This is a genomic window from Paenarthrobacter sp. PH39-S1 (assembly GCF_030063245.1).
In the GTDB taxonomy this organism is placed as follows: domain Bacteria; phylum Actinomycetota; class Actinomycetes; order Actinomycetales; family Micrococcaceae; genus Arthrobacter_M.
This window is the reverse complement of sequence record NZ_JASISR010000014.1, coordinates 57,153-114,823: the sequence shown is the minus strand read 5'-3', so window position 1 is coordinate 114,823 and position 57,671 is coordinate 57,153. Positions and strand designations below refer to the sequence as shown.

General features: G+C 62.2%; 44 protein-coding genes, 2 tRNA genes and 2 pseudogenes (2 of these 48 cut by a window edge). 23 read left to right on the top strand and 25 right to left on the bottom strand.

All coding sequences use genetic code 11. From position 1 onward, the window contains the following. The 6 genes from QMG52_RS10920 to wecB all read left to right on the top strand — a co-directional run. A protein-coding gene (locus QMG52_RS10920) for an arsenate reductase ArsC (RefSeq protein WP_283560432.1) crosses the window boundary here: on the top strand, positions 1-123 show its 3' portion. The gene continues 309 nt to the left of window position 1, outside the view; 123 of the gene's 432 nt are visible here — the last part of the coding sequence; its start codon lies beyond the left edge, outside the window; it ends in the stop codon at positions 121-123. A 13-nt stretch (positions 124-136) separates the two neighbouring features. Further along, positions 137-658 (top strand): universal stress protein, encoded by a 522-nt coding sequence (locus QMG52_RS10915; protein WP_283560431.1) that lies wholly within the window; start codon positions 137-139, stop codon positions 656-658. A gap of 16 nt (positions 659-674) precedes the next feature. Beyond that, positions 675-1,094: an arsenate-mycothiol transferase ArsC gene (locus QMG52_RS10910; RefSeq protein WP_283560430.1), complete on the top strand. Its 420-nt coding sequence runs from the start codon at positions 675-677 to the stop codon at positions 1,092-1,094. Positions 1,095-1,508: 414 nt separating this feature from the next. Beyond that, positions 1,509-1,835, top strand: coding sequence for an ArsR/SmtB family transcription factor (locus QMG52_RS10905; protein ID WP_283560443.1), 327 nt, complete (start codon positions 1,509-1,511; stop codon positions 1,833-1,835). Continuing rightward, complete coding sequence (locus tag QMG52_RS10900) at positions 1,832-2,599, top strand: cation diffusion facilitator family transporter (protein ID WP_283560429.1); 768 nt, start codon at positions 1,832-1,834, stop codon at positions 2,597-2,599. Before QMG52_RS10905 ends, QMG52_RS10900 begins: the two co-directional genes overlap by 4 nt. Before the next feature lie 186 nt (positions 2,600-2,785). Next, positions 2,786-3,931 (top strand): non-hydrolyzing UDP-N-acetylglucosamine 2-epimerase, encoded by a 1,146-nt coding sequence (gene wecB, locus QMG52_RS10895; protein WP_283560428.1) that lies wholly within the window; start codon positions 2,786-2,788, stop codon positions 3,929-3,931. A 637-nt stretch (positions 3,932-4,568) separates the two neighbouring features. Here the strand turns inward: wecB and rsmD are convergent. The 4 genes from rsmD to QMG52_RS10875 form a co-directional block, all read right to left on the bottom strand. Next, the gene (gene rsmD, locus QMG52_RS10890; RefSeq protein ID WP_283560427.1) at positions 4,569-5,150 is read right to left on the bottom strand and encodes a 16S rRNA (guanine(966)-N(2))-methyltransferase RsmD; all 582 of its coding nucleotides are present in this window, start codon (positions 5,148-5,150) and stop codon (positions 4,569-4,571) included. An 81-nt stretch (positions 5,151-5,231) separates the two neighbouring features. Continuing rightward, positions 5,232-7,445 carry an ATP-dependent DNA helicase RecG gene (locus tag QMG52_RS10885; RefSeq protein ID WP_502920499.1) on the bottom strand — a complete coding sequence of 738 codons (2,214 nt, stop codon included), beginning with the start codon at positions 7,443-7,445 and terminating at the stop codon, positions 5,232-5,234. Between the two features lie 13 nt (positions 7,446-7,458). Continuing rightward, positions 7,459-8,529, bottom strand: coding sequence for a DAK2 domain-containing protein (locus QMG52_RS10880; protein WP_283560425.1), 1,071 nt, complete (start codon positions 8,527-8,529; stop codon positions 7,459-7,461). After that, positions 8,519-9,586 (bottom strand): thiamine-phosphate kinase, encoded by a 1,068-nt coding sequence (locus QMG52_RS10875; RefSeq protein WP_283560424.1) that lies wholly within the window; start codon positions 9,584-9,586, stop codon positions 8,519-8,521. Before QMG52_RS10875 ends, QMG52_RS10880 begins: the two co-directional genes overlap by 11 nt. A gap of 157 nt (positions 9,587-9,743) precedes the next feature. On the opposite strand from QMG52_RS10875, the gene QMG52_RS10870 reads away from it, so the two are divergent. Then, the gene (locus tag QMG52_RS10870; protein WP_283560423.1) at positions 9,744-10,325 is read left to right on the top strand and encodes a YdcF family protein; all 582 of its coding nucleotides are present in this window, start codon (positions 9,744-9,746) and stop codon (positions 10,323-10,325) included. 260 nt (positions 10,326-10,585) lie between these two features. Here QMG52_RS10870 and QMG52_RS10865 read toward each other — a convergent pair whose 3' ends face one another. Continuing rightward, on the bottom strand, positions 10,586-10,756 hold the full coding sequence (locus QMG52_RS10865) for a hypothetical protein (RefSeq protein WP_283560422.1): 171 nt from the start codon (positions 10,754-10,756) through the stop codon (positions 10,586-10,588). 212 nt (positions 10,757-10,968) lie between these two features. Between QMG52_RS10865 and QMG52_RS10860 the strand changes: the two genes are divergently transcribed. The 8 genes and pseudogenes from QMG52_RS10860 to QMG52_RS10825 form a co-directional block, all read left to right on the top strand. Further along, a complete protein-coding gene (locus QMG52_RS10860) occupies positions 10,969-11,667 on the top strand; it encodes a phosphocholine cytidylyltransferase family protein (protein ID WP_283560421.1) in 699 nt (232 codons plus the stop codon). A 181-nt stretch (positions 11,668-11,848) separates the two neighbouring features. Next, positions 11,849-13,579 (top strand): TIGR03767 family metallophosphoesterase, encoded by a 1,731-nt coding sequence (locus tag QMG52_RS10855; protein ID WP_283560420.1) that lies wholly within the window; start codon positions 11,849-11,851, stop codon positions 13,577-13,579. A 124-nt stretch (positions 13,580-13,703) separates the two neighbouring features. After that, on the top strand, positions 13,704-17,453 hold the full coding sequence (locus tag QMG52_RS10850; RefSeq protein ID WP_283560419.1) for a bifunctional glycosyltransferase/CDP-glycerol:glycerophosphate glycerophosphotransferase: 3,750 nt from the start codon (positions 13,704-13,706) through the stop codon (positions 17,451-17,453). An 88-nt stretch (positions 17,454-17,541) separates the two neighbouring features. After that, positions 17,542-21,393 carry a CDP-glycerol glycerophosphotransferase family protein gene (locus QMG52_RS10845; RefSeq protein ID WP_283560418.1) on the top strand — a complete coding sequence of 1,284 codons (3,852 nt, stop codon included), beginning with the start codon at positions 17,542-17,544 and terminating at the stop codon, positions 21,391-21,393. Between the two features lie 99 nt (positions 21,394-21,492). Then, the gene (locus QMG52_RS10840) at positions 21,493-22,545 is read left to right on the top strand and encodes an XcbB/CpsF family capsular polysaccharide biosynthesis protein (RefSeq protein WP_283560417.1); all 1,053 of its coding nucleotides are present in this window, start codon (positions 21,493-21,495) and stop codon (positions 22,543-22,545) included. Between the two features lie 133 nt (positions 22,546-22,678). After that, positions 22,679-23,617: a GT-D fold domain-containing glycosyltransferase gene (locus QMG52_RS10835; RefSeq protein WP_283560416.1), complete on the top strand. Its 939-nt coding sequence runs from the start codon at positions 22,679-22,681 to the stop codon at positions 23,615-23,617. A gap of 145 nt (positions 23,618-23,762) precedes the next feature. Continuing rightward, a complete protein-coding gene (locus QMG52_RS10830) occupies positions 23,763-24,842 on the top strand; it encodes a putative transposase (protein ID WP_349361693.1) in 1,080 nt (359 codons plus the stop codon). Positions 24,843-24,876: 34 nt separating this feature from the next. Then, positions 24,877-25,422: pseudogene (locus QMG52_RS10825) on the top strand (IS30 family transposase); the annotation flags it as partial. Positions 25,423-25,445: 23 nt separating this feature from the next. Here QMG52_RS10825 and QMG52_RS10820 read toward each other — a convergent pair. After that, the gene (locus QMG52_RS10820) at positions 25,446-27,701 is read right to left on the bottom strand and encodes a fibronectin type III domain-containing protein (protein WP_283560414.1); all 2,256 of its coding nucleotides are present in this window, start codon (positions 27,699-27,701) and stop codon (positions 25,446-25,448) included. Between the two features lie 1,126 nt (positions 27,702-28,827). Between QMG52_RS10820 and QMG52_RS10815 the strand changes: the two genes are divergently transcribed. Further along, positions 28,828-30,180, top strand: coding sequence for an endonuclease/exonuclease/phosphatase family protein (locus QMG52_RS10815; protein ID WP_283560413.1), 1,353 nt, complete (start codon positions 28,828-28,830; stop codon positions 30,178-30,180). Between the two features lie 129 nt (positions 30,181-30,309). Here the strand turns inward: QMG52_RS10815 and QMG52_RS10810 are convergent, their stop codons facing one another. The 9 genes from QMG52_RS10810 to QMG52_RS10770 all read right to left on the bottom strand — a co-directional run bounded on the left by QMG52_RS10810 (position 30,310) and on the right by QMG52_RS10770 (position 42,197). Then, positions 30,310-31,731, bottom strand: a complete 1,422-nt coding sequence (locus QMG52_RS10810; protein WP_283560412.1) for a glycosyltransferase — start codon at positions 31,729-31,731, stop codon at positions 30,310-30,312. A 132-nt stretch (positions 31,732-31,863) separates the two neighbouring features. After that, positions 31,864-33,735, bottom strand: coding sequence for a glycosyltransferase (locus QMG52_RS10805; RefSeq protein WP_283560411.1), 1,872 nt, complete (start codon positions 33,733-33,735; stop codon positions 31,864-31,866). 78 nt (positions 33,736-33,813) lie between these two features. After that, positions 33,814-35,061 carry a UDP-N-acetyl-D-mannosamine dehydrogenase gene (gene wecC / locus QMG52_RS10800; RefSeq protein WP_502920503.1) on the bottom strand — a complete coding sequence of 416 codons (1,248 nt, stop codon included), beginning with the start codon at positions 35,059-35,061 and terminating at the stop codon, positions 33,814-33,816. Positions 35,062-35,074: 13 nt separating this feature from the next. After that, positions 35,075-36,982, bottom strand: coding sequence for a glycosyltransferase family protein (locus QMG52_RS10795; RefSeq protein WP_283560409.1), 1,908 nt, complete (start codon positions 36,980-36,982; stop codon positions 35,075-35,077). Then, positions 36,982-37,869, bottom strand: coding sequence for an ABC transporter ATP-binding protein (locus QMG52_RS10790; RefSeq protein ID WP_283560408.1), 888 nt, complete (start codon positions 37,867-37,869; stop codon positions 36,982-36,984). Before QMG52_RS10790 ends, QMG52_RS10795 begins: the two co-directional genes overlap by 1 nt. Continuing rightward, positions 37,856-38,743 (bottom strand): ABC transporter permease, encoded by an 888-nt coding sequence (locus QMG52_RS10785; RefSeq protein ID WP_283560407.1) that lies wholly within the window; start codon positions 38,741-38,743, stop codon positions 37,856-37,858. The genes QMG52_RS10790 and QMG52_RS10785 overlap by 14 nt, the downstream gene beginning before the upstream one ends. After that, complete coding sequence (locus QMG52_RS10780; protein ID WP_283560406.1) at positions 38,743-40,581, bottom strand: glycosyltransferase family 4 protein; 1,839 nt, start codon at positions 40,579-40,581, stop codon at positions 38,743-38,745. Before QMG52_RS10780 ends, QMG52_RS10785 begins: the two co-directional genes overlap by 1 nt. After that, positions 40,578-41,831: a glycosyltransferase family 4 protein gene (locus QMG52_RS10775; protein WP_283560405.1), complete on the bottom strand. Its 1,254-nt coding sequence runs from the start codon at positions 41,829-41,831 to the stop codon at positions 40,578-40,580. Before QMG52_RS10775 ends, QMG52_RS10780 begins: the two co-directional genes overlap by 4 nt. A 6-nt stretch (positions 41,832-41,837) precedes the next feature. Next, a complete protein-coding gene (locus QMG52_RS10770; RefSeq protein ID WP_283560404.1) occupies positions 41,838-42,197 on the bottom strand; it encodes a hypothetical protein in 360 nt (119 codons plus the stop codon). A gap of 34 nt (positions 42,198-42,231) precedes the next feature. On the opposite strand from QMG52_RS10770, the gene QMG52_RS10765 reads away from it, so the two are divergent. From QMG52_RS10765 to QMG52_RS10755, 3 genes are all read left to right on the top strand, one after another. Beyond that, positions 42,232-42,564 carry a hypothetical protein gene (locus QMG52_RS10765; protein WP_283560403.1) on the top strand — a complete coding sequence of 111 codons (333 nt, stop codon included), beginning with the start codon at positions 42,232-42,234 and terminating at the stop codon, positions 42,562-42,564. A gap of 269 nt (positions 42,565-42,833) precedes the next feature. Then, the gene (locus QMG52_RS10760; protein ID WP_283560402.1) at positions 42,834-43,349 is read left to right on the top strand and encodes a DUF3515 domain-containing protein; all 516 of its coding nucleotides are present in this window, start codon (positions 42,834-42,836) and stop codon (positions 43,347-43,349) included. 135 nt (positions 43,350-43,484) lie between these two features. Continuing rightward, positions 43,485-45,275: a hypothetical protein gene (locus QMG52_RS10755; protein WP_283560401.1), complete on the top strand. Its 1,791-nt coding sequence runs from the start codon at positions 43,485-43,487 to the stop codon at positions 45,273-45,275. 256 nt (positions 45,276-45,531) lie between these two features. On the opposite strand, the gene QMG52_RS10750 is transcribed toward QMG52_RS10755, so the two are convergent. The 4 genes and pseudogenes from QMG52_RS10750 to murA all read right to left on the bottom strand — a co-directional run bounded on the left by QMG52_RS10750 (position 45,532) and on the right by murA (position 50,074). Further along, positions 45,532-46,680 (bottom strand): D-alanine--D-alanine ligase family protein, encoded by a 1,149-nt coding sequence (locus QMG52_RS10750; RefSeq protein ID WP_283560442.1) that lies wholly within the window; start codon positions 46,678-46,680, stop codon positions 45,532-45,534. A 17-nt stretch (positions 46,681-46,697) separates the two neighbouring features. Then, positions 46,698-47,744 carry an NAD(P)H-dependent glycerol-3-phosphate dehydrogenase gene (locus tag QMG52_RS10745; protein ID WP_283560400.1) on the bottom strand — a complete coding sequence of 349 codons (1,047 nt, stop codon included), beginning with the start codon at positions 47,742-47,744 and terminating at the stop codon, positions 46,698-46,700. A gap of 239 nt (positions 47,745-47,983) precedes the next feature. Continuing rightward, positions 47,984-48,649, bottom strand: a pseudogene (locus tag QMG52_RS10740) (lysophospholipid acyltransferase family protein); the annotation flags it as partial. A gap of 87 nt (positions 48,650-48,736) precedes the next feature. Further along, positions 48,737-50,074, bottom strand: a complete 1,338-nt coding sequence (gene murA / locus QMG52_RS10735; RefSeq protein ID WP_283560399.1) for a UDP-N-acetylglucosamine 1-carboxyvinyltransferase — start codon at positions 50,072-50,074, stop codon at positions 48,737-48,739. 334 nt (positions 50,075-50,408) lie between these two features. Between murA and QMG52_RS10730 the strand changes: the two genes are divergently transcribed. Together QMG52_RS10730 and QMG52_RS10725 are read left to right on the top strand one after the other, a co-directional pair. Beyond that, complete coding sequence (locus QMG52_RS10730) at positions 50,409-50,702, top strand: hypothetical protein (protein WP_283560398.1); 294 nt, start codon at positions 50,409-50,411, stop codon at positions 50,700-50,702. Positions 50,703-50,934: 232 nt separating this feature from the next. Continuing rightward, positions 50,935-51,360: a hypothetical protein gene (locus tag QMG52_RS10725; protein ID WP_283560397.1), complete on the top strand. Its 426-nt coding sequence runs from the start codon at positions 50,935-50,937 to the stop codon at positions 51,358-51,360. 123 nt (positions 51,361-51,483) lie between these two features. Here QMG52_RS10725 and leuD read toward each other — a convergent pair whose 3' ends face one another. Together leuD and leuC are read right to left on the bottom strand one after the other, a co-directional pair. Continuing rightward, positions 51,484-52,083 (bottom strand): 3-isopropylmalate dehydratase small subunit, encoded by a 600-nt coding sequence (gene leuD / locus QMG52_RS10720; RefSeq protein ID WP_283560396.1) that lies wholly within the window; start codon positions 52,081-52,083, stop codon positions 51,484-51,486. A gap of 9 nt (positions 52,084-52,092) precedes the next feature. Then, positions 52,093-53,700 (bottom strand): 3-isopropylmalate dehydratase large subunit, encoded by a 1,608-nt coding sequence (gene leuC, locus QMG52_RS10715; RefSeq protein WP_502920502.1) that lies wholly within the window; start codon positions 53,698-53,700, stop codon positions 52,093-52,095. Positions 53,701-53,923: 223 nt separating this feature from the next. Here leuC and QMG52_RS10710 point away from each other — a divergent pair, with 223 nt between their 5' ends. Beyond that, positions 53,924-54,655 (top strand): IclR family transcriptional regulator, encoded by a 732-nt coding sequence (locus QMG52_RS10710; RefSeq protein WP_283560394.1) that lies wholly within the window; start codon positions 53,924-53,926, stop codon positions 54,653-54,655. 9 nt (positions 54,656-54,664) lie between these two features. Further along, on the top strand, positions 54,665-55,288 hold the full coding sequence (locus QMG52_RS10705; RefSeq protein WP_283560393.1) for a DUF1697 domain-containing protein: 624 nt from the start codon (positions 54,665-54,667) through the stop codon (positions 55,286-55,288). 261 nt (positions 55,289-55,549) lie between these two features. Here QMG52_RS10705 and QMG52_RS10700 read toward each other — a convergent pair. From QMG52_RS10700 to QMG52_RS10685, 4 genes are all read right to left on the bottom strand, one after another. Continuing rightward, positions 55,550-55,622: transfer RNA gene (locus QMG52_RS10700), tRNA-Glu, on the bottom strand. 60 nt (positions 55,623-55,682) lie between these two features. Then, positions 55,683-55,754 (bottom strand) — tRNA-Gln (locus tag QMG52_RS10695). Positions 55,755-56,037: 283 nt separating this feature from the next. Further along, entirely contained in the window at positions 56,038-57,537 is a 1,500-nt protein-coding gene (gene gltX, locus QMG52_RS10690; protein WP_283560392.1) for a glutamate--tRNA ligase, read from the bottom strand. 39 nt (positions 57,538-57,576) lie between these two features. Beyond that, a protein-coding gene (locus QMG52_RS10685) for a fumarylacetoacetate hydrolase family protein (RefSeq protein ID WP_283560391.1) crosses the window boundary here: on the bottom strand, positions 57,577-57,671 show its final stretch. The gene runs 682 nt beyond the window's last position; the window shows 95 of its 777 coding nt (coding positions 683-777); its start codon lies off the right edge, out of view; the stop codon is at positions 57,577-57,579.

The window sequence follows — 57,671 nt, the reverse complement described above, 5'->3', positions numbered from 1 at the left end:
GATTGGAAGATCGACGACCCGGCGGCGAAGGATTTGGCAGGGGCGAGGGAGATCCGGGATGAGATCGACCTGCTGGTCCGGGAGCTCCTGACCGGACTCACCACCGCCAGCAAGGAACGCTAGGGAAGAGAATGTCATGAGCGATCAACCAGCAAGGGCACGTTTTAGTGGTTCGCCGGTCATTGTTGGAGTCATGCCCGGGCAAAATCCGGCGGTGTGGGACCGGGCCCTGGAACTGGCCGAAAGCTGGTCCGTGCCGCTCATTGCGGCGTTCGTGGATCCGGCCAGCTACTTGATCGAATGGACCCCGGGCAACCAGGTGCTGCCGATCTCCCTGGACCCGGTTTTGGGGACAGACGATGACACCGCCATCGCTGCAGCACAACTCAAAGAGGGACTCGCTGCCGCGGCGGCCGGCTACGACGTGGACTGGTCCTTGCGGATCATTGGCGGGGACCCTGCCCTGGCCTTGGGCCGCCTGGCTGAAGCGGCCGGGGCCTCCACCATCATTATTGGCGCCCGTCGCCCTGGATTCATGGCCAAGGTCGATGAACTCGTTTCCGGATCCCTCATGCACCGACTCCTCACCACCCAAACCGTCCCGGTCCTGGGTATCCCTTCCCCCGAGGTGCAACAGCACTTCCACTCCCACGGCTGAAAGAAGAACCCCGACGATGACCAGCAAACCAGGCGTTCTCTTTGTCTGCGTGAAAAACGGCGGCAAGTCCCAGGTGGCCGGCGGACTCATGCGCCACCTCACCGGCGACACCGTCACCGTCTACACCGCCGGCACCAAACCCGGATCCTCGCTGAACGCCCAGTCGGTGAAGTCCTTGACCGAGCTGGGGATCGACATCAGCGATGAGCACACAAAGCCCATCACCGCCGAGATGCTCGCCAACGTCGACCTGATCGTCACCCTGGGCAAAGAGGCTGTCGTGGACCCGGTGCCGGGGATTGAGATCCGCAACTGGGACACCGATGAACCCTCCGAACGCGGCATCGAGGGGATGGAGCGGATGCGCCTAATCCGGGACGACATCCAAGTCCGCGTCCAGGTATTGACGGCTGAACTCAGCGCAAACAACAACTGATATATGGGCAGCCCACGTGCACACCCCGATCCGGTGTCCATGTCCGGCCACTGGTCATAGCCCCGTCAGTGACGTTCTTCGACTGTTCTGGTGCTGTTCCTAAAACGACCGGTTCTGAGACGGTTTGCGGGTCCAGCGGCGCGCCGATCAAAAATCGTCCACAACCCGTCTCACAACCTATCCCGAGAACCTCAATGTTGTGAGACGGGTTGTGCGACAGTTGCCAAATGACGACCCAACATTTCTGTCATTTTCCGAAGTCGTCTGCACGGAATGTCTAAAGGCCTCTGCGCGGCACCGCCGTGCCGAAAGCCCTAGCGCGTGGAGGTGCGTCTCGTCGCCGGGTAGCGAATACCGAAACCGCCGCAGCGTACAGATACTCATGAATACATGATTATCTGTACTATTGAGTTCATGGAGACCCTTTCAACGACAGCCGTCCTGGCCCGTTTCGGCAAAGCTCTGGCTGATCCGACCAGGTCCTCGATCCTAATGACGCTCAAGGACGGCGGCGCTTTTCCGGCGGACCTTGCCGATTCGATCGGGGTGAGCCGGCAGATACTCTCGAACCATCTGGCCTGTCTGCGGGACTGCGGGCTGGTGATCGCGGAACCGGTCGGGCGGCGGGTCCGCTACGAACTTTCCGATGGAAAGCTCGCCCATGCGCTCGAGGATCTGCTTGAGGTGATCCTGACGGTGGAGCCGATCTGCTCGTGCCCGATTGAGGACTGCGTCGTATGAGTGGCCTCGCCGTTGACCGGCGCAGGGTCCTGAACCGTCGGATCCGTTGGTTCGTGGCGGCGACGATCAGCTACAACGTCATCGAGGCGGTCGTCGCCATTGCCGCCGGGACGGCGGCGTCTTCGGTCGCGTTGATCGGGTTCGGCCTGGATTCGGTCGTGGAGGTGCTCTCCGCTGCCGCGGTTGCGTGGCAGTTCGCCGGCAGCGACCCCGAAAAACGGGAAAAGACCGCACTGCGGATCGTGGCATTCTCATTCTTTGCGCTGGCAGCCTATCTGGTGGTCAGCTCGGGGCTGAAGTTTCTCGGCGTCGCCGAGCCTGTGGGTTCCCCCGTGGGTCTCGGTCTGACGGCGCTGAGCCTGCTGATCATGCCACTGCTCTCCTACGGGCAGCGGCGAACCGGGAGGGAACTGGGGTCCCGGAGTGCGGTCGCGGATTCGAAGCAAACACTATTGTGTACCTACCTTTCCGGCGTGGTCTTCCTCGGCCTGCTGGTCAACACCCTGTGGGGTTGGACCTGGGCGGACCCCGTCGCCGCTCTGGTCATCGCCGGCCTCGCAATCAAAGAGGGTCGGGAAGCCTCCCGCGGGGATGGCTGCTGCGCCGCCCCCGCCTGGCAGGACGTCACCGACGAGACGGCGGTGCAGGACGCCTGCTGCGGAGCGGACGGCTGCACGGACAACGACTCCCAAACCACTTTGCAAATGAGGCTACGGCGAACATTTTTGCAACGCCAATCAGGTGTTAACGCCAACCGAAAATAGGGCCAGAAACGCCAACTGAGAATAGGGGCACCGACCTTTATGGAAGGTGTATGGTCCGTACACCCGTCACGGCCGGCGAACTGCCGCAATGCTTCGGAGCAGCACATCCCCGCGGCCAATCCCGCGCCGCGTTGGAAAGCTCGGTAGACTCCAGAGGACCAAACCACGTCCCACCCGGGGGAACCCATGCTCAAGCTGATGCCGATCTACGGTACGCGCCCGGAGGCCATCAAAATGGCCCCCATCATCAAAGCCATCCAGGAATCCCCCGACTTCGAGTGCGTCGTGACCGTGACCGGCCAGCACAGGGAAATGCTCGACCAGGTCAACAAACTCTTCGGCATCACCCCCGACCACGACCTGAACATCATCTCGCCCCGCCAGACCCTCAACTCGATCATGGCCAAAACCCTCACCGGTCTTGACCTGTTGTTCCAAGCCGGCGCACCGGACGCCGTGATCGTCCAAGGCGACACCACCACGTCCACGGCCGCCGCCATCGCCGCTTTTTACCGCGGCATCCCCGTCGTCCACGTCGAGGCCGGACTGCGCAGCGGAGACCTCTTCTCCCCGTTCCCCGAAGAGGGCAACCGCAAAATCTCCAGCCACATCTCCAGCCTCCACCTGGCCCCCACCTCGGTCAGCAAGGCCAACCTCCTGCGCGAAAACATCAACCCCAAAGACATTGTGGTCACCGGAAACACCGTGATCGACGCCCTGCTGGAAACGGTCGAAAAGGGCGTCCCGTTCCACGACCAGACGCTCAGGGACCTGGCGGATTCGGGCAAGGAAGTCCTGCTCGTCACCACGCACCGGCGGGAAAACCAAGGGAACACGATGGGTGGCATCGGCCGGGCGCTGGCCCGCATCGCCGACGCGTACCCGGAGCTGACCATCGTCCTTCCGTTGCACAAAAACCCGGCCGTCCGCGAAGCCGTTCTGCCCTCGATCGCCGGCAAACCTAACGTCATCATCACCGAACCGCTGGCCTACGGCGAATTCACCCGCCTGCTGTCCCTCGCCCGCGTGGTGCTCACCGATTCCGGCGGCGTCCAGGAAGAGGCACCCAGTCTGGGCAAACCCGTGCTGGTGATGCGGAACAACACCGAGCGACCGGAAGCGGTATCGGCTGGCACGGTCAAGCTGATCGGGACCGACGAAGCCGTTATTTTCCAGGAAGTCTCGGCCCTACTCGATGACCCGGCGGCGTTTTCGGCGATGGCCAACGCCGTGAATCCATACGGCGACGGGGGCGCGGCGGCACGCTGCCTGGCCGCCATTGCGGAACTCCTGAACGTCGGCGAGCGCCTGCCGGACTTCAACGGCAGTTGAACGACGACGGCGGCACTCCAGCCGGCCGGCCGTCAAGCCGAGCGCTGCTCGCGCCGGACTATATCCCGCACGGCATCGACTGCGACCGGTTAGTATATGAGCGGCGCAGGGAAACTCACGGCCAGCAAATCCGGGTGCTACTCCGCGAACTCGGCCACCGAACTGTCCGACCCCGACACTGTTGTCAAACAGGTGCTGACCGCTCCGAGTGGTGGCGCCGAGCCCAATGGGCTCTAGACAACGCCATGTCTGCGGATCTGGAGAGGCGTGCGTTGGGGATAGGCATCCTCACTGTCCTGGCACAGCGAACCGGCCAAGGCCCGCCGCTCCGCTTCAACGACCGGCACCGACCGCTTTTGGCACTCCCGCTGTGGTTCCGCCCGGGCCGAAGCGCGGACCCCATGCTGCAGCCGATCTCCGGGTCGAAGTCGCTGCCGCAAAGCTCCGGGTAGTGCTGGACTCCCGGCTTGGCCGCGAGACACCGTCCTGGGTCTCTCGCTAGCGGAGGAAGACTACTAGGACAGCACACCCAGTCGGCCCGCTGGAATCACAGGAGAACCGCTTCGCGTCCTGGCGCCACTGATTCAAGCCCCGACGAATTCCGGGCCTAAGGTCGTCGTAACTGCAGCCTGGGACATCAATCTCCGTCGGCTGGTTCGGCGAACCAAAGCCTGGTCTCGCCGTACTTCTTCTCGGCGAAGCGCTCGACGGCGGCGGGCCAGGCAGGCTCCGGGGACCGGGTCGAGCGCTCCAGCACGATCACGGCTTCGGGGGCCAGATCGGGTGCCAGCGCGGCCAGGGCCGCGGTGACGGCCGCTTCGCCTAGTGGATAGGGCGGGTCCATAAAGACCAGGTCCCAGCGGTCCACGCCGGTGTCCCGGACCCGTCCGAGAAACGATTCCACCTTGGAGCGCTGCACGGTGACCACCTTGCGGCCGAGGATGTCGTTGATGATGGCGGCGTTCCGCTGGCAGACGCCGGCAGCTCCGCCGTCGTACTCGACGAGCTCCACCGAGGCCGCGCCGCGGCTGGCGCTCTCCACACCCAGGGACCCGGAGCCGGCAAACAGGTCCAGCACGTGCGCCCCGGCCAGGGCATCCATGGACTCCAGCCGCGAAAACAGTGCCTCCTTGACCCGGTCCGTGGTCGGGCGCGTGACCGTTCCGGGGACTGAAATCAGGGGTGTCCCACCGGCCACGCCGGCAATGATCCGCGTCACCTCACGTGCCCTGCCGGGACAACGACGGAGGCCATGGGCCACGTCCGGCCAGCTCCCCGCTCCCCCGCCGCGGCGGCGCCATCAACCACGCTCAAGGAACGCCTCTTTCTCCGGATTCAAATATGCTTCGATGGCCGCCTCCAGGGCGGAATTCTCCCGCAATTGCGGGTCTTTCTGCACGATCTCCCAGGCGTCGTCCCGGGCCTGGGAGATGATGTCCTCGTGCTGGAGCACCCGCAGCAGCCGCAGCGTGGAGCGGCCGCCGGACTGCGAGGCGCCCAGGATGTCGCCTTCCCGGCGCAGCTTCAGATCCTCCTGGGAGAGGATGAAGCCGTCCGTGGTGGCGGCGACGGCGTCCAGCCGGCGCCTGCTCGGATGCCCCGCTTCCAGACTGGTCACCAGCAGGCAGGTTCCCGGCAGTCCGCCGCGGCCCACCCGGCCGCGGAGCTGGTGAAGCTGGGAGATGCCAAACCTGTCGGCGTCCAGGATGACCATCAGTGTGGCGTTGTGCACGTCCACGCCCACCTCGATCACGGTGGTGGAGACCAGCAGATCGACCTCGCCGGCGGCGAAGGCTGCCATGGTGTCGGTCTTTTCATCGGTGTCCAGTCTGCCGTGCAGGGCCTCGATCCGGACGCCGGCCAGGGCGGGCTCGGTCCTGAGCTGTTCGACGACGGCGGTCACCTCCGCGAGCTCGCGGGTGTCACGGGCGTCGCGGGTTGGGGCGCTCGATTGGTCGGACAGCGGTTCCGAGCCGTCGCCGTCGTCGTCCGTCCCGATCCGCGGACAGACCACGTACACCTGGCGCCCGGCGTCGATCTCCTCGCGGGCGCGGGTCCAGATCCGGCGCACCCAGGCGGGGTGTTCCGCCAGACCAACCTGGTGCGTGGAAATCGGCGCACGCCCGGCCGGGAGCTCTCGCAGCACGGAGGTGTCCAGGTCACCGAAGACGGTCATGGCCACGGTGCGGGGAATGGGGGTGGCCGTCATCACCAGCAGGTGCGGGGGCTTGTGCGCCTTGACGCGGAGGGCATCACGCTGCTCGACGCCGAAGCGGTGCTGTTCGTCCACCACGATCAGGCCCAGGTCGAAGAACTGCACGTTGTCCGACAGCAGTGCGTGCGTGCCGATGACGATCCCGGCTGTCCCGGCGGCGGCGTCGAGCATGGCGCGTTTGCGGGCCGCGGCCGGCATGGACCCGGTCAGCAGCGTCACTTGGGTGCCGCCGTCCGCCCCGCCCAGCATACCGCCCTCGGCCAGCGGTCCCAGAATGGCGCGGATGGACTGGTGGTGCTGGGCCGCGAGGACCTCGGTGGGGGCCAGCAGTGCCGCCTGACCGCCGGAATCGATCACCTGGAGCATGGCACGCAGCGCCACCACCGTCTTGCCGGAGCCGACTTCGCCCTGCAGCAGCCGATTCATCGGATGCTGCGCGGACAGCTCCGCGGCCAGCACCGCGCCCACGGACTGCTGCCCAGGGGTCAGGGTGAACGGCAGCCCGGCGTCAAAGGCGGCCAGCAGTCCGTCCGCGGAACCGCGCCGGGCGGTGGCGTCCTCCGCGGCGGTCTGGGCGCGCCGCCGCGCCAGCGCGGTCTGCAGCACCAGCGCCTCCTGGTAGCGGAACCGGTCCCGGGCCCGCTGCCAGTCCTGCGGATCGGACGGGGAGTGGATCTGGTGGTACGCATCCTCCAGGCTCATGAATTTCCCGCGGCGCACAATCTCCGCGGGCAGCGGATCCCGTAGCCCGCTGAAGTCCACGATCACCAGCACCGCCTCCACCACGCGCTGGATTTTCCAGCTCGGCAGTTTCGCCGTGGCGGAATACACCGGCACGGGCCGGGCATGGAATTCCGCTTCATGGCCAGCCAGTTCATCATCCGGGAGCAGCTCAAACAGCGGGTTGGTCAGCGTGCGGGCACCGTTGTACACGGTCACTTTTCCGGAAAACAGCGCCAGGACCCTTGGCCGCAGGTCTCTTTCGGCCTGGTGGCCGTTGAAAAAACTGATCTTCAGGCTGCTCAGGCCGCCGGTATCGTCCGTCACCACCACATCGGTGATGAAGCCCTTGCGCTCGCGCATTCGGCGCTTCGTCGCGGACAGCACCCGGGCCAGGATGGTGACGTCCTCGTTCACCGGAATCTTGTCGATGGCTGTCAGCTCGCCGCGGTTGAGATAGCGCCGCGGGAAGTAGTTCAGCAGCTCGCCCACGGTCGTGAGCCCCAGGTGCTTTTCGATCCCCGCGGCGGAGGCCTTCCCGATCAGCCGGTCCAGCGGCTTGTCGAAATCGCCTGGCACGGGCGGTGTCGCGTTAGCGGAGCTCATGGGCATCGGGGCTGAAAACCGATAGGTTCAGCAGCGCGGCGGCGTTTTCCACGGCCGTATCTTTCGCTGCGGCGGCGTTTTCCACGGCCGTATCCATCGCCGCACTCAACTGCGTGACACTGACATTGCTCGGGTCGCCGACGGCATGGATGAGCTCAAGCGCCGGTCCGGATTCGGGCACATGGACGTGCAGCCGCCAGCGGTACCCGCCGTCGGGCACGTCCACCGGCGACACCGCGCTCATGATCACCGAATCCCCCAGCTCATCGAGCTGCATCCGCAGACCGGCTGCGTCCAGGGGCGAGAGGTTGATGGTGCACATGACCTCCACTCCCCTGATTTCGGGCATGTTCGCGTGGATGTGCGGATCCTGGACGCTGTAGCCGGAGAGCCCGTCCAACAGTTCCGCCTCCAGCTCCTGCCCCAGCACCACGGAGCGCAAGCAGTCCAGCACCAGCAGCAGGCCCACCCCGCCGGCGTCGACAACTTTGGCTTCCCGCAGCGCCCCCAGCTGGTTCTCGGTCTGCACCACCGCCTCCACCGCGGCCACCACCGCGGCATCCAGCACCATTGCCAGGCCATGGTTGCTGTCGTCGCCGTGCTGGGTCGCGTCAACCCTGGAAGCGGCGTTGGCGCTGGCCTCGAGTACCGAAAGCATGGTGCCGGGCATCGGCTCGCTCAGCGCGGACCAGGCGCGGATCTGCGACCGCTGCAGCGCGGCCGCCAGCAGCGGCCCGCTCAGCCGGGTCGCGCCGATCAGCGGCTCCGCAAGGGCGGAAAGGAAAACGGAGAACAGGGTGCCCGAATTGCCACGGGCGTTCTCCATCGCCGCTCGACCGGCCACGGTCAGCACCGCGCCGACGTCGGGCAGCTCCACATCATGCGTGGCCGCGGCGGCAGCGCGCACGGTCAGGTAGAGGTTGGTGCCGGTGTCCCCATCGGCCACGGGGAAGATATTAATGGCGTTCAAACGGTCGCTGTGGTTGCCCAGCGTCTCTTCTGACTTGGCCAGCCAGCGCCGGACCGCAAGTGCATTGGCGGCAATCTTAGACTGCAAAATGATCCCATCCCACGGCGTCCGCAGCTGACCCTGCGATTGTCACCGGCGGAGTTGACACGGCGCCGGGCATTACCGAGCCTATCGCAGTGAAGCCGTCCGGGAGTGTTACCCCGGCCGGAAATGTGCACAACAAACCGTGGTCTTCCCCGCCGCCGAGCACCCAGTCCAGTGGATCGGCGCCGAGCAGCGCGGCGGTTCCGGCCAGCGGGGCGGCCAGCCGCTGCAGCGCGGACGGGTCCAGATCCAGCGATACACCGCTGGCGCCGGCAAGCCGTCCGGCATCGCGGGTCAGTCCGTCGGAAACGTCCAGCATGGCGGTGGCACCTGCCCGGACAGCGGCGGGTCCGGCAGCCAAAGGCGGGCGCGGCCGGCAAAAGAGGCCGACGACGGCGGCAAGCCCGGCGTCCGTCGCGAGGCCGGCGTCCGCCGCGGGAACGGGCGGCGCTGGGGGAACGGGCGGCGCTGAGGGAACGGGCGGCACGGTGGGCACGGTGCTTTCGAGCACAGCCCAGCCCGCCGCCGCATGGCCCACCGTGCCGGCCAGCGCCACAGTGTCCCCCGCGCGGGCGCCGGAACGCAGCACCGGGTTCCGGCCCTGCAGCGTCCCCATGACCGCGACCGTGACCACGATTTCGCTGCCACCGGAGAGGTCCCCGCCGGCCACTGAGCAGTCAGTCGCTCCGAGTTCCCGGATCGCGGCATTCAGTCCCTCGGCCACGCCCTCGGCCCAGGACACCGGGGTGGCCGCCGGCAGGGTGAGGCTGACGACCAGGCTGGTGGCGACGGCGCCCATGGCGTTGATGTCGCTGAGATTCTGCGCCGCTGCCTTCCAGCCGACGTCGTATCCGGTGGAGGCGTAGCCGTTGGCCCAGCGCAGCCGAAAATCCCGGTCCTGGACCAGCGTGTCGATGGAGACCACCACGCGGCCGTCCGGCGCGGCCACCACGGCGGCGTCGTCGCCCGGGCCCAGCAGCACGGACGCGCTGCGGTCAAGCCGCGGAAAAATGCGCGCCAGCAGCCCGGACTCGGAGAGCTCTCCTACGGTTAATGTCATGAAGCAACCGTATAACGGGGCACCGACAACACCGGCCGGCGCCGCTGCCGCTGGAGTCGAGGGTCCGCTGCGGCCGGCGTGCACCTGCTGCCGGGCCCTGCAGGCGGGGCCAGCTCTACCGGCCGCCCGCGCTGCAGGTGGCCGGTAGCATTGTCGGGTGCCCGTCCTCCGCTCTCCAGCCCGGCGCCTCGCCGCCGGCGGGCTCGTCGTCGTCGTCCTCCTTGTACTGGTCTGGTTCCTGACCGCCTACCAGCTCTTTGCCGATCCCGAGCAGACCCAGCCGCACCAGGCCGACGCCGTCATCATGCTCGGCGGGGCCAGCAGCGAACGTCTCCCGGTGGCACGCGATCTGGTGGAAGCCGGCCATGCACCCGTCCTGGCGATTTCGCACACCCGCAGCGCCGGGAATGTTTTGGCCGACGGCGTGTGCGACTATCCGGGCGTGATCCCGTTCGCGCTGGAGTGCTTCGAGCCGGCCACGCTGGACACCAGAGGTGAGGCAGCCGCCATCGGAAAACTCGTCAAGGAAAAAGGCTGGCACTCCGTCATCGTAGTCACCTCCCGCTACCACGCCACGCGGGCCCGGACCCTCATCACTGAATGCACCACCGCGAAGGTACAGATGATCGTCTCCGAACCCAAGCTTTCCCCGGCGGGGTGGCTGCGCCGGTTCATCATCGAATCCGGCGGCCTGATCGATGCCAGGCTGCACCCGGCCTGCCCGGAACCGGTGCAGTAGCCACCAGCGAAACGCGGACCAACTGTCCCCCGCCCGCGCCCGCACCGTTCAGTCCTTCGGCCGCACCGGACGGGCCGTGTAAGAATTGAAAGCCCGCCCCTCGAAACTGTCTGACAGTGTTTTAGGAAGGAATCGAACGTGACCCCGTCCGCGGATCTTCCTTCCGCACGCCATATGCGTACCCGTAGGCGCGTCTCCTACCGTCCGAAACGAACCCGTCCGAACCCAACCCGTCCGAAACCAACCGCCAAATCTGCGGCTCATTCGACGAACGGGCGCCCGTCATCGGCGTCGCGTGGCAGGAAGCGTTCCATTGCGTTGACGCTCGTCATACTGATCAGTTTGGCCGTCCCCGCCCTAATCGTCGCGCTGCTGCTGGCCGGCTGACGCCGCCGGTGCACGGGGAAGCAGCACCGAATCGCTACCTTCATCGCCCGCACCTTGACCACCGAACGGGAGCGAGGTTGACGGCGGGTTAACCTTCGACAACATCGGAGAATCCGGAAGCCTACGTACGATCAGCTATGATGGGAGCCGGGGAAGACTCTTTGGCCCGTTGGCCTGGCACTGTGACCGACGCTTTCGCGTATGGCTGTCCGTTATTTCCCACGGCAGACCGAGCTCATCGAGATAGGAAATAACTATGACCGTACAGGCCGTAATACTCGCCGCCGGGATGGGCACACGACTCGCACGTCCGCACCCCAAGCCTATGACAGAACTTCGCGACGGCCGGACCATCATGCACCAACAGGTCCAGAATCTGCAGGGCGCATTTGGCAAGAAGCTGCGGCTGACGGTCGCCGTCGGCTTCAAACTGGAGATGATCCTGGAGCATGTGCCCAACGCTTCCTTCGTCTACAACGAAAATTTCGATCAGACCAATACGTCGAAGAGCCTGCTGAAAGCGCTGCGGAATTCGACCAAGGGTGGCGTTTTGTGGATGAACGGCGACGTCGTTTTCGACCCCGACATCCTGAACATGCTCGCGCCCTACATAAAGCGGGACGAATCCTTCATCACCGTCGATGTTTCCTCCGTCTCCGACGAGGAAGTTAAGTACACCGTCGACGACTACGGACGGATCCAGGAACTCTCCAAGAGCGTACAGGCAGATCTGGCCCAGGGCGAGGCAGTTGGCATCAACTACGTGGCTTCCAAGGATAAGAAGAAGCTCATCCGGCGGCTGGAGCAGGTGGGCGACCAGGAGTACTTCGAGGGCGGTATTGAGCTGACGATCCAGGAGGACGGCCTCAAATGGCTGCCGGTGGACATCAGCGCGTTCTATGCCGTCGAGGTCGATTTCCCGGATGACCTGGTTCGGGCCAACGCCAGCCTTTAGGCGCTCGACCCCACGATCCCAGTAGCTGATGCCATCGCCAGCAGCAACCCGCGCTCGTTGCGGTGGCGCATAAAAGATAGAGGTCTGCACCATCCCTATGTCGTCTCCCCGCGCCAAATTGAAATCGCTCCGACTTTCGCGACGTGAGGCTCTCCGGCTCTCCTTCGCAGGAGCCTCGGGCTTGGCACTCGCCAGCATAAGCGGTTCCCAAGGCGGTGTGCCGGTAACGGCTGCCGGGACCGGAAGTTTCACCACCTTGGACCGCACCGTTGTTCCCGGTCACGTGCGGGTCAAGGGTCTGCCTTACAGAAGCCTGGCATTTGGTCCAGGCCAAGGAACGGTAGTGCGCGAGGAGCTTTGTCGGACGGTACCTCAGTCGGGTTCCCGACGGGTGGGCTTGGCTGCTTTTGCTCAAATAACAGACACGCACATTATCGATGCCGCCAGCCCCGGCAGAATGTCGTTTCTTTGGCAGTATGGCGACTTCGATAACGGTTTCCCTACATCCGGGCGGTTCCGGCCCCAGGACCTGCTGACCGTTCATGTATTGGACGCGATGGTCCGGAAACTGAACGCGATGGGGGCAGGTCCTATCAGCGGCCGGAAATTAGATTTCCTCATGTCCACCGGAGACAGCTCTAATTCGTATGCAGGCGACGAACTGGCTGCAGCAATCGATACCCTCAATGGTGTGGAGGCCTCGTCCCATCCCGTGACAGGCGGCTACCGCGGAGTGCAGGACCACGATTGGGCGCCCGAGGATCTCAAGAAGTACATTTGGCATCCCGAGCCGGAAAGTTCTGGTGCCACGCCTGATGAATGGAAAACACGTTATGGCTATCCGACGGTTCCCGGTTTTCTTGCAGCCGCTGTAACACCCGTCCGAACAGCTGGATCGTCCTATCCTTGGTATTCCGGCTTTGGTAATCATGACGAGTGCGGCAGGGGAACGGGCACTGCCCTATCGCCACAGGAAAGCTTCATCGATAGCCTCCGCGTGGGCAAACAATTGCCTCTGGACCTGCCGGCAGATACAGCCAGATCAAAATTCTGGACGTCGATTAAGGATTCGAACGCGGCCGAACGGCATGAGTTGCTGGCATCAATGCCATCCCGCTCCGTGCAATCTTCCGAACTCCGTGCGCCGTTCACGAAGAAGGACTTCATGGCAGCCCACCTTGGGAACCCAGGACCCGCCGGACCTCACGGGCATGGCTTCAACGAGGAAAGCGTGCAGAGCGGAAAGGCTTATTACACTTTTGAGATGGCTCCTGGGCTGCTGGGGATCATGTTGAACACCGCTTCGCCGGATGGAACAGCCGACGGATTTTTGGACTCAGCGCAAGCGGCCTGGATGGAGGATCAGCTCGCTTCGGTCTCGAGAAAGAGCTATAGCTCCAAGGGCAAGGAGGTAAACGCAGACGTTGAAGACCGTCTTGTTGTCCTCTTCACCCATCACCCATCGTCGTCGTTTCCGTCCGCTGAGGATTTGCATAACGACGACGACGGCGAAACCGTCACGCAAGAGGCATTGCTTTCCATGCTGGCGCGTTTCCCGAATCTGATCCTCTGGATGAACGGCCACCAGCACCGGCACAAGGTGACCGAGCACGAGAACCCCCACCAGCCAGGCGGGATGTGGGAAATAACAACGGCGTCGCACATCGATTTTCCGCAGCAATCCCGGATAGTGGAAGTGATCGACAATAACAACAGCACCCTCTCCGTAGTCGCAACCCTGATTGACCACTCCGGCCCGGAGACCGCCGCCGACGGTGAACAGCTGTCGCCAGCATACCTTGCTTCCCTAAGCCTGGAACTTGCCTCCAACCGACCCGGCCTCAAGCCGCGGGACGTGATGGGGCAGGCTACGGATCAAAATGTCGAGTTGCTTTTACCTAGGCCGTTTTGAGCGCCGAATACCCGGCGTTGGCACTCCCCGCTTCCGCTATGGGACCATGGTGACGGCGCCGGAATGATGGCCCACTTTTCCCCCACACTTTGGTCGGCAACAGATGAGAGAATCGGATACCGCCATGGCAGGTCTTAAGAACACCCCGGCAGTAGCGAACCTCAAGGCGATGGCCGAGAGAAAGCTCCGCCGCCTTTGGCGCACCCTCCCTCCGGAACAGCGCACCCAGATCCGTGCAGCGGTTCACCCTGCGGACGTGGTAAAGGTCCAGCAGATCGTGAAGGCGCAGCAAATTGTCAAGGCACCCAGCCAGAAACCACGGGTTTCTGTCATCATCGTTGCCACAGAACAGGCTCTGGATGTCGCCGCCACCCTTCGAAGCCTGCTGGGACAGAAGCCGTCAGCGATGGAAATCACCGTCGTCGACATCGTCGAGAGGGATAGCGTCAGTGCTGCCGTTCTGCCGTTCGCAACGCGGGACGTCAGAATTAAGTACCTGTCCGCGCCGGATATCTCAGAAACTGCGGCCCGTGAGCGTGCGGTTTCAAGCTCCCGCGCACCCTACCTGCTGTTCCTCACGGCGGGGGACGTCGTTGAGAAAAGCCAGATGGAACTCTTTTTTCAAACCGCACGGGAAACAGAATCCGACATGGTCGTCGGCATGTCCGGAGTCGCCAAAGGCAAGACTGCCTCGACACCTGCCTGGCAACGAAAACTACACGGCGAACGCCGGTTGGCCTTGGTGCTGGCTGAAGCGCCAGAGGTGCTACTGGATGGATTCCTGAGCAACAAGCTGTTTTCGCGGGAATTCTGGACCGAGCAGGTCGCTCCGGTCGCCGCCGACCAAGGGCATTGGCAGTACGAAGCTATGCGGGTAGCGTATGCCCGTGCCGCCACCTTTGACCTTCTCGACGTGAAGCTGTCGAACACTTCCCAAGATGATGCCGCCCGGGTCGTACCTCGGGAACTGCTGTGCCAGCAGCAGTATCTTGAGGACCGTTTGAAGCGCCTTGAATCGTTGGCGGCAATGCTGGGTCAGGACGCTTCGCCGGAACTATACCAGCGGTGGCTGTCCCATGAGCTGGGCATCCGCCTCTTCCGGTTTTTTGAAGTAGTCCCGCGAACGGACGAGACTTACTGGGAATCCCTGCAAAGCACCGTGTCACGGCTCGCCGACGACCATGACCTTGACTGGGCTGCTATCCCGCTCCACAACAGGCTGATTCTGGCTTCCGTGCTCGCCAACAACCGCGTTGACGTGGAGCGCATCTGCAATAACCGCAGCGACTACGGTTCGAGTTTCGCGACATCCTTCACTGAGAACCAGCTCCTGGCTCAGCCCGCATATCTGTCAGAGCTGAGTGCGTCGTTCGATCAGGAGTTGCTGGTCTGTCAGGACGTCGATCTTCGGATGATCAGCAAACTCACCCACTTCACCTGGCTGACCGATGGGCGTCTGGAAATAGGCGGACACGCCTATATCTCGTCAGTGGATCCGGTGGCTGGTGGAATGATCATTAACGCAGCCCTGTTGAATACTGACGAGACCATCGTTCTCCCCCTCGAAGTTGCGCGGGCCAGCGACCCCGCGATTGACTGGGAGTCCAATGACAATTGGACTTCCTACGCTGAAACTTCGTTCCGCACCGTCATCGATCCCCGGCAACTGCTCGAAACAGCGGAATACTCTGAAGTGACTGCATGGCATATCAGGCTGACCCTTCGGGCCTACGACATGACGCTGGAAGGGATTATCGCCGGCCGCGACCTCACTGGCTCCACTGGTCAGCTGGACGTTGGGCCAATGGTGGGCACCGAACGCCTCGCCGTGGAAATGCGACCTGGGAGCACCGGCCTGACTCTTGTCCGTGTCGTCCCGATGTACATAGCTACCGTTGTCGAGCTCAAGGGACGGACGCTCGAACTGACTGTGCAGGCCAACTCAGCACCATTGGCCGCGAAAATTGCAGTGGAATGCGCTAAGTTCGGTATTCGGAAGACCGCCACATGCACCAGCGTGGACGGAAACACCGCGAAATACGCGGTCAACATACCGCAACTGGCGCAGGACGCCGGATTGCGCACGGAGTACGAGTGGCAGCTGCGCCTCGATAGCGGCTTCAAGGCTCCCCAGCCGGTAGCCTGGCCATTGGATTCGCAGTCCCTCATGGAGCAAGTCGACGGCACCGGGAGCCTACGGGTCCGTCTCACGGGCTACGGCTTCCTTACCATCGAAGAACGCAGGACGCGGGTCATCGCTTCATTCATTGACATTTCAGCGGACCACCGGGTACTGACAATAAAGGGGACGGCCGATCTTCCCGTCATCCACGCCCCACGATTCGTGCTGTCGAGCGGCAAGGCCGTCATCCCGGCGACCAACGTCTCCTTGGACCTACGGACCGATGACGGCAGCAACGCCTTCGTGGCTGAATTCGTCCTCCCGCAGCGACCGTGGGGCGACGAGGAACTCATGCCCGAATCGGGTGCCTATAGTGTCAGATACGTTCCGCCGGGTGTTGAAGACACCCAGGGTTACTGGTTCCCCGCCGGCGAGGAGCTCCAACAGCAGATGCCGCGCCGCATTGACGCCGGTCGCACCGAAGTCGGAATCACCCGCTCGTCCCGGAATGCTGCTCTGACTGTGCATCTGCGTCCGCCCTTGGCTCATGACGAGTTGGGCAGGTTCAATCAGCAGGCCATCCGTCTGCGTGCGGCCCAACAAGCGCCCCATGATTTGCGTGAGGCAGTTCTTTTCATGTGCTTCGGCGGCCGCCGCGCAACGGACAGCCCTCGGCGTCTGCTGGAGGAATACCAGCGGCGCGGTTCGACCTGGCCGATGTACTGGGCCATCTCCGACTATTCGGTTCCAGTTCCCCCTGGAGCTTCACCGGTGCTCATCGGTTCCAAGCTGTGGTATCGCCTGCTCGGCGAGGTCCGGATCCTGATCAACAACAACAATTTCCCGTTTTACTTCCGTAAGCGGGAAGGCCAGGAATACATCCAAACCTGGCACGGCACCCCGCTGAAGAAGCTCGGGAACGACGTGGCCCGGACCAACTTTTCACTGTCATATTGGAATCTGATGTGGCGGGAAGCAGATTACTGGGATGCCCTGCTCGCACAGAATGATTACGCAGCCGAAGTCCTGGCAAAGTGCTTCGGCTTCGATGGACGTGTCGTAACAGAAGGCTACCCCCGCAACGACAGCCTCACCCCCGACCGCATGGCGCTCGCCCGTCCGGCGATAAGGGAAAAACTTGGCATACCCGAGGGAAAAACAGCCATCCTTTACGCACCCACGTGGCGCGATGATGCCAAGAATGACTCAAAGCAGTACGAGATGGTCACCTACCTGGACTTCGAGGCGGCCCAACGCCTCCTTGGCAACAATTACGTCATTCTCCTGCGCGGCCACCACAATATCGCCGGTCAGCGCCAGACAGCAGCGAACAAGTTCGTCATCGATGTTACGGAGTATCCGGAGGTCAACGATCTGTACACTGCCGCGGACATTCTCGTGAACGATTACTCGTCCGTTATGTTCGATTTCTGCGTCACGGGCAAACCGATCATCTTCCTGACGCCGGACATCGCGCAGTACCGGGACGCAACCCGGGGATTCTATTTCGATCTGGAAGAGAAGGCTCCGGGACCCCTGCACAACACCACGGAAGAAGTTGTACGGTCCATCAAGAACATCTCCTCCGTCTCCCGACGATACGCCAAGAGGTACAGCGAGTTCGTCCAAACCTTTGCACCGCACTGCGACGGCCATGCTACAGAACGTGTCCACGGATTTCTCTGGCCAGAGGGCGCGGGATTAGCTGCCCTCCCCCCTGCAGCGGATCCCTCACCTTCAAGCCGTGATTAAGTTAGTGGCCCCCGCCAGATAATCATCATGACCACACGGACCAAAACCAATTTGGGGGCGGTCACACTAGGAACTATCCGGGAGAATAATGATCGGGTTGCAAGAATCGATGGCGCGTGCGCGTGAGCTAGAGGAACTGGAGGAGTGGTCTGAGGCGGCCGAAGCGTACAACGCCGTCCTTGATGCTAGTGAGATCAACGCCCCAGAGGTCCTTTTCAGTCTGGGACACGTATATTTCCATATGCAGATGCTCGCGGAGGCAGCAGCAAAAATGGAATCCGCCACTGTCCTCCGTCCTGGTGTTGCTGCTTGGCACTACAGGCTCGGATACGTGTTGGAGAAGCTGGAAGAGCCCGCCAGAGCGGCCGAGCAGTATGGAATTGCAATATCGCTACAACCGAACCGCCCGCGCTGGCAACACCGTTTGGAGGTCACTTCCGTGGAAGCGTCTCGCGCACGGGAGACCCGCCTCGAGGCCCAGCGCGTCCGTGCTGCTAGCCAACGCTCGCGTGTGAAGGACCTCGTTAGCAGGAAAGCACCCAAGTGGCAAGAAATTGAAGCACTTGAGGCGGGACTCCAGCTCCATAACGATGATCCCCAGTGGCTTACCCGGCTTGCTGAGGGCCAATTCTTCATGAATCGCATCTCGGAAGCGGCAGTCAATTTCGCTGCGGCTGCCGCACTGGAGCCGGACAACGCTGAACTGCACTTTCGTGAGGGGTGGTCCTGGGAGCTCCTGGGAGACCACGACAAGGCGAATCGTGCATATCGGCGTGCAATCCATACCGACTCAGCGCTAGATGCCGCCACCTTCGGCATCGGCGTATTCTTCCAGAGACGGGGCCGATGGGCTTCCGCTGCGAAAGCGTTTGAGGCATCCCTCCGAAACAAACCCTTGCTTGCTGAGCTTCATTACAAGCTCGGCCTCGCCTCTCAGCGCTGCTACGACTGGGCCGCTGCGGCTAACTCACTTCGGAACGCAGTGGCTCTTGATCCTGCCGTTCCCCAATGGCATTACCGGCTCGGCTTCTCGTTTGAGAGACAAGGAAGCTGGCAGGACGCCGCCGCGGCGTACGAATACGCAATCGCTATTCATGATTCAGCGCCGGCTTACTGGCAATACCGTTTGGGGTACGTTCGGGTCCAAGCGAATTCATATGAAGCAGCGTGCCAAGCGTTCGCTTCCACTCAGCCATTCGACGACGCTTCCGTCCAGAAACATCTTCCGTCGCTTAGCTCCGCATCGGAAAATTACATATCGGAAATCTTCGCCCGAACGTTGCACGTCGCCATGGCCTCGCAATCAGCGACTTTGTGCCATGAAGCCGGCGTCCGATTGGAGGCAAGCGGACACCCTGGCCTCGCGGCGGCTGCCTTCCTAGCGAGCGTGCGAAGGACTGAGAAACACACACCCGCACGGTACTACCGTTTAGGGCGCGCACTCCAGAACGCCAAAGACTTTGAAGGAGCATGTAACGCATACCTTGAAACTCGTCATTTCAAGCGCGCTCATGGAGTCGATACAGCTCAATATCTGAAAAATAAAGACCTCAAGCAGTCAATGGTCTACACAGAGTATCTCGAAACTCTGAACATCGAATCGGAAACCATTCTCTACGAGAGCGGACATGGGAACTCTGTGTCGTGTAATCCATTGCAAATTTATCGCAATCTCATATCCGATCCGCGTTTCGAGGCATTCACTCACGTCTGGGTTCTCAACGACAAGGATCGCATACCTCAAGAAATGCGCAGCAGGGAAAATGTGATTTTTGTCGCACGCGACACCGACCTGTACCTACGGTACCTGGCCACTGCGGGCTATCTAATAAACAACAATACCTTCCCTCCATATTTCACCCGTCGGAAGAATCAACAATATCTGAACACGTGGCATGGGACGCCGCTAAAAACGCTCGGTCGAGACATCAAAAATGGTTTCATGGACCATCGAAACGCTGCCAGAAACTTTCTCCATGCCACCCATATGATTGCGCCAAACCGGTTTACAGCAGACTGCCTGATTGAAAAGTACGACGTGGCGGGACTGTTCCCCGGCAAGCTGGCCGTCACAGGTTACCCTCGAGTCGATTCGACTATCAACACCGACCAGAACGCAAAGGATGACCTTCGGAGGCGCCTTGGCATTTCAGTTGATCGCAAGGTTGTTTTGTACGCGCCAACTTGGCGGGGATCACTCGGGTCTACGGACTCGGACAATCAGCAGGTTCTGGATACCATGGCGTGTCTAATGGACTTAGATTGTCATCCTCTCTTCCGCGGACATGCGATGGTTGCAGGGACACTCGAAAACACCGCGCTGTATGACTTCCTTGTACCCGAAGACCTCGACACCAATGACCTGCTGTCCATCGTCGATGTACTGATTACCGATTACTCGAGCATCTTCTTTGACTTCATGGCTACAGGCAAGCCAATCGTTTACTTCGCTTACGATTTGGCTGAGTACTCCGCGGATCGCGGCCTCTATTTCGACTTGGAAACGATGCCGGGGCGCGTCGCCCTAGAAACGGAGTCTCTAAAAGAAGAAGTCGTCCGAGCCATGGCTCGGGATAGGGAGCCTGACCAGAAGTACCGACAAGGAATGGCTACGTTCTGCGGGCTTGAGGACGGGAATTCAACTCAAAGAACCATCGACTTCTTTTTCTTCGAGGATGGTGAGCATGTCTTGGACACTGCTAAAGGCAAAAAGCAAAACGTCCTCATGTATCAAGGCTCCTTTATTCCGAATGGCATAACAACATCTTATTTGAACCTGGTTAGGCATATCGATTTGGAGAAAAACCGAGTATGTTTGGTAGTTGAGCCAGTGACCGTAAAATCTGAAGAGAGGCGCCTCGACAAGTTCGCTCAGAACCCGTCGCACGTCCAAGTCCTCGGTCGTGTCGGTGGACAGCTCGTGACAGCAGAGGAACGCTGGGTGATTGATAAATTCAACGCAATAGGCGACTTCGCTGCGGAAGAACAGCGTGAAATCTACCACCGGGCTTTCGAACGCGAATTCCGCAGGATGTTCGGTTATGCAGTTTTCGACTCGGTCGTTTGCTTCGAAGGCTACGCGCGATTTTGGGCGGCCCTCTTTGCCAATAGCACAAATCCCGGTGCCAGAAAGTCGATCTATCTGCATAACGACATGCATAGGGAGTGGCTCCACAGGTTTAGGTATCTCGAGTCGATGTTCCGTCTTTATGGAAGTTATCAGCAGCTGGTATCCGTTACGAAGAGCGTAAGCGAGGAGAACGTGCGGCAGCTATCCGCGAAATTCGACTTACGACCGGAGCTCTTCACGTTCTGCAACAACGTCGTCAACGCAGAAGAGTCCAAGCAGCTTGCCACAGAGGCGTTGGACGGTGACCTCGCGGATTGGATTGGCGGCGACACCACGCTTTTCCTCACACTGGGGCGCCTCTCCCCGGAGAAAGGGCATGCGAAGCTTATTCGCGCCTTCGCCAAGATCGTAGATTCCAATCCGAACTGCAAGCTTGCCATATTAGGCGATGGGCCGCTGAAGGAGGACCTCGAGTCGTTGATCCAGAGCCTTTCCTTGGAATCGCACGTGCTGCTTGCGGGGCTATGGCTCAACCCCTTCCCGGCGTTAGAACGTGCCGACTGTTTCGTCTTTTCCTCCGACTACGAAGGCCAGGGGCTCGTCGTTCTCGAGGCGCTCATCTTGAACAAACCTGTCGTTTCAACGGATGTCGTGGGTCCGAAAAGTGTGCTCGAAGGCGGATACGGAATGTTGGTTGACAACAGTGTTAATGGACTAGTTGACGGCATGCGCGGCTTCCTGTCAGGAAAAATGAACTACAAGCCTTTTGATTACGAACTCTATCAAAAAGAAGCTATTCAGAAATTTGAAGAAGTCGTACTTGGATTTGCTGAGAAGGAGTATGAGGCACCTATCCGATCCCGGCGTTGAAAATCAAAGCTGCCCACCCTGGAAACGAGGGTCACCATGGAAGCTTCTTCTATCAGACTTGGATCGCACGACCTCGCCGGAATGAAGGATTAGCACCAGATGAACGAAATTAGATTCAGCTTAGCTGATAGCTCTGAGACCCTCTTGAATAGTATCGGGTCCTTGGATTCAACAACAAATTACATTGAGATTGGTCATGCACATTTAGGCAAGAGCGATGAAAGCTTGCTCGATATTGCCCGCCGGGACCTGGAGGTGAAACAAGTGGTTTCACGCCTGGCGATGAACGGTTTTTACGTTTATAGAATTACCGAAAGTAGCAGTCGGCTCGTTCGCGATGACGTAATCGCAGCGCTCTGGCACCGCGTCAAGGAAGGGGAATTTACTGTCAATGACGATAATGTGGTCTTTTCATATACCGCTCCGGCGTTATTGTCATCATCTCCTCGTCTGCTGGTAATATTTTCGTCCATGAGCGCGCCCATTTATAAGCCTAACCTAATGAGATATTTTGAGCAGAATTTCCGCACGGCGCAAAAGTATATGCCGCAGGATACTGCGATCTTGCGCATTGCGGATATCGGAGGTGTCGTTGGTGCGTTCTATCTAGATACTGCTCGTGATCCGGGGAATACGAAGAGAATACAGCGATTAATTACGGAAACCGCCCTCAACAACGAAATTGCGTTAAGCGATGTACTCCTATACGGTGCATCCAAAGGGGGAACGGGTGCTCTATATCATGGTCTCACCGGCGGTTTCAAGACTGTCGCCGTTGATCCAATCGTTTCTGACGAATATTACTTGCACCGGTATAACGACTCGCACTTCACTGCAGATGGGGTTTTCAACGAGCCCAAAGACGCTGTATTTAAACGGCTTGTAAATAGAAACATCGAATCCGACTCGCGTCTTACGGGCGAACCCACTACCGCTTCGGTAATTTATTCCGAAAGATCTCCCCAGTATTCTGCGATTGAGACCATACTTGCCTCGCAGCTAAGTGGCCGGCTTGCATTCTTTAATTGTATTAATCCGAAAATTCAAGATCATCCCGACGTCAGTCCGAATTCGCTCAATACGGCGACAATGTTGATGAATATGATGTTTTACAATCAGCAATTGAATCCGGGGGTGCGCAGAGTTATCTAGTGAATTCGGTCCGAACCTCAACGGGTCGCCCTTATGACCAGCATCTGGGTCACAGGCCGCTTGACCTTGGATGGTCATTCCCCGGTTTCCCCCGCGGTCTGGTTCGGTACATTTAATCAGTTTACGATATTGCTTGGGAGAAGATATGCTAATTGAGCCAGACGCAGTGGCCCTTTTGAGTTCCATAAATGTTAACCTAGATAAAGCGGTTCAACTGCTCGCAAAACAGTCGAAGATTATTGAGGATCAGTCTCGCAACATTGCGAAGCTACAATCCGAGTCGTGGGAACAAGCCCGAATGCTGGAAGTCATCGGGCGCATCGAAATGCAGGACGTGCTTGTGGAGGTCAGGCATCACATCCAGTCCAGGCAGATGTCAATGATGGAGACCGTTAACGAACTAGCTGCGGGGAAATCTATCGCAAGGTGGGGGGACGGCGAGATTAAGCTAATGCTGCAACCGGAGTTTGATCTGATGTTCCAGAAGTCGTCTCCTCAGTTGGCCTCCGACCTACGGGCGCTTATGATCGGTTACGACTCCGTTTCGTCCGATCTCCTCCTGGCGTTGCCGACGGTTTACACCACCCGCCTATGGATGGGTATTTGGGCGGAGAACTGGCACAAACTGAAACCGGTTCTCCAGGCCTCGACGTCACGCTGGGCTAATACGCACATATCCCGCCCACCGTTCTTCCAGCGTCATGGTCGCGACGCTGTCGACGCTTGGAGGAAGGTTTGGGACGGCAAAAGGGTGTGCGTGGTTGCGGGTAAAGGATCAAGATTTGAGATGATTCCGGAGCTGTTCGACAACGTGGCAAGCGTCGTGAGGATAGACTCGGAGCCAACCGACGCCTATCCAACGTTGGAGGACCTGAAGCTGCGACTGGACTCACTTGCAGACGTGGATATTTTTCTAATCGCCTTGGGGCCCTCAGGCACCGTTCTAGCCGGCTACCTTGCTTCCGAAGTTGGGGGTCGCCGACAAGCCGTGGATATAGGGCACTTGGCGTCGAGTTACCTTAACGTATTTCGTGGCGGTCGAATGCCCGAACAGCTGCCCACTCGGAATTAGTCCACCTCAATTAGGGCGATGTCCACGAAAACTGTGCCTTGTCCTGTCTTAGTCGCACTCGTTCGTCGGGCAGACTTGGCGGATAGGGTGGGCCTTTCTTCGCTGCCCAAGGCCGTGAATTAGGCTCGGGGACGACGCTTGCCTGATGATCTCGGGGTGGGACCGTTTCCATGGGTGTAGGCGCATTGCCGGTGCGGATAGGAAGCGGGCCCGTCCGCTCTGGTCCCCTGCACTGTTCAAACACATGGCGGAGAACGGGTTTGACGTGCTCACCTGGCGCAAAGGCGCCACCGAAAACATCAACGAGAACCTGTTCGCACCCGTCACCCACGCTGACGGGCACGGTGAAACCAGGACCTGGATGGCCGCGGACACGTCCGTTGACCTGCCCCTGGCCAGGACCGGGGAAGCCTTCCGCATGCGCCAGATCAGCCCCACCGTGCCCGCCACCGGCGGCGGCACCCGGCAGATCCACATCCTCAGCACCAACACCGAAATACCCGCCGGGGAGGTGATCTACCGGATGGGGTCCCGCTGGCGGCAGGAAAACTACTTCCGCTACGCCCGCATCCATTTCGACCTCGATTCCCACGACGCCTACACCAGCACCGATGACGACCCCGACCGCTCGGTGCCCAACCCCGCTAAAAAGAAGGCCTACCAGAAAGTCCTTGCCGCCCGGACCCACTACGCCCAGGTACTGGCCGACACGGACGCCGCGATGCTGGACCCGAGAACCCCGGACCCGGGAACCGGGGAAGTTCTGATCACCAACGCGATGCAGAACGCTGTCAACGCCCCGCTTTCGGACACCGGGGCCGCCCTCGACCGGGCCGAAACCGTGCACAAGGAAATCCCCGCCAGAATACCGTTGGGGGAACTCGCCCCCGGCCAGCAGGTCCTGGACACCGACGTCAAGCTGATCACCCACGCGATCCGGATGGCAGCCTTCAACACCGCCACCACCCTCGCCCGTGAAATCCGCACGAACACCGGTTACGCCCGCGCAACAGAGGAAGCCCACACCCTCACCCGACAGGCGCTCACCAACAGCGCAGACATCGACACCACCACCCCCGGCTACCTGACCATCCGGCTGGACCCACTACCAACAGCCCGAGCCACCATGGCGATCGCCGAACTCTGCCAGCAACTCACCAGCACGCAGACGCAATACCCCGGCACCGAGCTCATCCTGCGCTACGACATCAAAAACCGTACCTGAGACCCACCCGCATTAACTCACCGTCAGGAGCCCTGAGCGCACGCAACGTAAATCCCGCAAGCCGCTGGGTGAGCGTACGGGCGGGCGGATCATAGGCATGGTCAGCATCGATGCACGACCAGAAGAAGCCTCAGATCGCCGTGTTCCTGGATCGTGGGAGGGGGATTTGGTCGTCCTGGTGAAGAGCCTGATTATGCTGGGCCTGCCCGATGGCAAGAAGGCCGCCGGACTCGCCGACGTCCTCATCGATCGGGTCAATAATCTCCCGGCGCTGATGCGCGGTTCTTTGACCTGGGATCAGGGTACGGAGATGGCCCGCCACGCCCAGCTGACCGTGGCCACGGACCTTCCCGCGTACTTCGCCCACCCACACTCACCATGCGAGAGGCCGTCCAATGAGAACACCAACGGACTGATCCGGGAGTACCTCCCCAAGGGGATCGAGCTGACCAGCCACCAGCCCTATCTGGACGCCATCGCGGACGAACTGAACGACCGTCCCCGCGCCGTCCTAGGATTCCTCACACCACGAGAAGTCTTCACCAAACGGCTCAACGACAATGTTGCTACGACGGCTTGACACCGCCAAGCGCTCTTTTTAGATTACGGCAAACCAACTTTCGCCACGATCATATTATGGTCGGATGGAAATGTCCCAACGTAATTCCCCGCTGCGTCGAGATTCGCGACGGTTTCCCACTCGCCCACCCGCATCTTCGAGGTGAAAATGTAGTCAATGTACGTGCCATTGGCTGCTGGATTTTGGTTGGCGCGCGGTGTGTATTCCAGCCCATTCCAACTGTTCAGGTCGGTGTGGATCCGGTGCTCTGCAGTCGCCGCCATGCTGGGGAACTCCTGCAGGTAGTCGTTTCCGAGGGGGTCGATGAGGCCAGCCGCGGTGAAGGCGTCGTATGGTGCGTTTGACGGTTCGCGCCACTTACTGGAATTCAAGTCACCCGTCATTAATACCGGCAGAGCATCCGTATTCTCATTCTTGATGATGTCTACAATTGCGTCCGCCTGCTGCTTGCGAAGTTCGTAGTAACCGTCCGCTTGGCCCGACAACAGGTGGGTATCTGCGAAGAAGAACAATTTTCCCGTGTTTTTCTGCTTCGCAACCGCCCAAGCGAGGTAGCGCTGGTTTTCGGAAATGCTACCCATCGGCAAGGCCTTCGAGCCCGATCGAAGTATCTCGACGGTATCGGGATTGTAAAAGATCCGCGTTCCCTGTGATGCACCTTGATCGGCGTAAACGCATTCTGTCGGCGTAGTCGAGTTGACGCAGTTATTGCGCTTGTCATTAGTGGGCGCATAATGGGCTCCCGCTGTGTTCAGGCGCTGCAACAAATCCTCGAATTGGGAGATCCCGCCCTTGTAGCCTGGTTCATTGAGCCAGGCTTGAGATGCCTCCTGGATGCCGACGATGTCCGGCATTTTCGATTTGATGGTGTCGACGACGGCTCCCCGACGGTCTGCCCACGGCAGCGCATTCGGATTGTCTTCGTCCTCTGCCACGCAATTGGCACACATAATGTTGTAGCTCGCGACCGTCAGGGGATTGACCAGCTCCGGTGGGGCCGGCGGTTCCGCTTTAGTTGTCACCGCGAGTACGGGAGTGTAACTGCTGAGAGCGTCCCCGGCCTCGTCAATCACCCTGACCTGGAAGTAATAGGTGGACAGCGGGCTTAGCCCCCGCATCTCCGCAGATGCCACACCGGCGTACCGGTGCCACGTGGCATCGGACATGTCAGGACGCGTAGCGACGGCGACCCGGTACTGGGGCGCATTGGGGACAGCGTTCCAAGACAAGTTTGCGGTTCTATAGGTGGCAGTTGCCGTAAATTCACTTGGAGTCGGATAAGGATCCACCGGCGTGGTAAACGAGACTGCCGGGGAATAGCCGCTCAGGTTCTCACCTGCTGCTCCAATGACTCGGACCCGGGCGAAGTAGACCGTTTCTGGCTTGAGTCCGGTGATAGTCCCTGACGCTCCTGTGAAGCGAGTAAACCCGGAATCACTCATGTCCGACTTGCTGTACACCTGCACCCGGTATCCGGGGGCGTTAGCTACGGGATTCCACGAGACACTGATCGAGCTGTGGCTGGTTACCGAGGTGTTGAGACCGCTCGGCACCGCAAACGCTGGAGCCGCAGCCGTCGTCACCGTGATAGGCGCCGAATACCCCGTCAAATTCACCGAACCATCAGCACTAATCCCCCGAATCCGAAACTGATACGCCGTAGACTTCACCAACCCAGCAATGACCGCCGACGGAGTCTCAAACCGATAAAACACCGAATCACTCATATCGGCCTTGCTATACACCTGTATCCGATACCGCGGCACATTTGCCGACGCAACCCAGACCAAACTAATCGACTGATCCGTTTGCCCCGTCGACTTCAACCCCGCCGGCACCGCAAACGCTGGAGCCGCAGCCGTCGTCACCGTGATAGGCGCCGAATACCCCGTCAGATTCACGGAACCGTCAGCACTGATCCCCCGAATCCGAAACTGATACGCCGTACTCTTCACCAGACCACGAATCTCCGCCGCCGGATCAGTGAACCGGTAAAACACCGAATCACTCATGTCCGCCTTGCTGTACACCTGCACCCGGTAACGCGGCACATTCGCCGACGCAACCCAGGCCAAACTAATCGACTGATCCGTCTGCCCCGTCGACTTCAACCCCACCGGCACCGCATACGCCGGAGCCGCAATGGTTTCGCCCTGCAGGGCGCCGCCACTTAGCGCGTTGGCTTGCGGTGCCGCTATCAAAATGGGCAATATGAGGGCCAGGGCGGCGACAAAGAGCGGCCCTTTCCGAGGGCGAATATGGCGGTGGGAGATATTCATCTGAGACCTTGCGTTCGAGCAGGACAGACTGGCGCTTAGTAGTGCTTGGTCTGTTGGCGAGACTTCCATGCTGAACTATCGGCAGCTGATGAAGATTCGTTACCTGCACGTCCGCATTATCCAACGCTCTCCCGTCGTCTGCCGAAATACACGGCAGATCATCCCGTCAGGCCGGGGCGACAATGTCGAGGGACGTGGAAGTTGCTATGTCACCCGCATAGGCCGTGAGTGAGTACCTGCCCGCTTGCATACTCAAGGGAACAAAGACCAGGACAGACACCGTGCCGTTTTCATCCGCGCTGACAACCAGCGGCTGGCCAACGGGCTGGGGTTGAAATTGGTCCGCTTCCGCGCTTGTGTCTTTGCCGCTAATTGTGGGCTGAAACTGGAGTTCGACCTTCGCGTTGGGCTCATATCCGGCTCCCCGGATTTTCCAAGTCTTGCCAGCTTCCCATACAGGGTATTCCGGTGTCAGCGCATCGTCGTCGTACTGCCTAACCGTCCGGTCGGGGTGGCGCGTCGGGTCCCAGGAACCGGCGGTTGCTCCGGCAGACGCAATACTTGGCCCATCCGTCGGGGGTATCGTGCTGGCGGTCCCGTCCGTCGGGGGTATCGTGCTGGCCGTCCCATTCGCTTGGGCCCCTGCGCTAGCGATCGCCAAACCGTTGGCGCTGGGCACCGGCGACGTCCCAGAGGTGGTTGTCCCCGGAGGCGTAGCCGCCGAACAAGAACTGGTCAGGACAACGGCGGACAGCGCGAGACCCAGAACAATAAATTTCTGTTTCAATAGTCAACCTCTCAACTGCGACCATCAACGGGGTATGGAAAGTCATGGGCCCAGCCTGAGCCTCCGCAACCATCCAGCCCGGCCTGAGGCTCACAAGGAGCTCCTGACGAGCCTCCCGCTCAGCAATGAGCGCTCGGTACAGAGTAATGCGTCCATCCCGCGGTTGTTCCTGGATCCGCCCTAGCCCGGATATGAAGTTGATCACATCCCGTCGTTGCCGATTTGTAATATTACGTCCGGCCTGAAAGACTGTGGCGTCCCTATGCAACAATGTTGCCTACTCGCGCCTTTTAAATGGTCTCAGTAACCTTTAGAAGGGTTAATTACCCTAAGGTATAGATGCAAACGAACAAACACGGGGTCCGTTTCGGCGGTCGAATAATCGCCGCGTTCATTATCGCAGCGATGCTCCTTCTCATAACAGGGACATCCCATGCCAATGCCGCCACGGCGGCGCCGTCCGGACTCAAGTTATCTTCAAAGACTAGTACATCAATATCCATTTCATGGAATTCGGTCAGCGGCGCGAGCCGCTATCGCGTCCAGTATTCGACCAAACCAGACTTTTCCGAGTCAGCTTACAACCGATTCACGGCTGTATCAGCGGATATTGGCGGGCTTGCATCTAACACTACCTATTACCTACGTGTTAGGGCAATTTCAGCCGACGGCAGCACTAACCTCACTGACTACTCTGCGGCCATTTCGGCCAAGACGGACGCCGCAGCGGCCCTTGCGCCGGTAAGCAGTCCGCTTTCTGTGGCGAGTTACAATGTGAAATGTGCCAATTGTTTTGCGGGCGCGGCGAATGAGCTGCCGTGGGCGGACCGGAGGGCAGCAGTCGTCAGCACCATACAATCCCAGATGCCGGATGTGATCGGAGTCCAGGAGGCCTCTCAAGGATGGCTCAAGGATGACGCCCGGCCGGGCGGCGTGTCGCAGTTTGAGGACCTACAGGAACGCCTCCAGGCGGCCGGCACGGTCTACAAGCTGACAAACACGAAACGCAACAACTGCGTCAAAGACACGACGCCGACCAACTGCGTTTATGCCGATCAGGGCGCCTCCCAGGGAACCAAACTTCTCTTCAACTCAGCGACTGTGGATCTTGTGAGCCAGGGATCGGTGGCGCTACCTTCCATCAACCAAACTGACAATGCGCGTTATTTCGCGTGGGGAATCTTCACACAGAAATCGACGAACAAGAAGTTCTTCGTTGGCGATGCCCATCTGGACCCGGGCGGCGGCACCGACTACCAGAATGTACGAACCGCGCAAACTCAGGCTATAACTGCGGAAATCAATAAACGAAACACGGAAAATCTGCCCGTCCTGGTGACTGGGGACTTCAATTCCCATAAGTGGACTGCTCCAACTAACGCTCCCTACGACGTCATGACTGCGGCGGGCTACATCGATCCACTGGGCAACACTTATGCTTCGGATGTGCCTAGCGGGGCAGCAACGGCAGAGAAGACTGTCGGCGCAAACTACGACAGTTTCAACGCCTTCAAGCGCCAGGTGAACGCACGGAATGCCGACGGCAATGGAACGTATTTGGACTACATCTTCACATCCAAAATGCGCGTCGCTGAGTGGCGGACGGTTGTGAACGCCGATTCGAATGGCAATTTCGTGGGGACTATTCCTTCCGATCACAACATGATCCGGGCAACGGTACAGCTCCCATAGAGCAATAGCGCGAGGAAAGGGCGGCTTCGCAGTCATGTGACCGCGGGGCCGCCCTTTCTATTGCTGATGGCGACACTGCGTCGCGGAGGAGGTTTCGCTGAAACTTCTTTCAGAAAGCAGCTTAATGCTTTACCCTGCAGCTTTCGCGCTCCTCCGTGAATTCGCTGCAGCGATAGCCGTCAGTTTTATGTCCACTGCCGCCTGCATAACTCTGCCCCACTGTGCTGTTACTGAGCGGTCGTTGAACTGCTCAGCAGTTTGCCGGGCCTGTTGGCGCATGTTCTCGAGCTGTTCGGGGTCCAGTCTGCTTTGCCGGTTGATGCTGTCCGCGAGGGCCGCTACGTCCCCGGCCTTGACCAGAAATCCGTTCACGCCGTCGACAATGATGTCGGCCGGTCCGTACGGCATATCGTAGGCGATGGGGATGCAGCCGACGCTCATCGCTTCCAAAAGAACCAACGGCAGTCCCTCCATTCGGCTGGTCAGAAGTACGAAAGAAGCGCTCTCCAGCCGCTTCCTCGGCTCGTCGTCATAGCCGGCAAGCTCAACGCAGTCCTGCATGTTGGCCTGGGAGATAACCCCGGTCAGTGCATCACGCTCGGGTCCCTGCCCGTAGATAGTCAATTGAAAAGGCTCTGCCGATACGGCGTTGGCCGCGGCGATCCCCCGGATTGCATGGTCGACCCGCTTCCGTCTGGTCAGACTGGCAAGCATGACCCCATGATGTTGCATTCGGTCCACCGAGGTTGGAAGAGCCGGGGGCAGCTCCGTGCTGTTGGGCACCACAAACGTATTGTCGGGGCCATCGAAAGCGATGTCCACGTCTTCTTTTTGTCGGGCGGTCAGCAACACGATCCCGTCATAGGTATTCAGCCGCTCAAAGACGTACCGCCGGACCGAGCTGAGCTCCCCATGGGGTGGGACCTGGCCGGATGCCATATGCGAATTGTGAACCATGTGCAGAGTCACCACATGATCCCTGCGGAACCGAGTGATGAAGTTAGCGGTGGACTTGCTGTCAACGATCATGTAGGTCTCCCGCGCTCCGGTCACGGTGTCCAGCCAGAACAGGTAGAGCGGCCACATCTGGTTCCAGGCAGCGACGGGATGACCCCCGTTGTCGCAGAGTGTGATGCGGCGGCCCCCCTCAGTTCCAAATTCGTTCAGGTCCCGTTGATCTGAGACAAAGATTGTGCCGTCAGGACGAAGATAATCGATTTGGAGGGTGCCCTGGCCCGCTGCGTCTTCCCGGATCCTGCGACCGAGTGCATCCGGAGTGATTTCCTCTTTCGAGATCTCAGCCTCTGGTATCGGGCGGAAAATTCCTTTAACGTCTTTCCCCGATTGGGCCGTATGCAGCTCTTCGTCAGAATACGTGGCGAGCTCTTCCCATAGGTTGCGCAGACGCATCCCTGAAATTAGTTCGCCGGATGCCTCCAGCTCACAGCGGACGTCGTCATAGCCGTTGTCGTACTCAAAGGTCAGGACATCGACGTCGACTCCGCTCTCGCGGACAAAAGCCCGCGAACGGCGAAGAAGGGCGCTGGTCATTCCTCCGAAGTCTGTGGGTATTCCCCACGTAACGGCGCAGTGGTATCCGCTCGGGAGCAATGGGAGGGACTGACTTTCATTATTTGCTGCGGGCATTGCGTCATTACACCTGTCTGGTAGCGTCGTCATGTTTCAGGCGAAGCTGATGCTCATGTTGCCGTGGGCTGTGGCGTAGAAGCGGGGAGCTGCCCCCACCTCCGCCAACGGCATACGTCTCACCTTTGTGGTCCCCTGAAGCCGCGTTTCCAAGAATACATCTACGGTTTGTCCGGCTACGGTCTCGAGGATTCTCGGCTCGAAGACGAAGCCCAAGGAATAGGTATCGGGGGCTACTCTCCGTTGGCTTGAGGCTGCTACCCGAAAAAAAGCCTCCCCCGGTCTGATTCGGATCCGGCAGAAAAACCTGGGGCTGCCTTCCAGAGATGACGCTTCGACCAGTTCGACGTGCACATGGGCTCTCACCTCCAGCTCTCCGCCGGCGCGGTATTCGCAAGCCGATGTGGATATTTCCGTCTTGTATCGGGGCTGATTAATCCGCTTGCGGGTTACAGCATGGGTTATGGCCGCTCCCCAAAGCTTTACGACATTAGCATCCGAGAAGTCAGTAGCCCTCTTTTGCGCAGCCGCCCGCATCTGCTGAATTCGTTCCTCGGGCAACGAGGCAAAGTCGGAAATGCACTTTGCCAGTGCATCAATGTCTCCGTATTCCACCAGGAATCCGTCGACGCCATCAGTGATGATGGAAGCCGGGCCGTAGCGGAGATCATAGACAATGGGAATACACCCGGCCGCCATGCTTTCCACGATAACCAGTCCGAAAGCCTCAGAAGTACTCGTCAGGAGCGAGAAGGACGCACCTCGGAAATGCTGCTGAGCGTTAGGGACGTGCCCCATCAATTTCACGTCTCCCGCTGCATCAAGTTCGACAAGCAGCTGCTCCAAATTGGCGCGTTGCGACCCGTCACCGTAAATCCGAAGTTGGACCTTGTCAGCGAGGTTTTTGTTGGCCAAATGAACCGCTTTGATGGCGTGATCGACACGTTTCCTGTGGCTGAGGGTCGCCGCCTGGATGCCGAGCCGGGGGCTTCGCCCGGCTTCATTCCCTCCGTAGACATCGGTGGACCGGCCATTCGGCACGATGTAAGTCTTGCCTGTATCGGCGCATCTTTTATGGACGTCAACGGCCTGCTGCTCCGTCAGGTAAACGACGCCGTCGAAGGAGTCCAATCGGGGGAAAACTTCCTCGGCCGACGGCGTCAACTCCGATGAAAACTCGCCAGTGCTGGATTTGAGGTGATTTTCGTGAATCTGGTACATGACCACCGCGTTCTCACGGCGGTAGCTCGCCATGAACCGGGCAGTATTTTTGTTGTCCACGATGAAATATGCTGTGCTGTCGGAAATCAGGTAGTCCAACCAAGAACGGTATAGTCCCCACGCGGAACCCCATTCCTGGATCGGTAAACCATCAAGGCCGCACATTATCAGGGACCGTCCGCCATGGACACCGGCCTGCTTCACGTCATGGCGATCAGACAAAAGTAGCGATCCGTCGGAACGGAAGTGATCCATTTGGAGCAGCGTGACTCCGTCCTCTGCATAACGGGCAATACGCTTGTGAGGTCCGTCCAGTTCCACCCAGTCCGTGGCGGTTTCCCGTGGCAAGGGAGAAAAGGCACTGAAGACTTCGTCCTCCGCGGCGGAATCGCTGGCCTTTCCTCCGGAGTCGGCAGCAACGGCCATGGCGGGCAGATCCTCCCAAAGGTTCAAAACACGGGTATCTTCGCGCAAGTACCCGCGTTCCTTCAGTACGCCGCGGATCTGTGAGTAGTCCCGAAAGTCATCGAAGGTAAGGATGTCAACCGGCGATCCCCCTTCGGAGGCGAAAGACCGGGAACGGTGCAGCATGGCGTTGGTCCGCCCTGCAAACTCAGTCGGTAGGCTCCAGGTAACGGAAAAGTGCCGTCCGGGCGGCAGGACACGTGGGCCTTGATCAACGTTCAATTTTTTCCTAACGGTATATAAGTCAATTTGAGTCTTGTGGATCCAGGTACAGGCCGGGGACGGCACCCCGGCTCACAGTCAACGCCAGAAGCCTCGGGTGTCTATTACGTGCTTCCCCGCCAGGCTCTCCGGCTGAATATCCCGGAATTTGTCGTGGCCCACCAGCAGCACCACTATCTGGGCGGCGCCGACAGCGGCATCGGTCTGGGCCACTGTCACGTTCCCCAGGACGGCCAGCTCCTGCGGGAGGTGGCCCTCGTGGGGTGCCGCCACCAGAATCGTGGCTTCCGGGCGGTTCAGTGCTACCTCCCGGACGATATTCACGGCCGGCGACTGCCGGACGTCGTCGATGTTGGCTTTGAAGGCCAGACCAAGGCAGGCGATAACCGGTTTGTCGAATTCCTTCGCCGCCCGGAGGACCTGTTCCACGACGTATCCGGGCTTGCTGTCGTTGATTTCGCGCGCCGTCCGGATGAGCGTCGCATCTTCCGGGTCAGCCGCCACGATAAACCAGGGGTCGACCGCTATACAGTGTCCGCCGACGCCGGGACCCGGCTGCAGAATATTGACGCGCGGATGATGGTTAGCCAGCCGGATAAGTTCCCACACATCAATGGACAGATTGTCACTGATGACAGACAGCTCGTTGGCGAACGCGATGTTCACGTCGCGGTAGGCGTTTTCCACCAGCTTGGTCATCTCCGCCGTTGCCGCATCGGTCAGGTGGATCTCGCCCTTGCAGAACACCGTGTACAGGGCCGCCGCGGCTTCGGCTGCTTCCGGCGTCAGGCCCCCCACCACGCGGTCGTTGGTGACCAGTTCAATCATGATGCGGCCCGGCAGCACCCGTTCCGGGCAGTGGGCCACCAGGACCATCGGCTTTCCCTGGCTGCCGTCGATGCTCAAATCCGGTCGGAGTTCCAGGATGCACTCGGCCAGCCGTCGCGTACTGCCGGGCGGTGATGTTGATTCGAGGATGACCAGCTCGCCACCGCGCAGCTGCGGGGCTATTCCTCTGGCCGCGGCGTCAATGTAGGCCATATCGGGGGATTTGTCCGTTTTGAACGGTGTCGGCACGGCTACGATATAGGCGTCCGCGTGCGGCGTCTCGGCCTGTGCCCGCAGGCGTCCCTGGCTGACCGCGCCGGCAACATGGATGCTCAGGTCCGGTTCCACGAAGGGGACATCCCCATTGTTGACCGCGGTGACGGTGGAAGGATTCACGTCCACGCCGATGACTTCCAAACCGTTCGTGGCGAGGATGGCCGCCGTGGGCAGTCCAATATAGCCAAGGCCGACGACGACGACGGTACTAATGGGGGTCACCACATTCCCCGTCCTAGATGTCAACATGTTCGTCCAGCCTTCCGTAGAATTTCAGATCGCCGGAGGCCAGCAATTCAGCGTCGTCGACCTGCCAGGTGTGTCCTGTGCCTGTCCGGACCTGGAAGTAGTTGAACCGATCCGCGGAATAGATGCTCCTACCCGCTGCTGCGGCGGTGCGCAGAAATCCGGTGTCTTCACCTACCCCGAGATGCGGAAACGGGTGGTTCAGTACCGTTTCTTTGCGCGCCATGATGGTGGGCCCCATCACGAAATCCGTGAAGTGGTGCTCCTTGGCGGCATTGCGGATGATTGCCGCATTTGAGGTCTCCAGGTGCATATAGTGGGCCTGCTTTCCCACGATATCCGCCGCAGAGTAGGACATGGCAAACAACTGGTCGCTGAGGTACTCGGGGCCGTAATGATCGTCGTCGTCCATTTTAGCCACCACTTCGCCGTCGGCGGCAGCAACGCACCGGTTCAGGCACTCCCCGAGGGAAACGCCCGCGGGTGCGTCCAGGAGGACCACGTGGTCCAAGCCGTACCTGCCGGACAGCTCGGCCAGCCGCTGCGGCGCCAGCGTAAACCCGTGCGTCAGCAGGATCAGCTGAGGTGCCACGGACCGCTGGGCGGCCAGGGTTCGGAAGACCGCGTCCAGATGCTGGGGGCGGATGGTCGGCAGCAGCACGGAGACGGACGGCCTGTCGAGAGCAACGTGGCGTTGTGGCAGGACGCCGGAAAGCACCGTCTCCGCGCGGTGGGCGTAGGTATGGGACTGCCAGATTTTGCGCTGCGCGAGATGGACGGTGCGGTCGTTGAGTTCAGCATTGGCCACCAAGGCCCTGGTCAGCAGTTCCGCATCCTTGCGCGTCGACGCGACGGGGACCTCGTCAGCGGAGAAGAACCTTCGCACGGCCAGGCTGGGCGCCGTGACCACAGGTGTCCCAGAGGCGGAGATTTCGAAGATTCTGCGGGCACACATGCTGGCCGAATCCACCACAGAGTTGACGTTGAGGAAGACTTTGTAGGCCTTATAGGCGGCGAGCATCTGCAGATAGGTCAGCGAACCGACCACCCGGGAGTCCATGGGCGCCGGGAACTGGTAGTTCGGGTCCCCGCCCAGCTGGCGGGAAAAGATTTCCAGCCCGTGCTGCATTGTCGCCGAGGCGTCCAGGGCACCGCCGAGCACCAGATCCATCTGCTCCCGGCGTTGCGGATATTTGTGCGCGAAGTACATGCCGGCGAAAGCCACATCCCGCCGGTGCCAGCCCCGACCCGGCCGCACCGGGTTGTGCACCGCAGGCTGGGCCGCAAAAGGCAGCACGGAGACGCGTTCATGACCCAGGTCCCGCACGTAGTGCTCCACGCGGCCTTCGTCCGAGGTAAAGACGTGGTCGAACAGCCGGGCCGCGGGCAGGAAGTCCGCATAGTGCGGCGGATCCTCCTTGTTCCAGAACACCGTGGGGATTCCCCGGCCATGACACCAGGCCAACATTTCGCGGAAACTCTGACTGGGGCCGTCACCACCGGCGATCTTTCCGCGCCATAGCCCACCGTTGCCGGCCCACGCGGACTCCACGAAGACCAGATCCAAATCCTGCTTCGCCAGATCTGCACGCCAGGTCAGGGAGTGAATCGGGAGAATATCCCACTCGTAGCCGAATGCCAGGGCGGAAAAGTCGTCCAAAATGACGCCGGCCCTGATATCCGGCCGCCGGGGCCCGCGCGACGGAGGCGTTGCCGCGGCGAAGGAAAGGCGACGACGACGTCCCCGGCCGGTCCATGCTGCCTCGGCTCCCCGCACTCCGGCAGGTGATGCAAGGTCGAGGTGAATGCGGCGCCGGGAACGCCAGGTGTTGAACTGTGAGCGGCCGCCGCGGCGGAAATGCCACAGACCATCCCGAATGTCCTGAAGTTGGTACATTACAGCGCACCCTTCCGACGTCCGGAGGTGCGCTCCCTTATTTCCGTGGCGACCAGGTTGGCGCGGGCTTCGCTCCTGATCCTGGCGGCAGAAATGTTGTTGCCCTTGGACAGGTGGCTGGTGAAGTCCTTGTAGGCCTTCACCGCCTCCTCCGGGTCGCCGTCCATAATCAGGTCGCCCTTGTCCAGCCAAAGGGTCCGCGTGCACATATCCGTGATGGTCCCCAGACTGTGACTGACCAGAAGCACGCACCCCGCTTGGGCCCGCAGCTCATCCATGCGCTGCTTGCTGCGGTCACTGAATTGGGCGTCACCTGTGTTCAGCGCCTCATCGACCAGGAGGATCTCCGGATCCAAGCTGGCAGCGATGGCAAAGCGCAGCCGCGACGACATACCGGACGAGTACGACTTCATCGGAAGGTAGATTGCCTTTTCCAGCCCGGAAAGCTCCACGATTTTGTCAAAGCGGCTATCGATTTCGGGCCTTGCCAGCCCCATGGCGAGACAACCCAGCACGACATTCTGGTCTCCCGAAAGATCGGGGACCAAGGCTGCATTGACACCAAGCATCACCGGTGTGCTGGAGGCCAGCACCGACCCGCTGGTAGCCCGAAGCTGGCCGCTGATGAGCTTCATGAGCGTGCTTTTCCCGGAACCGTTTCGGCCAATGATGCCGACGGATTCCCCTCGTTCAACCACGAGCGACAGCTCGTTGAGAGCCCTGACGGTCACCGTGTGCGGCCTGCGTTTCAAGCGCCGCGCCAGACCTCGTTTTTGAACATCTGCAGCCAACGCCTCGGTAGAGGGGACCTTGAACCGCATCTCCACGCGGTCGACCACCACGCATGGGTGGCCTTCGACACGCACCAATGCCTCAACTGCGGCCATACGTCTCCTCCCCCCGCCAGAAGAAGACGATTCCAATCGCGAGTGCTCCGAGCGCCCAGGCGGAAAGAATGCCCCACGACCGCCAGGCGGGCAGCGTGTCATACAGGAGACAGTTGCGCACGATGTCAATGACATTGAAAAGCGGGTTGATTTTCACCAGCGCCAGGATCTGCGGGTGCGTTATGAACCGATCATAGGAATAGAAAATGGCCGACCCGTACATCCAGGCACGCATCCCGAAAGGGATCAGGTGCGTGACATCGTGGACCCTGGACACAATCCGGGCCAGGATCAGTCCCACTCCGAGGTTGAACACAAATTGCAGTGCGATCGCCGGAAGAATAAGGATCCACCGCCACGTAATGCTCTCGGCGGGCGGCAGGACAATGATGATCAGGAGCATTGCGAGGATCATCGGGACGCCCATGAGCAGTTCCCTGAGGTTGGCGCCGATCACGAGGGTCGCCCGGGGAAAATTGAACGCCTGGACCACGCTCTTGCTGTTGTGCACGGAGCGGGCGCCGCTGGTGATGGCACCGGCGCTGAGCTGGAACATAAAGATCCCCACCACCAGATAGCCGAGGAAGTTCTCAATGCCGCGGTTGGTATGCAAGAGCAGACCGAAAATCACGTAGTACGTGAGGCCGTTGAGGATCGGGTTGAGGATCAGCCACGCGCTGCCAAGACGGTCCCGCCGGGTGCCATTGAGAACGCGCGCCCGGGCATCGTAGAAGACGAAGTGGCGGTAATCCCAGAGCTGCACCAAATAATCCAGAAATCCCGGCCGCGCCCCCACCCGGCTCAGCTTGCGCGTGTTGACCGCGAGGGGCTGCACTGCCGCTGGTTCCGGCAGCGTTGTTTTCTTCGGGGACACTAGCTGGCCCTCCCTAAGCTGAAATCCTGATATGCGTCGTCATACAAGGCGGCGTTTGCCGACCATGTGCGGGTCCGCAGCACCTTGTCACGGCCGCGCACCCCGAGTTCCAAGCGTACGGCGTCCTCGGCCAGCAGCGTCCCCAGCGCCTCCGCCAGCGCCCCGGGATCCTCGGCCGGGCACAACCGGCCATTGACGCCGTCGTGCACTATTTCCCGCAGCGCCGGCAGATCGCTGGCCACCACGGGACGGCCGCTGGCCAGCGCTTCAACGGGCTTCAGCGGCGTCACCGTACGGGTTACTTCCAGATTTTTGCGCGGCACCACGAAAATGTCCAGAGCTTGGTGGTACAGCGGGGTCTGCTCCCTGGCTACTCTACCGGTAAAAATTACCCGTCCCGTGAGACCCAGGCTGCGCACCTGCTTCTGGAGAGCAGCGGATTCCACACCGTCGCCCACCATGAGCAGGCGCAGATCGGGGTGGTGCGGGGCCAATAACGCGAAGGCCGCCACGAGATCGTCGAGCCCCTCATAGGCAACCAGGCTGCTGACCGTACCGACGTACTGGCCCGTTTCCGGGAGCCCCAGGGCGCGTCGGGCGGCCTGCGGGCTGCCGGGCTCTTTGAGGAAATCCCCACCCACTGCGTTGGGGCAGATCATGATCCGCTGCTCCGGAACGCCGGCGGCCATGATGCCCCGTTTCATGGTCTCCCCCAGCGTCACCACCAGATCCGCGCTGCGCATCACGTCCACCTCGCGTTCCTGGAAGAGCCGGTAGCGTTCGCTCTCCCGGGCCTCCGGACCACGCCGGGCGGCCCAGCTGTCCGCGAGCTGACCGCGTACCTCGTAGACCCACGGAATGTCCAAAGCTGCCGCCACCTCACGGGCCACTAGTCCGTTCACGAAGTGCGTGGTGGTGTGCAGCACGTTGGGGCGGAAGGCGCGGCCGATCCGCAGCAGCTCCTCGGCCTGCTGCTGCAGGCGGGAATCCATGCCGGAGGCCAGCCGGGCCGGGAGCAGCCGCTGATACGGCACGCCGTCCACCACGTCGGTTTCCCGGGCCAGGATTTTGCCGACCTGGACGGGGTAGCCAAGGCGCGTCACGGCGCGGACCTCCCAGCCGGCTGCCTGCTGGGCGCTGAGGATGGAGTGGGTGCGCTGGGCGTAGCCGCTGGCCGTGTGCGGGAGCGAGTTGGTGAGCAGGTGCAGGACGCGGCGGCTCTCCCGCGCTGCAGGGGCCGCCGTCGGCGTCTGCGTCTGCGTCCCCGCCGGGAGTTTCCGGCTTGAACGCGTCGGCGCGGGGGGCTCCGGCACTGGAAGCTTCGGCGCGGGGGGTTTCGCCGTCGCGGCACCGTTGAAGACGGACAACTCGGCGGCTAGCCGTGCATGCTGCCGTGCCAGCGGGCCCGTTTGGCCGTCCAGCACGGCGACAGCCTCGCTCATCGCGCCACCGTACCAACGCCGTCGTGCCACCGTGCCCGCCAGCCTTGCAGTGCCGGGAGCCACTGTGTCCAGCAGCTTGTCTGCCCACTGCGGGAGATCAGCTGCGAGGGCAACGTCCGCGGCGCGGCGTGCCTGCTGTCCTGCCAGACCATGTTCGGCGGCGGCGGCCAGGCGGCGCTCGAGCCCGGCCTTGTCGCCGGCGGCAATGCAGGCCAACAGCACAGCCGCGAGGCTGGAATTTTTAGGTGCGACGCGGCTCACGAACAGGGCGGGACGGCGAACCAGCCGGGCGGGCAGCCGGCGCAGGATCTGCAGGCACAGCAACAAGGGATCATCCGTCAGGTGTTCCGACGCGGTGCGGGCCGCCAGACCGGCGTTACGGAGCAGCTGTGTCAAAGCACGCCCGGAGGTCTGCCGGCCAACTCGGAAATGACATTCATGTAGCGCGCGGACAGCTGACTGTAATCGGCATTTTCCTTGACCCACTGGCGGCTGTCCTCGCTGCGGATCAGCCTGCCGCGGTCCGCAGCGAGTCCGCGCCACAGCGCGGCGATGGCTTCGGGATGGGCCTTGACCACATCCCCCGCGCCGGCATCGCGGACAATGCGCTCGGCCTCACCGAGGACCACCGCGGTGACATGCCGGCCGATGGCCAACACCTCATAGGTCTTGGACGGCACGGTGGTTTTGAAGGACTTCCAGTCATCCCGAAGGGAAACGATGCAGGTATCCGCTTTGGCGTATTGTTCCAGCACTTCCGGCCCGTGCAGGGAGGGAAGGAACGTCACCGGGGCATCGAGTTCGCGCGCCAGCCTGACCAGGTCTTTGCGCTGTGTACCGTGCCCCACCAGGGTCAGCCGCATGGAGCTGCCCACCAGCGCACTGGCCCGGATGATGACGTCCAGCCGCTGGCTCGCACCGTGATTGCCCAGGTACAGGGCGGTGAAGACTTCCTTGTCCATGTCCGGCGCCGGCAGCACCGGAATCGTGTCGACGTCCAGGCCATTGCTGACGGTGGATACGTTCCGCACACCGCGTGCCCGAAGGGTGTCGGCGAACCCTTCGGTGACGGTGACCACCAGTTCCGCGCGGTTCTGGATGAACTCCACCACGTGCTCCACCACGGATTTGACGCTGCCCTGGACCAAGCGGGCGTCGCGGGCCAGGTCCGGCCAGGCATCACGCATTTCCACGACCAGCGGGACCCTGCGGATGCGGGAGACAATGAAGCCGGCGGCCAGAATGGGAAGGCTGGGGGCGGTAGCGACAATCACATCGGGCCGGCGGCGCAGCAGACTGCCGGGGATGGACATGACGGCGGAGAAACACTGGTCGACCAGGCGGCCCAGCTGGGAATTGCCGTGCGGTATGAAAGGGACGCGCATAATGCGTTCGCCAAAGCGCCCGCGCTGGGTGCGGAAGGGAACGCCGGCTTCCTCACGGGGCAGCTCGCGGCGGCCTACGGGAAAATGGGCCACCGGGGCGACGACGTCCACCTGCCAGCCGGCATGCCGGAAATCACGGATAAAAGCGCTCCAGCGGCGCTGCGGAGGGCTGTGCTCGGGCCAATACGAATGAGCCAGCAGCAGAACCTTCAGCGGTTCTTTTTCCGGCAACTCGCTGCTTGACTGCTTGTCGTTGGCCACAGCGCCCTACTTTCCAGGCACAGGCGGGCCGCGGCGGCCGTTGCCGCGCAGCAACCTGAAGTAGAGGAAACCGAGTCCAAGCAGGACGGCAACGGCCAGCAGCTGCAGCAGCAGCGGGCTGCCCGCGTTGGATGCCAGGCTTGCGTCGATTTTGGGAGTGCCGCCGGACTTGCCGCCCGCACCCACCGCGACTTTCGGTTTAGCTGACGCCTTCGGCTTGGGTGTGGCCGTGGGACTGGCGGTGGGGATGGCGGTTGCCGAATCGGACGCTGTTGCTTCCGCTGTTGCTGTTGGCGGATCAGCGGTGACGTCCCCGGGTACGGTGTACTGGTCAGCCGGAACTGGCAGGTTGTCACTGGGAATCACCGCCGGCTGCTGCACCGGGTCTGGGGGCAGATCAGTGACAGGACCGGGAAGCGTGCTTGGGTCGGCGCCCGTGGCCGTCGACGTACTGGGGTCGGTGGTGGCCGTAGCCGTGGAAGTACTGGAGTCAGTGGCCGTGGAAGTACTGGAGTCAGTGGCCGTGGACGTACTCGTGTCAGTGGCCGTGGACGTACTCGTGTCAGTGGCCGTGGACGTACTCGTATCGGTTCCGCCGCCATCGGTGGCCATTGCCGGGGAGCTGACGAACATCATCAGCACGACAACGAGAAGGGCACCAAGAGCTGCCTTTAAACCACGTGTCCCGCTACCTGAGATACTCCCCAACGATCCCCCTCTGATGAGTGAATAGACGCTTCGATCGTGTTGGCGGACTGTGAACGTCCGTTCCGCTTGCCCAGAGCCGCTATACGCTGGGATCTTCAGGCCTTCTATTACAACTTTCACATGCTACAGCATGTGAAGCGCATCCTCCCTTTTCGGGGCCGAAATTCGCTGGGACAGACCCAGGCCGCCGGGTTTCAGCCCGCTCGCTAGGTCTGCACTGCCGGCTCCAGCACCCCACTGCCGGCCGCGTGCAACCGGGCGGGACGTGCAAGCGCCGGACGGTAGCCTTGAAGCATGCTTTCGTCCGCCCGTTCGGCCCCTCGTCCACTTCGCCCTCTCCCCCGCCTGCTGACGCTGGTCGCCCTGGCCGGAGCCGCCGTCGTCCTTTCCGGCTGCACCCCTGCGGTGGAGGTTTCCGCGGCCCCGGACTCAACGGACCCGGCCTGCGCGCCCATGATGGTGGCGCTGCCGGACTTGCTGGCCGACGCACCCCTGCGCCCGACGACGACGCAGGCGACGGCCGCCTGGGGTGATCCCTCGCTGGTGATTCTGCGCTGTGGGGTTACGGTTCCGGGGCCGACCACGGACCGCTGTGTGGGGGTCAACGGCGTGGACTGGATCATCCGGCAGGACGCCTCGACCTGGACGCTGACCACGTACGGCCGCACCCCTGCCACGGAGATCGTGCTGGATCCGGACAAGATCGCCTCCAGCACGGTGCTGGCACAGCTCTCCAGTGCGGTGTTGAGAATTCCCTCGACGAAGGCCTGCCTGGGGGCGGCGGACGAGACCGCGGTGCCGACCAAGTAGATTCGGCGGTGCCCGCGGCCTCGGCTAGAATCACAGGTGAACCGCTCCCCGCGTCATGGTGCCAACGGGTCCCGACCTTGGGTGAGTGTGATCCTGACCGGGCCGTGACGGAGCCGGAACCAACTTTGGAGACAGATGACGAACAGTTCTGATGCGCCCGGCCCTGATCCCGATGGCAACGGGGGACGGAGCCTGGGGCCCGACGGCGGCGCGGGCCAGTCCCGGAGCGGTGTCGGGCCCAGCAGGGGCCGGGTGACCCGCAAAAAGGGGCTGATCATTGGCGGCGGCGCCGCCGCAGCCGTTGTCGCCGTCGTCGTTGCTGCCTCGCTGACCCTTGGCGGCAATTCGCCTCAGGCCGCTGGGACGTCCGCCCCGGCGTCGTCGTCCGCCGTCACCACGTCTGCCTCCGCGTCGGCCCCGGCCACCGCGGCCAAGACGTTCGCGCCCTTCGACCGCCCCGAATATGTGCAGGCCGGCGCGGCAGCAGGCGCCGTAAACCCGATCGCGTCCACGACGGTCTCGGTGACGGACCAGGCCCTGGGAACCGCGATGCCGGACGGCCTGATGGGTCTGTCCTTCGAAACCGATGTGATGACCGATCCCCGGTTCGACCCGGCCAATTCCAACCTCACCGCCGTGCTGGCACATATGAACAAGCCCGTGATCCGCTTCGGTGGCCAGTCCGTGGACCGGCGCTTCTTCTGGACCTCCACTGATGAACCGATTCCGAACTGGAAGCTTGTCCCCGCATTCTCGGGGGATACCCGGCCGATCCTGAAGGTCACGCCGGCCGACCTGCAGCGGATCAAGAAGGTGGCCGATGCTTCCAACGCGACCGTCGTGTTGACGGCGGACCTTGGGCACTTCGATCCCGCCAGGGCGGCCGACCTGGCACTGAACGCCAAGAAGATTCTCGGTGACCGGCTGCAGGGTATGACCATGGGCAATGAGCCGAATGGCTACTACGGCGAGGGCCGGGACTACATGACCATTCGGGGCAGCGACTACGGCTTCCCCGAATATCAGAAGGAACTTATGGCCTACGTATCGGCCGTGACCGCAGCCGTGCCGGACCTGAAAATCATTGGTCCGGACGTTTATTCGGAAGAGTGGTGGAAGCAGTTCGTGGCGGCCAAGGTGCCAAACTTGGCAGCCTTGAGCTATCACAACTACCCAATGTCAGCCTGCAAGACTACCGGCCAATCGGACTCGCCGACTATCGCCACGGCAATGTCCCGCCAGCGTGCCCAGCAGAGCCTCGATTTCCAGGCTGTGGTGGTGGACCTGGCTAAGAAAGCCAATGTTCCGGCGTGGCTGACGGAGACCGGCGTTTCTTCCTGCGACGGCGGGAACGAGACCACCAAGAAACATGTCTCCGCCCTATGGACGTTCAATTACGCCGTTGGGGCCGCTCAGATCGGCGTCTCCCAGGTGGACATGCACAGCGGACTTGACGCCTGCAAGGGTGGGCCGCCGCTCTCCCCCATCTGCGACAGCGGGCCCTACAAAAAGCCCAATGGAATCATCACCATGCAGCCGGCCTACTACGGCATGATGCTCGCCAACAGCATCGGCGCGGGCGCATTCCAGAAGGTCGATACGTCCGGGAATGAGAACGTCTACGGCTACTCCGTCAAGCACGACGACGGCAGCATGAGTGTCGTCGTCGTCAATCAGAACGATCCCGCTAAAGACGCGCAGGCACCGGTGAGCATACAGCTGCCCGCACAGGCCGCGACCGCCACCATGAGCCAGATGACGGGTCCGAGTTTCGACGCGGAAGCCCAGACTCGGATTGACGGGCTGGAATCCGCGGGCGTGCCGAAGGACACGCAGGGCCGGATCCCGGGTTTCACCGCGGGCGACAAATCCGTGACTCTCCCGGTAACATCCGGAACCGCCACCGTGTTCACCTTCACCTTCTGAGCCGCCCTCCCTCCCTCCCCTCCCGCACCGCCTCCCCCAACTGAGTAGCAGATATGGCACTCAAAACGCGTTTTGAGTGCCATAAGTGCGACTCAGATGAGGCGCCAGCGGTCGTAACGCTCCGGCGGTCGTCAGGTCGGGCGGGGAGCCGGCGCGCAGCAGCAGCCCGCATAACCCGGATCCGACCGGTACGGGGTGGCCGGCCTCCACACGGCCGCGGGCGGCCTTGGCGGACCCACCGATTAGGCTTGAGACGCTAGCGCAGGCCGGTCTTGCGGTTCAGCCCCAGCTGCAGGAGCTCATCGATCAGCTCCGGGTAGGACAGCCCGGACGCGGCCCACATCTGCGGGTACATGGACTTGGGCGTGAACCCGGGCATGGTGTTGATCTCGTTGATGATGATCTCGCCCTCGTCCGTGACGAAGAAGTCCACCCGGGACAACCCCTCGGCGCCGACAGCGTCAAACGCCACGGCTGCGAGGTCACGGATGCGGGTGATGACCTCGTCGGACAGGTCCGCGGGGCAGGTCAGCGCCGCGGCGTTGTCCTGGACGTATTTGGCCGTGAAGTCGTAAAAGGCATGCTGGGAGTCCGTGACCACGATTTCCCCGGGCATGGACGTTCGCGCGGCACCGCTCCCCCTGCCCTCCAGCACGGCACACTCGATCTCGCGGCCCACGATCCCGGCCTCGATCACCAGCTTCAGGTCATGCCGGCGCGCCTCCTCGATCGCCGCGGGCAGCTCGGCAAGGGTCTCCACCTTGGAGATCCCCATCGAGGACCCGGCCCGCGCCGGCTTCACGAAGACGGGGAAGCCCAGCGCCGCGACGCTGTCCCGCACGGTCTGCGGGTCGTTGGTCCACTGCCGGTCGGTGACGGCCACATAGGGACCAACGTCCAGCCCGGCCGCGGCAAATACAACCTTCATAAAGTGCTTATCCATCCCGACGGCAGAGGCCAGCACACCGGCGCCCACGTACCGGGTGTCGGAAAGTTCCAGCAGCCCCTGGATGGTGCCGTCCTCGCCGAAGGGCCCGTGCAGCACCGGGAACACCACGTCCACGTCGCCCAGTTCCACCGGCACATGGTTCGGTGCGGTCACGATCAGCTGCGGCGATCCGCCGGTCCCGGTGAGCGAGACCGTCGTGTCCGACGGCGGCACTTCGGGCAGCTGCGCAGAGCTCAGTGACCACTGCGAGGGGTCGCCTGAGGCGAGCACCCACTGGCCGGTTTTAGTGATGCCAATCGGGACGACGTCGTATTTGTCCCGGTCGATCGCGCCCAGCACGCCGGCGGCGGTGACGCAGCTGACGGCATGCTCGCTGGAGCGTCCGCCGAAGAGGACGACGACGCGCGGCCGACGGGATGGGTGGGCGCCGCTGCTGCCGCCGTCGTCGTCGGTCATGGAAGTGCTATTGACGCTCACGCTTGATATTCGCCTTCGGATTTCAGATCGCGGCCCATCAGGCGCGGACCCAGTTCGGCAATGGACAGTTCCCCGGCCAGGACGGCGACGACGGCCTCCGTGATCGGCATCTCGATGCCCAGCTGCAGGGCCAGCTCGTGCACGGCCTGGGCGGATTTGATGCCCTCCGCCGTCTGCGTCATCCGGCCGCCCACCTGTTCCAGGGTCAGCCCCTCGCCCAGCAGCCGGCCGGCGGTGCGGTTCCGGCTCAGCGGCGACGAACACGTGGCCACAAGGTCGCCGAGCCCGGCCAGCCCGGCCATGGTTTCCGACTCGCCGCCCAGCGCCAGGGCCAGCCGCGTCGTTTCGGCCAGTCCCCGGGTGATCACGGACGCCTTGGTATTGTCGCCCATCTGCTTGCCGTCGCAGATGCCCACGGCCAGCGCGATGATGTTTTTGACGATCCCGCCGATCTCCACGCCCACCACGTCGGTATTGGTGTACGGCCGGAAATACGGCGGCGTGCAGGTGGTGGCAATCCACGCCGCCGTCGCTTCGTCCGCGCAGGCCACCACCGATGCCGTGGGCTCCCGCCGGGCAATCTCCATCGCCAGGTTCGGCCCGGAAATGACCGCGATCCGCTCCACCGGCAGGCCCAGCTCCTGGGCAACAACCTGGCTCATCCGGACGTCGGTGCCCAGTTCCAGCCCTTTCATGAGGGAGACGACGACGGCGCCCGGCTCGACGTGCGGCGCCCAAGTGTGCAGCTGGGCACGCAGCGACTGGGCAGGAACGGCCAGGATCACCAGTTCCGCCCCGCGCAGGACCTCGGCGGCGTCCGTGGAGGCGGTGATGTTTTCCGGCAGGGGGATGCTGGCGAGGTACTGGGCATTGCGGTGCCTGGTGTTGATTTCCTCGACCACTTCGGCGCGACGGCCCCAGACCATGATGGTCCGGTCGGTGCCTGCGGCGGCATCGCCGAGCACCTTCGCGAAGGTTGTTCCCCAGCTGCCGGCGCCGAGGACGGCGATCTTCACCGGAGACGGTCTGCGGCGACGGCTCATGAGGCGTCTCCAGCGGGCTTATCGGGGTTAGTCGTGTCGCCGTCGGCCGCGTCGCCGTCGGTCGCGGCGGCGTCGGCCTCGGCGGCGTCGGCCTCGGCGGCGTCGTCGACCAGCACTGCACCAAAGGCAGCCCCGTCGTCGACCGCCTCGTCAGGCGCTGCACCCAAGGCGGGCTCGGCGGTGTCGGCGGAGTCGCCGTCGCCCGTCCCGCTGCCGGCGATTCCGGCCACGCCGGCCCCGCCACGGGCCACGTAACGGCCGTGCGACTTCTGCGCGTGCGCCTTCGGATCCCAGCGCACCGCCGGCGGTTCCTCGCCGCGCAGCTGGGCCAGCAGGGCCGTCATGTCATCGAGAATGACCGTCGTGGCTGCCTCCAGCGTCGCCTTGTCCAGGGCAGAGCCCTTGAACCGGCTCAGATCCACCGGGTCGCCGATCAACACTCGGACGGTTTTCCGGGGAAAAATGTGCACGCGCTTGGCGTAGCGCGGGAAGGCCTCCTGGGCGCCCCAATGCGCCACGGGAACCACCGGGGCCCCGGTCATCAGGGCCAGCCGCGCGGCGCCGGTATGCCCGCGCATCGGCCACAGGTCAGGATCCCGGGTCAGCGTGCCCTCCGGGTAGACGATGATGGCGCCGCCCTCGTCCAGCACTTCCTTGGCAAGCTCCAGCGACCGGCCGGCCGTGGCGCCCGCGCGCTGCACCGGAATCTGCCGCGCGCCACGCAGCACTGTGCCCACAAAGGGCGTGCGGAAGAGCCCGTCCTTGGCCATGAAGTGCGGCATGATGTTCTGGTTGTACAACATGTGACCGACAACGACCGGGTCGATCTCCGTGCAGTGCGTGGGACACAGGATGAAGCCTTGGTCCTTGGGCAGCTTTTCCAGGCCCAGCCACTCCTTGCGCATCAAAACGTTCGCCACGGGGCGCAGGGTCCAGGCCGCGACCCCGATCCAAAACCGGGCGCGTTTCGGTAAGCTCAACAGTTGGTGCTCCTAGATCCTGATCTTGCGGCTGTCACTGAGGTCGAAATCGGCGCCCAGACCCTCAAGCTTAGAGGTGAAACGCTCGTAGCCGCGGTTGATCACGTCGATGCCGGTGACGCGGGAGGTGCCGGCAGCAGCGAGGGCCGCGATCAGGTGGCTGAATCCGCCGCGCAGATCCGGGACGTCGATGTCCGCGCCCTTGAGCTGCGTGGCACCGGAAATGACCGCCGAGTGCAGAAAATTCCGCTGCCCGAAGCGGCACGGGACGCTGCCCAGGCACTCGCGGTGGACCTGGATGTTAGCGCCCATCCGCACCAACGCGTCGGTAAACCCGAACCGGTTCTCATAGACGGTTTCATGCACGATCGACACGCCCTCGGCCTGGGTCAGCGCCACCACCAACGGCTGCTGCCAGTCCGTCATGAAGCCCGGATGCACGTCCGTCTCCAACACGAGCGGCAGCAACTTGCCGCCCTGATGGTAAAACCGGATGCCGTCGTCGTCAATGTCCATCCCGCCGCCCACCTTGCGGTAGGTGTTCAGGAACGTCATCATGTCCCGCTGTGACGCGCCGGCAACGTAAATATCCCCGCGTGTGACCAGCGCCGCCGACGCCCAGGATGCTGCTTCATTGCGGTCCGGCAGGGCACGGTGGGAATAGCCGCGCAGCTCCGTGACGCCCTCAATGCGGATGGTGCGGTCCGTCTGGACGCTGATGATGGCGCCCATTTTCTGCAGGACGGCGATCAGATCCACGATCTCCGGTTCGGTGGCGGCGCCGGAGAGCTCGGTAATGCCGTCCGCGCGGGTTGCCGTCAGCAGCACCTGTTCGGTGGCGCCGACGCTGGGGTAGGGCAGCGAGATTTTGGTGCCGTGCAGGCCCTTGGGCGCGGAAATGTGGATGCCGCCCGGGCGCTTTTCGACGACGGCGCCAAACTGGCGGAGCACGTTCAGGTGGTAGTCGATGGGGCGGTCGCCGATCTTGCAGCCGCCCAAATCCGGGATGAACGCTTCGCCGATCGCGTGGATCAGCGGGCCGCAGAACAGGATCGGGATGCGCGAGTCCCCGGCGTGGGTGTCGATGGCCGTGCTGGGGGCGGTCTTGGCGTTTTGCGGATCCAGCGTCAGATCCCCGGTGACCGGGTCCTTGATCACGGTGACACCGTGGATCTGCAGCAGAGACGTGACCACGTCCACGTCCTTGATCTCCGGGACGTTGCGCAAAACCGACGGTTCATTACCGAGCAGCGCTGCGACCATGGCCTTCGGGACCAGATTTTTGGCTCCCCGAACCGTTACCCGCCCTGTCAAGGGCACACCGCCATGGACCGTCAGAACACTGCTCATCTAAACCTGTTTTCCTCGCACTATGCCGGCCCCGGATACCGCGAGAACCTTAGCCAAGCATAGTTTCTCCCGTTACAGGACTGAAATACTCCCGAGCCGCCGCGCCGGGTAGCTTTCACCGAGCGCCGCTGTCGTCCCGGTCCTGCCGCCGTCGTTCCTGTCCCGCCGTGAATATCCTGTCCCGCCGTGAATATCCTGTCCTGCCGTGAATATGGACGAACGCCCGTGAAATTTCCACGGCACTTGTCCACCACACGGGCACAATGCGACCTCCCGGTTCACAATCAGCAACAGTCCCATGGCTTAGTCAGCCGCAAACCGGCAGTCTGCGGGAATGAGTAACTTCACACCGCCACTATGGATCACCTCGGCGGACGATCCAGACGATGAATATTTCTCCCGCAGGTTGTCCCGGCGCGCCAAGGCCGGCGAGCTCATGCGTGTCCGGCAAGGACTGTACCTGCCGACCCCCGTGTGGAAAGACCTCAAGCCCTGGGAACAGTATCGGATGCGGATCGAAGCCGTTCATCGCACAGCCCGTTCGGCTCCGATTTTCTGCCACCGTGCGTCCGCGCAAGTGTGGGGAATCCCCGTCATCACCATTCCGGCGACTGGTGGACACCTTTGAAGGCCGGTCGGGCGGAGGACATTCCGGGGCGGGCGTTTACCGGCACCGAACGGACCTGGCGAAAGTCTGCACGGCACAGGTAGCCGGTCTGACCGTGACATCCAAACTGCAGACGGCCCGCGATCTTGCGGTGGTTCTGCCTTTTCCAGAGGCCGTTGCGGCAATGGATCGGATCCTGTCCACGCGGCTGTTAGTGGGAGAGCAAAGATCCCGCCCGATCCAGAAGAGCCACATGGAAATTTCGATGAAACTGCTGCCGCATGCAAATTACATCAGGCGGGTTGAACGGGTGCTGGCGTTCGCTGACGGGCTCTCCGGTTCCCCAGGCGAATCGCTCAGCCGGGCCCATATGGTGCAGTTCGGGTTCCCCACACCGGAGCTGCAACACGAGGTTCGGGATGGGCAGGGCCGGATCGGTTACACGGACTTTTACTGGAAGGAGCTCGGCTTAGTTGGCGAATTTGATGGCTGGGTCAAGTACTCGCGTGGTGAATTCCTGGCCGGGGACTTACCTGCCGATGCACTGTGGAAGGAAAAGGTCCGCGAGGACCGGATCAGGGCCACGGGGCTGCTGGTGACTCGCTGGATGTGGAACGAGGTCAGCAACCCCGAACTTTTGCGTCACCGGCTGCTGGGCGCTGGGCTGCGGCCGCTATGAAGTCGTGGTCACGCAGTTCGCCGCGTCACGCACGCCGCGTCACGCACGCTGCATCACGTAGTCTGGATCACGTAGTCCGCGTCACGCAGTGTTTGGCCATACAAGCCGGTCGCCCGTCCCGGGCTACGTCCGCGCCGGGAGGGTGGTGGGCTTGAACGCGGGACGGGTGGCCTCGAAGGCGGTGATGTCCTCTTCGTGGCGCAGGGTCAGGCCGATGTCGTCCAGCCCCTCCAGCAACCGCCAGCGGGTGTAGTCATCGATGCAAAACGGCGCCACAACGGTGCCGCAGTGCACGGTTTTGCTGTCCAGATCCACGGTGATCTCGGTGCCCGGCGCGTTCTCCAGCACCTTCCAGATCAGCTCGATGTCATCCTGCGCCAACTCGGCGGCCAGCAGCCCCTGCTTGCCCGAATTGCCCCGGAAAATGTCCGCAAACCGGGAGGAAAGCACGGCCTTGAACCCGAAGTCCTTCAGCGCCCAGACGGCGTGCTCCCGCGAGGACCCGGTGCCGAAGTCCGCGCCGGCCACCAGCACGGAGCCTGCGTCAAAGGGCTTCTGGTTGAGAATGAACTCGGGATTCTTCCGCCAGCTGGAAAACAGCGCATCCTCGAAGCCGGTGCGGGTGATGCGCTTAAGGTACACGGCAGGAATGATCTGATCCGTATCGACATTGCTCTGCCGCAGCGGGACGCCGATTCCGGTATGCGTGGTGAATTTCTCCATGACTGTCTCCTAGCTGACCGTGGACTCGGCGTACGGGGATTCGGCAGGCTCTGCCACCGAGGCGGGATCCGCCAGCGGGCTGCCGGTGTCCGGCTCAGTGCGCGGGGGCAGGTCCGACGGCGAACTGAGCGTTCCACGCACAGCCGTGGCCGCGGCAACAACCGGGGACACCAAATGGGTGCGCCCGCCCTTGCCCTGCCGGCCCTCGAAGTTGCGGTTCGACGTGGAGGCGCAGCGCTCCCCCGGTGCCAACTGGTCCGGGTTCATGCCCAGGCACATCGAGCAGCCGGCGAAGCGCCATTCCGCACCGAAGTCCGTAAACACCTTGTCCAGCCCCTCGGCCTCGGCATCCAACCGGACGCGGGCGGAGCCGGGCACCACCAACATGCGGATCTTCGGATCCTTGGTGCGTCCGCGGATGATGTCCGCCGCGGCGCGCAGATCCTCGACGCGGGAGTTGGTGCAGGAGCCCAGGAAGACGGTGTCCACCCGGATGTCCTTCATAGGCGTGCCGGCAGCCAGGTCCATGTACGCCAGCGCCCGCTCCGCCGCGGCCTTCGCGTTCTCATCACCGAAGTCCTCCGGAGACGGGACGCTGCCGCTGAGCGAAACACCCTGGCCCGGGTTGGTCCCCCACGTGACGAACGGCTCCAACGTGTCGGCGTCGAGGTCCACCTCCGCGTCGAAAGTGGCGCCGTCGTCGGTCTTCAGCGTTCGCCAATAGTCGACGGCGGCGTCCCAGTCGGCGCCCTGCGGCGCGTGCGGGCGGCCCTTGAGGAACTCGAAGGTGGTCTCGTCCGGGGCCACCATGCCGGCTCGCGCACCCGCTTCGATGGACATGTTGCAGATGGTCATCCGGGCTTCCATGGACAGCGCGCGGATGGCCGATCCGCGGTATTCCAGCACGTAGCCCTGACCGCCGCCGGTGCCGATTTTGGCAATCACGGCCAGGATGATGTCCTTGGAGCTCACGCCCGGACGCAGGGTGCCTTCGACGTTAATGGCCATGGTTTTGAACGGCTTCAACGGCAGCGTCTGGGTGGCCATCACATGCTCCACCTCGGAGGTGCCGATGCCCATCGCCAGGGCTCCGAACGCCCCGTGCGTGGAGGTGTGCGAGTCGCCGCAGACGACCGTCATACCCGGCTGCGTGAGGCCGAGCTGCGGGCCGATGATGTGCACGATCCCTTGGTTGGCATCGCCGAGGGAGTGCAGCCGGACGCCGAATTCGCGGCAGTTTTCGCGCAGCTTTTCGATCTGCGTCCGGCTGGTCAGGTCCGCAATCGGCTTGTCGATCGCCAGCGTCGGGGTGTTGTGATCCTCCGTGGCGATGGTCAGGTCCGGGCGGCGCAGCGGGCGGCCGGCCAGGCGCAGCCCCTCAAAAGCCTGCGGGGAGGTGACCTCATGAATCAGATGAAGATCGATGTAGAGCAGATCGGGCTGGGCAGCGTCGCCCGTACCTTCGCCCTTGCGGACGATGTGGTCCTCCCAGACCTTTTCCGCCAGGGTCTTAGCCCCGGCTGAGCGGCGTCCGGCAATCCGGTGATCCGCCGGCTGCACGGAGGGCTTAGCGGCCGCGGTCGACGACGTTCCCTCCACAGTGGGCTGCGCGGCCATGTCTTCTTCCGCGGGTTGTGCGGCTGCACGTGCAGTTGTTGCTTCGGTCACGGCCGGCTCCCTTCATCAATGGCACCTGCCGTGCGCCGCCGATCGGCTGCGTCCAGGGATGCCTGTTGTCGCTGCGACTTCATGTCATCTCGTGTCAACTGAACCAGCATCGCGATGGACCGCGCCAGCCAATCGATTTGCATCTCATATATTGAGACGGCAATATCAGTACATGGACAATTCTAGCGGTGTTGGCGTCATTGATAAAGCGGCGCTGGTTCTGGACGCTTTAGAAGCCGGACCCACGACCCTCGCCCAGCTCGTTGCCGCCACCGGCCTGGCCCGTCCCACGGTGCACCGACTGGCACTGGCCCTGGTGCACCACAGGTTGGTCAGCCGCGACATGCAGGGACGGTTTGTGCTAGGCAGCCGCCTGGTGGAGCTGGCATCCGCTGCAGGAGAGGACCGGCTGATTGCCGCCTCGGGCCCGGTACTGCTGCAGTTGCGCGACGTCACCGGCGAGAGCGCGCAGATTTTCCGACGGCAGGGCGACTGGCGCGTCTGCGTGGCGTCCGCCGAACGGCCGATCGGTCTGCGGGACACCATCCCGGTGGGCACCCAGCTGAGCATGAAGGCCGGCTCGGCGGCCCAGGTACTGCTGGCATGGGAAGACCACGAGCGTCTGCTGGAGGGACTGCAGAACGCCCGCTTCACGCCGACAGTACTCGCCGGGGTCCGTCGGCGCGGCTGGGGCCAGAGCCTGGGCGAGCGGGAAATGGGCGTGGCCTCCGTCTCTGCACCTGTGCGCGGTCCCTCCGGGAGGGTCATTGCCGCCGTCTCCATCTCCGGCCCGATCGAACGCCTCACGCGCCAGCCCGGCCGGCTGCACGCGGAGATTGTCTGCGGCGCCGCGCGGACCCTGACGGAAGCGCTCCGCAAGACCGCCGAGTCGGCTGCACGCTAGTCTGACTCCATGAACAGCGACGCGACCAGAGATTCTTCCGAGCCCACCCCAGCCGGTGAGGTCACCCCGGGGGCCGGCGCTTCCACCCGCGCTCCCAACGACGGCTATGCTGTTTTCCTGCGCGGCGTCAACGTCGGCGGCATCAACATCAAAATGGCAGACCTGAAGCGGGAGCTGGCGCACCTGCCCTTCCGCAGCTTCGCCACGCTGCTGGCCACTGGAAACATCGCCTGCCGCACCGCCATGAGCGCCGACGAAATCAAGTCGACCGTGGAAAAGTGCCTCCGGGACAGCTTCGGCTACGACGCCTGGGTCGTCGTCCTCAGCGCCGTCCGGCTGACGGAAATCATCGCTGCCTGCCCCTATCCCGCCGACTCCACCGAGCAGCACAGTTACATCACCCTCGGCTCAGATGAGGCGATCATCGAGGAACTGTACACACTGGCCGAGCGGCTCGACGGCGTGGAGCAGACCCGGCTCGGTCCGGAAGCCACCGCATGGCTGGCACCCGCCGGGGGAACCTTGGACAGTCCGTTCAGTAAGTTGTCGGCCAAAGGCCGATACAAATCGAGTACGACGACGAGAAACCTCCGAACGCTGATGAAAGTCCAGGACGCCATCGCCCGGCTCTGAGATCTGCCCGGGCAAGCGCATCCGGTTGGCTCAGCCAGTGTGATGATTAGGCCCGCTGTCGAAGTCTGAGGTGGCAAACGTCGGGAGAACATGGGGTGCCCACAGGAATTCGGGGCGGCACTGGCCCTGCCGCGGGGATCAGGTCTCTCCCCCCGGATCGGGCCACCTCGCGCGCCACGGACGCCTACGCAAAAGCCCCGTTGCGCAGCCGAACGAGAAAAGCCCCCGTCCGGATGTTGCACCGGACGGGAGCTTCTGTTGTGACCCCAGCGGGATTCGAACCCGCGTTACCGCCGTGAGAGGGCAGCGTACTAGGCCGCTATACGATGGGGCCCTAATACTTTCATGTGCTAACCGCCGGATAACCGCACTTCAAAAGCGGATTCACCGAGCGCTGGGATACCAGGACTCGAACCTAGAATAACGGTACCAGAAACCGTTGTGTTGCCAATTACACCATATCCCAATGGCGCTTTTTGCTCGTTCCGACCGGTTTCCCGGCTGTTCAAGCGGCTCAAGCGCCGGAAATAAACTGTACCCGATTCCGGGGGAGAGAACAAAACGGTCTCCAACCGGAGGCCCGGATGAGCCGCCAAGGGGGGAGGTTGCGCGGAAGATCAGCAGACGCGAGCGGCGGGTGGGAGCTGCCGATGCCTCCGGAGCGTGGAGAGGTGCACGCCCGGCGGCCGGCGTCCGCCCGGTGAGGGAACGGACGCCAACTCCGTCTCTGCCGCCGTCAGCTCACGCCGCTAGCCGCGAAAGTTCTTCAAGCGGGCCAGCGATGATTCCTTGCCCAGGATGACCATCGATTCGAAGAGGGGCGGCGAAATCCGGCGACCCGAGACCGCTGTCCGCACCGGCCCGAAGGCGAGCCGGGGTTTGAGGCCCAGCTCTTCGACGAGCACCTGCTTCAGAACGGTCTGAAGATTCTCCGCCGTCCACTCCTGCACCGGCTCCAGCGCCGATACCGCCGCGGCCAGAACCTCGGCGAGGTTGTCCGGCAGACCCTTGCGGGCGTCGTCCGCAACGTCGACGGCGTCGTCGTCCTTGAACAGGAAGCTCAACATTTCCGGAGCCTCGCCCAGCAGCGTGATCCGCTCCTGGATCAGCGGCGCGGCCTCAGTGAGGATCTGATCCTCGCGGGCGGTGAGGCTCTCGCCGACAATGCCAGCGGCCTGTAGGTACGGCACCAGCCGGTCGCGGAAGTCCTCCGCTGCGAGCAGGCGCACGTGCGTGCCGTTTACGGCCTCGGCCTTCTTCGCATCAAACCGGGCCGGGTTGGCGAGCACGTCGTGGATGTCAAAGTGCTCAACCAGCTGCTCCACGGTGAAGATGTCTTCATCGGCGGAGAGCGACCAGCCCAGCAGGGAGAGGTAATTCAGCAGTCCCTCGGGGATGAAGCCGCGCTCCCGGTGCAGGAAGAGATTGCTCTCCGGATCGCGCTTGGACAGCTTCTTGTTGCCGGCGCCCATCACATACGGCAGGTGGCCGAACAGCGGCATGTACTCGGCAATTCCGACGGCGATCATGGCGCGGTAGAGTGCGATCTGCCGCGGCGTGGAGCTGAGCAGGTCCTCCCCGCGCAGCACGTGGGTGATGCCCATCAGCGCGTCGTCCACCGGGTTGACCAGGGTGTACAGCGGCGCCCCGTTGGGCCGGACGACGACGTAGTCCGGGACGGTGCCGGCCTTGAAGGTGATCTCGCCGCGGACCAGGTCCTTGAACGTCAGATCATCCTCGGGCATGCGCAGCCGCATGGCGGGCTGGCGCCCTTCGGCCTTGAACGCGGCGATCTGCTCAACGGTGAGGTCGCGGTCGTAGTTGTCGTAACCGAGCTTGGGGTCCCTGCCGGCGGTGCGGTGCCGGGCCTCCACCTCGTCCGGGGACGAGTATGACTCGTAGACGAAGCCGCCGCCCATCAGCTTCTCGATCGCAGCCTGGTAGATGTTGCCGCGCTGTGACTGACGGTACGGCGGGTGCGGTCCCCCCACCTCGACGCCCTCGTCCCAGTCGATGCCCAGCCATTTGAGGGCTTCCAGCAGCTGATGGTAGCTCTCTTCACTGTCTCGTGCAGCGTCCGTGTCCTCGATGCGGAAGATCATTTTACCGCCGGAGTGGCGGGCGTAGGCCCAGTTGAACAGGGCCGTGCGGATCAGACCCACGTGTGGGGTCCCCGTAGGCGAGGGACAGAATCTGACGCGGACGGGGGTTGTTTCAGTCACGGTGGGAATCACGGCGGAAGTAGTCATAATGATTGCAATTTTACCGCCTATCCGCCTGCCCCTAAGTCAGCGGCGCACTATCGGGTTGGACAGCCGCCCAATACCCTCAATCTCGATCTCGTAGCGGTCCCCCGCCTTGACCAGGCCTACTCCGGACGGCG

What these genes read in the sequence shown, in the direction of transcription:
- QMG52_RS10840 (WP_283560417.1), top strand. Translation starts at nt 21,493, where the DNA reads ATGAACGAAATTAGATTCAGCTTAGCTGATAGCTCTGAGACCCTCTTG.
- QMG52_RS10710 (WP_283560394.1), top strand. Translation starts at nt 53,924, where the DNA reads ATGGACAATTCTAGCGGTGTTGGCGTCATTGATAAAGCGGCGCTGGTT.
- QMG52_RS10820 (WP_283560414.1), bottom strand. Translation starts at nt 27,701, where the DNA reads ATGAATATCTCCCACCGCCATATTCGCCCTCGGAAAGGGCCGCTCTTT.
- QMG52_RS10750 (WP_283560442.1), bottom strand. Translation starts at nt 46,680, where the DNA reads ATGACCGACGACGACGGCGGCAGCAGCGGCGCCCACCCATCCCGTCGG.
- QMG52_RS10795 (WP_283560409.1), bottom strand. Translation starts at nt 36,982, where the DNA reads ATGTACCAACTTCAGGACATTCGGGATGGTCTGTGGCATTTCCGCCGC.
- QMG52_RS10910 (WP_283560430.1), top strand. Translation starts at nt 675, where the DNA reads ATGACCAGCAAACCAGGCGTTCTCTTTGTCTGCGTGAAAAACGGCGGC.
- QMG52_RS10860 (WP_283560421.1), top strand. Translation starts at nt 10,969, where the DNA reads ATGACCGTACAGGCCGTAATACTCGCCGCCGGGATGGGCACACGACTC.
- QMG52_RS10905 (WP_283560443.1), top strand. Translation starts at nt 1,509, where the DNA reads ATGGAGACCCTTTCAACGACAGCCGTCCTGGCCCGTTTCGGCAAAGCT.
- wecB (WP_283560428.1), top strand. Translation starts at nt 2,786, where the DNA reads ATGCTCAAGCTGATGCCGATCTACGGTACGCGCCCGGAGGCCATCAAA.
- QMG52_RS10760 (WP_283560402.1), top strand. Translation starts at nt 42,834, where the DNA reads ATGCTTTCGTCCGCCCGTTCGGCCCCTCGTCCACTTCGCCCTCTCCCC.
- QMG52_RS10900 (WP_283560429.1), top strand. Translation starts at nt 1,832, where the DNA reads ATGAGTGGCCTCGCCGTTGACCGGCGCAGGGTCCTGAACCGTCGGATC.
- QMG52_RS10850 (WP_283560419.1), top strand. Translation starts at nt 13,704, where the DNA reads ATGGCAGGTCTTAAGAACACCCCGGCAGTAGCGAACCTCAAGGCGATG.
- QMG52_RS10790 (WP_283560408.1), bottom strand. Translation starts at nt 37,869, where the DNA reads ATGGCCGCAGTTGAGGCATTGGTGCGTGTCGAAGGCCACCCATGCGTG.
- QMG52_RS10845 (WP_283560418.1), top strand. Translation starts at nt 17,542, where the DNA reads ATGATCGGGTTGCAAGAATCGATGGCGCGTGCGCGTGAGCTAGAGGAA.
- QMG52_RS10755 (WP_283560401.1), top strand. Translation starts at nt 43,485, where the DNA reads ATGACGAACAGTTCTGATGCGCCCGGCCCTGATCCCGATGGCAACGGG.
- QMG52_RS10875 (WP_283560424.1), bottom strand. Translation starts at nt 9,586, where the DNA reads ATGACATTAACCGTAGGAGAGCTCTCCGAGTCCGGGCTGCTGGCGCGC.
- QMG52_RS10705 (WP_283560393.1), top strand. Translation starts at nt 54,665, where the DNA reads ATGAACAGCGACGCGACCAGAGATTCTTCCGAGCCCACCCCAGCCGGT.
- QMG52_RS10730 (WP_283560398.1), top strand. Translation starts at nt 50,409, where the DNA reads ATGAGTAACTTCACACCGCCACTATGGATCACCTCGGCGGACGATCCA.
- QMG52_RS10745 (WP_283560400.1), bottom strand. Translation starts at nt 47,744, where the DNA reads ATGAGCCGTCGCCGCAGACCGTCTCCGGTGAAGATCGCCGTCCTCGGC.
- QMG52_RS10865 (WP_283560422.1), bottom strand. Translation starts at nt 10,756, where the DNA reads ATGAAGGTAGCGATTCGGTGCTGCTTCCCCGTGCACCGGCGGCGTCAG.
- QMG52_RS10915 (WP_283560431.1), top strand. Translation starts at nt 137, where the DNA reads ATGAGCGATCAACCAGCAAGGGCACGTTTTAGTGGTTCGCCGGTCATT.
- QMG52_RS10810 (WP_283560412.1), bottom strand. Translation starts at nt 31,731, where the DNA reads ATGACCAGCGCCCTTCTTCGCCGTTCGCGGGCTTTTGTCCGCGAGAGC.
- leuC (WP_502920502.1), bottom strand. Translation starts at nt 53,700, where the DNA reads ATGGCCGCGCAGCCCACTGTGGAGGGAACGTCGTCGACCGCGGCCGCT.
- QMG52_RS10815 (WP_283560413.1), top strand. Translation starts at nt 28,828, where the DNA reads ATGCAAACGAACAAACACGGGGTCCGTTTCGGCGGTCGAATAATCGCC.
- gltX (WP_283560392.1), bottom strand. Translation starts at nt 57,537, where the DNA reads ATGACTACTTCCGCCGTGATTCCCACCGTGACTGAAACAACCCCCGTC.
- murA (WP_283560399.1), bottom strand. Translation starts at nt 50,074, where the DNA reads ATGAGCAGTGTTCTGACGGTCCATGGCGGTGTGCCCTTGACAGGGCGG.
- QMG52_RS10830 (WP_349361693.1), top strand. Translation starts at nt 23,763, where the DNA reads ATGATCTCGGGGTGGGACCGTTTCCATGGGTGTAGGCGCATTGCCGGT.
- leuD (WP_283560396.1), bottom strand. Translation starts at nt 52,083, where the DNA reads ATGGAGAAATTCACCACGCATACCGGAATCGGCGTCCCGCTGCGGCAG.
- QMG52_RS10725 (WP_283560397.1), top strand. Translation starts at nt 50,935, where the DNA reads ATGGAAATTTCGATGAAACTGCTGCCGCATGCAAATTACATCAGGCGG.